Source organism: Streptomyces sp. NPDC058221 (assembly GCF_042882365.1).
Classification (GTDB): Bacteria; Actinomycetota; Actinomycetes; order Streptomycetales; family Streptomycetaceae; genus Streptomyces.
Genome location: NZ_JBHVWF010000065.1, coordinates 1 through 40,631 on the forward strand (window position 1 = coordinate 1; position 40,631 = coordinate 40,631).

The 40,631-nt window shown below is 69.4% G+C and carries 39 protein-coding genes and 2 pseudogenes; 20 read left to right on the plus strand and 21 right to left on the minus strand.

Features of this window, described 5'->3' with window-relative positions; all coding sequences use genetic code 11:
- Nucleotides 1-85: 85 nt before the first annotated feature.
- A complete protein-coding gene (locus ACFVW8_RS21170; RefSeq protein ID WP_389692255.1) occupies nt 86-1,588 on the minus strand; it encodes an FG-GAP and VCBS repeat-containing protein in 1,503 nt (500 codons plus the stop codon).
- Between the two features lie 423 nt (nt 1,589-2,011).
- Nucleotides 2,012-2,413 (minus strand): winged helix-turn-helix transcriptional regulator, encoded by a 402-nt coding sequence (locus tag ACFVW8_RS21175; RefSeq protein ID WP_389692183.1) that lies wholly within the window; start codon nt 2,411-2,413, stop codon nt 2,012-2,014.
- Nucleotides 2,414-2,557: 144 nt separating this feature from the next.
- Here ACFVW8_RS21175 and ACFVW8_RS21180 point away from each other — a divergent pair, with 144 nt between their 5' ends.
- Nucleotides 2,558-3,430, plus strand: a complete 873-nt coding sequence (locus ACFVW8_RS21180) for an SDR family oxidoreductase (RefSeq protein ID WP_389692185.1) — start codon at nt 2,558-2,560, stop codon at nt 3,428-3,430.
- Between the two features lie 124 nt (nt 3,431-3,554).
- On the opposite strand, the gene ACFVW8_RS21185 is transcribed toward ACFVW8_RS21180, so the two are convergent.
- The 8 genes and pseudogenes from ACFVW8_RS21185 to ACFVW8_RS21220 all read right to left on the minus strand — a co-directional run bounded on the left by ACFVW8_RS21185 (nt 3,555) and on the right by ACFVW8_RS21220 (nt 13,593).
- Entirely contained in the window at nt 3,555-3,758 is a 204-nt protein-coding gene (locus ACFVW8_RS21185; RefSeq protein ID WP_389692187.1) for a hypothetical protein, read from the minus strand.
- A 682-nt stretch (nt 3,759-4,440) separates the two neighbouring features.
- A pseudogene (locus ACFVW8_RS21190) lies at nt 4,441-4,787 on the minus strand (transposase); the annotation flags it as partial.
- Between the two features lie 148 nt (nt 4,788-4,935).
- The gene (locus ACFVW8_RS21195; protein WP_389692189.1) at nt 4,936-5,706 is read right to left on the minus strand and encodes a DUF6339 family protein; all 771 of its coding nucleotides are present in this window, start codon (nt 5,704-5,706) and stop codon (nt 4,936-4,938) included.
- Entirely contained in the window at nt 5,703-6,629 is a 927-nt protein-coding gene (locus ACFVW8_RS21200) for a hypothetical protein (protein WP_389692191.1), read from the minus strand. Before ACFVW8_RS21200 ends, ACFVW8_RS21195 begins: the two co-directional genes overlap by 4 nt.
- Nucleotides 6,626-8,551 carry a hypothetical protein gene (locus ACFVW8_RS21205; protein WP_389692193.1) on the minus strand — a complete coding sequence of 642 codons (1,926 nt, stop codon included), beginning with the start codon at nt 8,549-8,551 and terminating at the stop codon, nt 6,626-6,628. Before ACFVW8_RS21205 ends, ACFVW8_RS21200 begins: the two co-directional genes overlap by 4 nt.
- Nucleotides 8,548-9,582 (minus strand): PD-(D/E)XK motif protein, encoded by a 1,035-nt coding sequence (locus ACFVW8_RS21210; RefSeq protein WP_389692195.1) that lies wholly within the window; start codon nt 9,580-9,582, stop codon nt 8,548-8,550. The genes ACFVW8_RS21205 and ACFVW8_RS21210 overlap by 4 nt, the downstream gene beginning before the upstream one ends.
- Nucleotides 9,579-12,224, minus strand: a complete 2,646-nt coding sequence (locus tag ACFVW8_RS21215; RefSeq protein ID WP_389692197.1) for a Z1 domain-containing protein — start codon at nt 12,222-12,224, stop codon at nt 9,579-9,581. Before ACFVW8_RS21215 ends, ACFVW8_RS21210 begins: the two co-directional genes overlap by 4 nt.
- A gap of 166 nt (nt 12,225-12,390) precedes the next feature.
- Entirely contained in the window at nt 12,391-13,593 is a 1,203-nt protein-coding gene (locus ACFVW8_RS21220) for a DNA cytosine methyltransferase (RefSeq protein WP_389692199.1), read from the minus strand.
- A gap of 149 nt (nt 13,594-13,742) precedes the next feature.
- On the opposite strand from ACFVW8_RS21220, the gene ACFVW8_RS21225 reads away from it, so the two are divergent.
- On the plus strand, nt 13,743-13,955 hold the full coding sequence (locus tag ACFVW8_RS21225; RefSeq protein WP_389692201.1) for a hypothetical protein: 213 nt from the start codon (nt 13,743-13,745) through the stop codon (nt 13,953-13,955).
- 295 nt (nt 13,956-14,250) lie between these two features.
- On the opposite strand, the gene ACFVW8_RS21230 is transcribed toward ACFVW8_RS21225, so the two are convergent.
- The 7 genes and pseudogenes from ACFVW8_RS21230 to ACFVW8_RS21260 all read right to left on the minus strand — a co-directional run bounded on the left by ACFVW8_RS21230 (nt 14,251) and on the right by ACFVW8_RS21260 (nt 18,254).
- Entirely contained in the window at nt 14,251-14,754 is a 504-nt protein-coding gene (locus ACFVW8_RS21230) for a very short patch repair endonuclease (RefSeq protein ID WP_389692203.1), read from the minus strand.
- Nucleotides 14,755-14,942: 188 nt separating this feature from the next.
- Nucleotides 14,943-15,065 (minus strand): hypothetical protein, encoded by a 123-nt coding sequence (locus ACFVW8_RS21235; RefSeq protein WP_389692205.1) that lies wholly within the window; start codon nt 15,063-15,065, stop codon nt 14,943-14,945.
- Between the two features lie 226 nt (nt 15,066-15,291).
- A complete protein-coding gene (locus ACFVW8_RS21240) occupies nt 15,292-15,504 on the minus strand; it encodes a hypothetical protein (protein WP_389692207.1) in 213 nt (70 codons plus the stop codon).
- 505 nt (nt 15,505-16,009) lie between these two features.
- The gene (locus ACFVW8_RS21245) at nt 16,010-16,525 is read right to left on the minus strand and encodes a GNAT family N-acetyltransferase (protein ID WP_389692209.1); all 516 of its coding nucleotides are present in this window, start codon (nt 16,523-16,525) and stop codon (nt 16,010-16,012) included.
- A gap of 41 nt (nt 16,526-16,566) precedes the next feature.
- A pseudogene (locus ACFVW8_RS21250) lies at nt 16,567-16,933 on the minus strand (hypothetical protein).
- 8 nt (nt 16,934-16,941) lie between these two features.
- Nucleotides 16,942-17,190, minus strand: a complete 249-nt coding sequence (locus ACFVW8_RS21255) for a hypothetical protein (protein WP_389692211.1) — start codon at nt 17,188-17,190, stop codon at nt 16,942-16,944.
- Nucleotides 17,191-17,249: 59 nt separating this feature from the next.
- A complete protein-coding gene (locus tag ACFVW8_RS21260) occupies nt 17,250-18,254 on the minus strand; it encodes an SEC-C metal-binding domain-containing protein (protein WP_389692213.1) in 1,005 nt (334 codons plus the stop codon).
- 78 nt (nt 18,255-18,332) lie between these two features.
- Here ACFVW8_RS21260 and ACFVW8_RS21265 point away from each other — a divergent pair, with 78 nt between their 5' ends.
- The 6 genes from ACFVW8_RS21265 (at nt 18,333) to ACFVW8_RS21290 (ending at nt 23,393) form a co-directional block, all read left to right on the plus strand.
- Nucleotides 18,333-19,139, plus strand: a complete 807-nt coding sequence (locus tag ACFVW8_RS21265) for a class E sortase (RefSeq protein ID WP_389692215.1) — start codon at nt 18,333-18,335, stop codon at nt 19,137-19,139.
- Between the two features lie 103 nt (nt 19,140-19,242).
- Nucleotides 19,243-19,401 carry a DUF3311 domain-containing protein gene (locus ACFVW8_RS21270; RefSeq protein ID WP_363023464.1) on the plus strand — a complete coding sequence of 53 codons (159 nt, stop codon included), beginning with the start codon at nt 19,243-19,245 and terminating at the stop codon, nt 19,399-19,401.
- Nucleotides 19,398-20,915: a sodium:solute symporter gene (locus ACFVW8_RS21275; protein ID WP_389692217.1), complete on the plus strand. Its 1,518-nt coding sequence runs from the start codon at nt 19,398-19,400 to the stop codon at nt 20,913-20,915. Before ACFVW8_RS21270 ends, ACFVW8_RS21275 begins: the two co-directional genes overlap by 4 nt.
- 249 nt (nt 20,916-21,164) lie before the next feature.
- Entirely contained in the window at nt 21,165-21,500 is a 336-nt protein-coding gene (locus ACFVW8_RS21280; protein WP_389692219.1) for a DUF6412 domain-containing protein, read from the plus strand.
- Between the two features lie 126 nt (nt 21,501-21,626).
- The gene (locus ACFVW8_RS21285) at nt 21,627-22,397 is read left to right on the plus strand and encodes a YidC/Oxa1 family membrane protein insertase (protein ID WP_389692221.1); all 771 of its coding nucleotides are present in this window, start codon (nt 21,627-21,629) and stop codon (nt 22,395-22,397) included.
- Between the two features lie 135 nt (nt 22,398-22,532).
- Nucleotides 22,533-23,393, plus strand: coding sequence for a fumarylacetoacetate hydrolase family protein (locus ACFVW8_RS21290; protein WP_389692223.1), 861 nt, complete (start codon nt 22,533-22,535; stop codon nt 23,391-23,393).
- A gap of 190 nt (nt 23,394-23,583) precedes the next feature.
- Here the strand turns inward: ACFVW8_RS21290 and ACFVW8_RS21295 are convergent, their stop codons facing one another.
- Both ACFVW8_RS21295 and ACFVW8_RS21300 read right to left on the minus strand, forming a co-directional pair.
- Complete coding sequence (locus ACFVW8_RS21295; protein ID WP_389692225.1) at nt 23,584-24,063, minus strand: heme-degrading domain-containing protein; 480 nt, start codon at nt 24,061-24,063, stop codon at nt 23,584-23,586.
- Entirely contained in the window at nt 24,060-25,217 is a 1,158-nt protein-coding gene (locus ACFVW8_RS21300; RefSeq protein ID WP_389692227.1) for a Gfo/Idh/MocA family oxidoreductase, read from the minus strand. The genes ACFVW8_RS21295 and ACFVW8_RS21300 overlap by 4 nt, the downstream gene beginning before the upstream one ends.
- Nucleotides 25,218-25,273: 56 nt before the next feature.
- Here ACFVW8_RS21300 and ACFVW8_RS21305 point away from each other — a divergent pair, with 56 nt between their 5' ends.
- The 10 genes from ACFVW8_RS21305 (at nt 25,274) to ACFVW8_RS21350 (ending at nt 36,404) form a co-directional block, all read left to right on the plus strand.
- A complete protein-coding gene (locus ACFVW8_RS21305) occupies nt 25,274-26,476 on the plus strand; it encodes an ROK family protein (protein WP_389692229.1) in 1,203 nt (400 codons plus the stop codon).
- 204 nt (nt 26,477-26,680) lie between these two features.
- The gene (locus ACFVW8_RS21310; protein WP_389692231.1) at nt 26,681-27,799 is read left to right on the plus strand and encodes a hypothetical protein; all 1,119 of its coding nucleotides are present in this window, start codon (nt 26,681-26,683) and stop codon (nt 27,797-27,799) included.
- Nucleotides 27,800-28,041: 242 nt separating this feature from the next.
- Nucleotides 28,042-28,806, plus strand: a complete 765-nt coding sequence (locus tag ACFVW8_RS21315; protein WP_389692233.1) for a GntR family transcriptional regulator — start codon at nt 28,042-28,044, stop codon at nt 28,804-28,806.
- A gap of 178 nt (nt 28,807-28,984) precedes the next feature.
- Nucleotides 28,985-30,109, plus strand: a complete 1,125-nt coding sequence (locus ACFVW8_RS21320; RefSeq protein WP_389692235.1) for a TIGR03364 family FAD-dependent oxidoreductase — start codon at nt 28,985-28,987, stop codon at nt 30,107-30,109.
- A gap of 5 nt (nt 30,110-30,114) precedes the next feature.
- Complete coding sequence (locus tag ACFVW8_RS21325) at nt 30,115-30,828, plus strand: phosphonatase-like hydrolase (RefSeq protein ID WP_389692237.1); 714 nt, start codon at nt 30,115-30,117, stop codon at nt 30,826-30,828.
- The gene (locus tag ACFVW8_RS21330; protein WP_389692239.1) at nt 30,825-31,976 is read left to right on the plus strand and encodes an ABC transporter ATP-binding protein; all 1,152 of its coding nucleotides are present in this window, start codon (nt 30,825-30,827) and stop codon (nt 31,974-31,976) included. The genes ACFVW8_RS21325 and ACFVW8_RS21330 overlap by 4 nt, the downstream gene beginning before the upstream one ends.
- A complete protein-coding gene (locus tag ACFVW8_RS21335) occupies nt 31,969-32,859 on the plus strand; it encodes a 2-aminoethylphosphonate ABC transporter permease subunit (RefSeq protein ID WP_389692241.1) in 891 nt (296 codons plus the stop codon). The genes ACFVW8_RS21330 and ACFVW8_RS21335 overlap by 8 nt, the downstream gene beginning before the upstream one ends.
- Nucleotides 32,846-33,643, plus strand: coding sequence for an ABC transporter permease (locus ACFVW8_RS21340; RefSeq protein ID WP_389692243.1), 798 nt, complete (start codon nt 32,846-32,848; stop codon nt 33,641-33,643). The genes ACFVW8_RS21335 and ACFVW8_RS21340 overlap by 14 nt, the downstream gene beginning before the upstream one ends.
- A gap of 51 nt (nt 33,644-33,694) precedes the next feature.
- Nucleotides 33,695-34,756, plus strand: a complete 1,062-nt coding sequence (locus tag ACFVW8_RS21345) for a 2-aminoethylphosphonate ABC transporter substrate-binding protein (protein ID WP_389692245.1) — start codon at nt 33,695-33,697, stop codon at nt 34,754-34,756.
- Nucleotides 34,757-34,919: 163 nt separating this feature from the next.
- Nucleotides 34,920-36,404 carry an alkaline phosphatase family protein gene (locus ACFVW8_RS21350; RefSeq protein ID WP_389692257.1) on the plus strand — a complete coding sequence of 495 codons (1,485 nt, stop codon included), beginning with the start codon at nt 34,920-34,922 and terminating at the stop codon, nt 36,402-36,404.
- 81 nt (nt 36,405-36,485) lie between these two features.
- On the opposite strand, the gene ACFVW8_RS21355 is transcribed toward ACFVW8_RS21350, so the two are convergent.
- Both ACFVW8_RS21355 and ACFVW8_RS21360 read right to left on the minus strand, forming a co-directional pair.
- Complete coding sequence (locus ACFVW8_RS21355; protein ID WP_389692247.1) at nt 36,486-37,265, minus strand: HAD-IIA family hydrolase; 780 nt, start codon at nt 37,263-37,265, stop codon at nt 36,486-36,488.
- 224 nt (nt 37,266-37,489) lie between these two features.
- Nucleotides 37,490-39,001: a recombinase family protein gene (locus ACFVW8_RS21360; protein WP_389692249.1), complete on the minus strand. Its 1,512-nt coding sequence runs from the start codon at nt 38,999-39,001 to the stop codon at nt 37,490-37,492.
- 274 nt (nt 39,002-39,275) lie between these two features.
- Between ACFVW8_RS21360 and ACFVW8_RS21365 the strand changes: the two genes are divergently transcribed.
- Both ACFVW8_RS21365 and ACFVW8_RS21370 read left to right on the plus strand, forming a co-directional pair.
- Complete coding sequence (locus ACFVW8_RS21365; RefSeq protein ID WP_389692251.1) at nt 39,276-39,839, plus strand: hypothetical protein; 564 nt, start codon at nt 39,276-39,278, stop codon at nt 39,837-39,839.
- A gap of 1 nt (nt 39,840) precedes the next feature.
- The gene (locus ACFVW8_RS21370) at nt 39,841-40,578 is read left to right on the plus strand and encodes a class F sortase (RefSeq protein ID WP_389692253.1); all 738 of its coding nucleotides are present in this window, start codon (nt 39,841-39,843) and stop codon (nt 40,576-40,578) included.
- Nucleotides 40,579-40,631: the final 53 nt, after the last annotated feature.

Here is a 40,631-nt window from a genome sequence, read left to right on the forward strand (position 1 = left end):
TTCGACCCCCCGCCATTCGTGCGTGCGGGGGGGGGTGGCTGTCACACAACGGGGTTACGCCACCACCCCGCCTTCTTCGGGTGCGTCAGCCGATGTTCGGGCCGTTGTCGTTGGACAGGTCCAGGCCGAAGCGGGCCTTGAGCACCGGGGCGCCCAGGTCGACCGGGTTGAAGGCGAACGCGCCCGTCGCTGTCAGGCCCGATGAGGCGCCCCGCAGCGACCACACCGCACCGCCGTCCGCGACCGCGTCGAGGTTCTCGTCGGGGGCACCGGCCGCCAGGTCCGCCTTGCCGTCCTTGTTGATGTCGAGCAGCCGGACCGAAGCGCCGAAGTGATCACCGGCCTCCGCCACGCCCGGCACCCCGGCCGAGTCCTGGTGGAAGGACTGCGAACCGGTCCCGCTCAGTCCGCCGGGGCCGCCCTTCAGCAGCACCACTGCGCCGGCTCCCTTGGTTTCCTCGATGGCCTCGAAGGGCACACCTGCGGCCAGGTCGGCGTAACCGTCGCCGTTGACGTCACCCGCGCTGAGCCGGGCGCCGAACTGGTCGCCCTTCTCGCTCACCCCGGGCACGCCCGCGGTGTCCTGGGTGATCGTCTTGGTCCGGGTGGTGCTCGGACCGGACGCGGAACCGTAATAGATCTTGATGGTTCCGGGGTCCGTGGGCAGGTCCTCCGTGATGCCGTTGGGGATCACCCGAGTGGCGAGGTCGGCCTTGCCGTCCCTGTCGAAGTCACCGACCGCGGTGGCCGCGGCGCTCGGGAGCGCGGTCGAGGTCGTGGACAGGCCCTTCGGGGTGCCCCGCCACAGCTTGCCGCCCTCGGCGTGGTTCTCGTACACGAAGAACGTGCACAGGTCGTCGATACCGTCGCCGTTGAAGTCGCCGGCAGCGGTGTTCGACATGGTGTTGTCCGTGTCGGACATGAAGATCCGCTGCTCGCGGGCGGGCGACCCGTCCCGGGTGAACGGCCCGTAGAGCACGCTGCGCTGCCACCCATCGTCTCCGCGCATCATCATCAGGTCCCGCGTCCCGTCGCCGTCGAAGTCACCGGCGGTGAGGTTGTCTCCCACCTGGGTGTCGGGGAAGGTCGGCACACGGGCTGCGCCCTGCCCGGTGATGCCGCCGGTGCTGCCCCACAGCATGATGACGGAGCCGTTGATGGCGGAGCCTTCGAAGATGAACCTTTCGTGGGTGACCAGAGCGAGGTCGGTCTGCCCGTCGTGGTCGAGGTCCTCGGCGAACATCCGGTAGCCAAAGCCGTGATCGTCACCCGGCACCCCCGGCACGCCCGGGGTGTTCTGATCGATGACCGTGGTGTTCGCTGTCGTCAGCCCCTTGGCCGAGCCGTAGCTGACGGTGACGTAACCGGCCCAGGAATGGCCGGCCACCGTGGCGGCAGGGGCGGCGACCGCGAGGTCCTGATAGCCGTCCCCGTTGAAGTCCTCGCGCACGGTGGTAGCTGCTGTACCCCCGGCCGCGGCCGCACCCGCGGCCGCACCCGCGGCCGTACCCGCGGATGTGCCGCTGGGGGCTGCGACGGCCGTGCCGCCCGACAACGCCGCGGCAGCACAGACGACTATGGTCAGCATGGTGCGAATGCCCACAAAATCCTCCTTGGTCGCGTACATGGAGCCAATGGCGTACGAGGTGTGAGGGCTCGCATGGGAGACCCGTACGACGGGGAGAAGGTTGCACGGCGAACGGCAGGTGAACTCGTCTGCTGAGCAGGGCAGTCGGGGCGGTCGGGGGCGCGGTCCTTGGCCGCCCCCGTCGCCGGCTGCTTGCCGCCGAGCACGGATGGGCATCTCTCCGGCAGCTGTGGGTGAAGCCATCCTCGTCGTGCCACGGGGAGACTCGGCGGGCAGCTTAAGCGCGCTTCAATCGGCCGGCGTGGCCCATTGAGGCCCCTTCGGATCGCGATACCAGAACCGTTGCCCGCCCGGCGCGACCGTGAGCCCGAAGTCCTCGCGGGTCGGAGCGCCTTCGTCTGCGACCGGACGGCCGGCCGCCGCCTACCGGGTGCGCTCAGTGCGGTCGTCGTACTCTTCGCGGGCGGTGATGACTTCTTCGACGTGCAGCACGGACCACTCCGTGAGCGCCTTCAGCGGTTCCCGCAGCGTCTGGCCGAGCGCAGTCAGCTCATACTCCACGTGCGGCGGCACCTCTGGATAGACGGTCCGGCTGACCAGCCCGTCGCGCTCAAGGGTGCGCAGCGTCTGCGTGAGCATCTTCTCGCTCACGCCCGCCAGCGCCTGCCGGAGCCGGCCGAACCGGCAGGTTCCGTTCCGGCCGAGTTCGCCCAGCACGAGGACCGCCCACTTGCTGCCGATCTGGTCGAGCAGGTCCCGCGACGGGCAGCCGCGCTCGTACGGATCGAACGGTATGGGCCCGGTCACGTTCTCGACAGCAGTCACACGGCTCACCTCAACACTATCGGTTTGGTAAGTACCCTACCGGAAGGTGGCTACTACCCATTGGAGAGTGTCCAGGTCATTCTGTTTTCCATCCCACCGCAGACGGACTGCGGCAGGCGTGCGGGGCGCGCCCGGAAGGAAGGAATGACCATCATGCCGATCGTCGTCACCGGAGCCACCGGCCAGCTGGGCAGGCTCACCATCGAGGCACTGCTGCGACGCGGGGTCGCGGCCGCCGACATCATCGCGACCGGCCGGGACATCGCCGGGATCAAGGACCTGGCCGACCGGGGCATCACGGTACGCCGCGCCGACTTCGCGGACACCGACAGTCTGGCCGAGGCATTCGCGGGGGCGGACAAGCTGCTGCTGATCTCGGCCTCGGTTCCCGTGAGCGAGCGGGTCGCCAACCACCGCCGCGTGATCGACGCCGCGGCGTCCGCAGGCGTGGCGCTGGTGGCGTACACGAGCACGACGCACGCGGACACGGCCACCACCGTCATCGGTGCCACCCACAGGGAGACCGAGGAGTATCTGCGGGACCGCGGAATCCCCAGTGTGCTGCTGCGCAACGGCTGGTACCTGGAGAACTACACCGGCCAACTGCCGCAGATCCTGCAGAACGGCACGGTCGTCGGCGCTGCAGGCGAGGGGCGGATCAGCGGCGCGTCCCGCGCCGACTACGCCGAGGCCGCAGCGGCCGTCCTCACCGATGGAGGTCACACCGGCGCCGTGTACGAGCTCGGCGGCGACGAGTCCTTCACCCTGACCGAGCTCGCCGCCGCGATCTCCGCTGCGGCCGGAAAGCGGGTTGCCTACACTGACCTCCCGGTGGCCGACTTCGCCCAGGTGCTGGCTGCCGCGGGCCTGCCCGCCGAGCTGGCAGAGGTCCTCGCTGACGCTGACCGCGGTATGAGCCGCGGTGAGATGTACACCGACTCCGGCGACTTGCGCCGCTTGATCGGCCGCCCGCCCGTGACCCTGGCCGATGCACTCGTGGCCGCCCTGCGGCACTGAGGCTGCGCACTGCTCCTGCCTCAGCCTCGGAAGCGATGCCGGGCCCTGCGACCGGGGTGCGTCGGGCCGGCCTCCTCCGTGAGAGGTCGAGATCGGAGCCTGTGTGCCTGGGCGGGCAGGAGAACTATCGGGGATTCCTGTCGCGCCATGTCCACTTGAGCGGATCCGGATCTTTGTTGACGCTTTCGAACTCAGCCTTGAATGCGGGATAGTCCCACCCCAGGACGGCGAAGGTCTCGGCCATCGTGGGGGGCCGCTGGTGTTTCTTCAGGAACGACTGGACGGCCTGCCGTTGCGCGTTGGTTTCTTCATCGGTGAAGAGTGCCATGGCCCCATTCAACACGTCAGGCGTGTACCTGGGCTACTGCCCGTTCGGACGCTGTCTGCGGTGGCGGTGCAGTGGGTGCGAGCCGCCCACTCTGTCCGCAACGGGCGAGATATCCCGTCGTGCCACGGGAGGCTCGGCGGGGAGCACACGCCTCAGCGATGGTCGGTGACAGACGAGCTGCCGCGACACGACTCCGAGAGACCGAGGCGGCGCTCCCGAAGGCTGATTCCCGTCGTGAATCGATCGGCGGATACGACCATGCCGCGTATCTCTTCCACGTCTCCCATGTTCACTATGAGAACAGGGACCTGTCGGACTCAATCCGCGCGATGAACGGTCGATCAAGGCCACGCCTCGCCAGGAAAGGCAAGGGCGTCTGCATGCGAACGCCGTGCTGGCGCAGAGGCAGTTCGAATTCGGTCATCTCGAGGAAGCGCGCGCCTCCTGGAGCACGTTCCTCGACGACTACATGGTGCTTTTCACGGCGCGCGGGGACGAGCATTTCGAGACGATGCGGAAGAGTCTCGCCATGCATCGAAAGTCCCGTGCCGTGCGGGGTATCGGCGAGCAGGTGCGGTTGGTGGCTGCTGTGAAGGCTTGAGGCTGGCCGGCAGACCGATCGAATCTCGAGGTGACGTAACGAACTCGCACGCCTCACCTCCGTCAATGACGCGAAGCGTGTCGCCGACCGGATCACGGTCAGGGCCTTCGGTCCGCCTCCGGCGAGCTTGTCGATGAGCCGGGAAACGGTCGGGTCAGAAGCCACCGGCCCGAACACGGCCGGCTCGGCCCGCAGCATCGCGACATCCGCCAGGCAGTCCCCGCCCAGCGCGACCGTCAGGGCCACATCCAGCAGGATCTTCCCCGGATCATGCACCGCCTGGGGCCGCGCCAGGGCGCGAGCGCCGCGGTGTCCAGACCGCTCTTGCGGACCATCTCGACCAGCAGCACCCCTCCGGCCTGGGAGGCCACCGCCCGGCCGCCACCTTCGATGCGGACACGCGGAGAGAACCCGATACGCTTCTTCACCTGAGGAGTGCTTCTCTCATGCGACGACCTGGACTCTAGACAAGCCCTATCGTTGCAGGTCAGGAGCGCTCTTCTCGTTTCTGATCATGCATCGGGCACAGCCACGTTGGAAGCCCGAGGCTAGCGCGGCTGCCCTGGGAGCGGGTGATCAGCCTTCCAGTGCAGTCCGGGCTTCGGAACGGGCGCGGCGTACCAGAAGTCCGAGTTCGACCTCCGTGGCCGAGTCGAGGTCCATGAATGCCGTGAGTCGGAGTAGCCGCATGAGACTGTCCCGGAGAATCGTCCTGGAGGGGATGCCGTCTTCGACGTGATCATCTCGATGTTCTCGCACGATCGCGCGGACGAGCGTCGGGGTACAGGACAGGGCTGCTCTGCGGGCCATGATCTGATCGAGATCCGCCTCACCGAGGACATTCAGCAGGTGATACGGATCGTCCGCGTCTGGATCATGGAGTATGTGCGCCCGAGTCCAAAGGCGTGCGAGGGCGTGCCGGGTGAGGTCTGCCCCCTTGAAACGGTCCGCGACGAAACGGCCGTCTGTGTCCGCCGGCCATCGCCAGGCACAGACGTCCGGCAGAAGCACCAGCGCAATGAACGCCCAGACCTGCCGCTGGGCGGCTTCCCCAGGGGCCATCAGAGACTCTTCGTGAAGGAGCTGAGATGCCTCGCGGTCGAACCGAGCGCGTTGCACGCTCGATGGAGAATCGGGGAAACCATGCTTTCGCGCTGCATGAACGAGAGCTGCCCGAAGCCGGCCGAGCTCCTCACTGGTGACTCGGCGTCCCCCCGTCGCGGCGTAGACGGCGCGAGGTGAGTGAACCGCCACCATGGATTCGTGCTCGCCGAAGGACGCATCGGCGAGCATCCGGAAGCGTCGATCCGTCTCACCGGGGAGCAGACGCGGGAACAGCACGCTCATCGCGGAACCTCCTGGAGGAAACGGAGCGCGGCATGGACTTGAGCCCTGAAGCGTGAGGGGTCTCTACGTCGTTCGTCACGCAAGCGCTTGGCAGCCTGATCGACCGTCTCGGCGGGTCTGACCAAATAGGTCCGGATCAGGGCACGGACCAGTCCTGCCATCGTCAGATCTGCGTCGGGGTCTTCTGGCGGCGATTCCTCGAAGAACGCCTCGTCGTCCACGGCCCGCCCGATGAGGTCGGTGACGATGTCAGCCTCGAGCATGCTCCACAGCATTCCCGAGGCGGCGTCCTTCGTGGACTCCAACGCCTGCTTGATCGTGGGGTGGTCCTCGTTGAGAAGGACCAGCAGGCTTCCCATGGCGGCCTGGTGCCAGTCCGTGCCGTCCAAGCTGACGTACCAGGCGGCTCCTTCCGGTAGGCCGGCCTCGCGGAATGACACGGGTGCAATGGGGAGTAGGCCGGCGCCACCTTCCAAGTGGATGCGCGTCTGGTCCATCCAGAGGATCGACCCTGCCCGTGTGGCGACGAACGGCTCGCCCGATGGCCGATTCGCAGCCAGCTCGATGAGGGTTTCCACGGTGAGTTGGCCACCCAGCACCGAACTGTCGGCGACGATCTGCACTTCGAGGGCTGCGTGATCGACGTGGCCGGGGAGCATCTCACTGAATGCCGTGCGCCTGATAAGGGACGTCGACGGCCAGTACCGGACGCACAGGCGCAGGGGCGCGTCCGTCGTGAGTCCGCAGTCCTTCCGGAAGCCCAGGAGGTCGATGTCCACCACTCGTGCCATTTCAACTTCAGTGGCGTAGTCCCACGAGGTCAGTGCAGCCGGCATCGGAGTTCCGGAGGCGTCGCCGGAGCGCCACGCCTCCGCCCGCACCCTGTCGATCGGCCTGCGGTATGGCCAGACCTGGACACTCATGAGCGCCCCACCACCTTGATGTCCATGAGCACGTCAGCGACTGCGGTGACGATGAGCTCGACTTCACATGCCTCACCCGCGTGGAAGAGCACATCGCCTGGGATGTGACCAGCGTTGTGAGGAACGCGCCATCCATAGACCTCCGGGCGCTCAGCACCCAGCGGCGAGGCGTTCTCCGCACCACCATCCCCGGTGAGGACACGGACCATCCCCTCCACCCGATCGGGCCCATGGACTCGTACGCGTTGAACGACGACCGGACGCTCATCGATGACCTCGAATCTCGGCTCTCCGAGGAGGGTCGGCCTTCGGCGCTTGGATCCGCTTGAGGGAGATGGGCTCTGAGCGCCCTGGGATCCGCCATGGCCATCGTTCAGATCCAAGCCGCCGAAAGGCGAACCGGATTCGCCCCCGCTGTTCGACGGCTTAGAACTCGAGGCTCCCGGACGAGCGTCGGAAACGATCACAGCCGCTCCCGTCCCTCCGGGACCGGCGAGCAGGTGTCCCAATCGATGTGCGACCGATCCCATGGCGTAGGTGCCGACATCGACGGACGATCGCGCCTGCATCCCGCTCAGGACGTCACAGCGTTCCTTGACCCGCCGTCCCGTGGTGCGGACGAATGTGGCATCGCGGCCTTGGAGCTGCTGCGGCTCCCACGCATCGTGGGTCGGAGGCTCGGAACGGGCGAAGGCGGTATCGAGCTCGTCGGCGCCCCTGAACACGCCCACGTAACCCGCGGACGGATTGGATCGCTCCGGGCCGGATTGGTAGCGCACCACAAGTTCGGGACCACGCATCAGACAAACGTGATGGGGGGCTCCCTCCAGCCCGAGCTCACGGGCCGCGGGGGAGGAGACGGTTGCACCGAAGGTGAACGCATGGGCGAACCGCCCGAGATTCTGCTTGGGACGCTGGCAGGTCAGCCACTCGCCGCCGGCTTCGCCGATCGTCCGATGGGCTGACGCGAAGTAGGCCAGTACGGCGTCGGACTCTGCATCCGGCACAACGGTCTCGACGCCGTTCGCCGTGACCGACACGTCCATACGTGTCCGGCGTTCCGGGAGCATGATGGGCCACAGGTTCCACGCCGCAGCGTCGGCCAGATATGCGCCGGCCTCAGCGACCGAGAGCTCGGGAGTCGTGTCCGAGTCCGGCAGCGTCGGATCGGTCAGGTCGGGGTCGACGACGATGAGAGTGGTGCCGGTCTCCTCCGCGGAGAAGCCCGGTATCCCCAGTTCCCGAGCGGTGGCTTCCGCTTGCGCGTCACACAAGGGCTCGCAATGGTCATCCCCCGGCAGCCCCCACCAATGCCGTCCCGTGAAGTGGGCATCGCCGACCCAGAAAGACTCACGGATGGCGACGCCCATGAAGCGTGAGCGAAGGCGCCCGTCATCGTCGATGAAGCGTGTGTAGACGAGGACACACCCCACCTTCGAGAGTTGATAGAGCGCACTTTTGCCGTATCCGTACGTGCCCCCGCTGGATGCGCTGGACTCCCCGTCGCGGTCACCGCTGTTCAGTACGAACCGGGCCCACTCCCTACGCTCGGTCCTGCCCACATCAGAGCGGGTCGGGCCTGCCAGCCCGGAGGTGCCGCGGTCGGAGACCGCGAGGTAACGGATGGAGGGTGCCTGTGCGAGCGTTCGGAACATGCCGCCTTGATGGTCTACACCCTGGGCCCGGTCGGCGAACAACCGCCGCCAAGCCGCAGAGTGGCCTGCGCCGACGGTGCTCAGGTCGAGCCGGAACCTCACCAGGGCGCTGCTGGGAAGACGGGCGTCCCAGGAGTTCTGAGCTGCTTCCCGAACCAGCAGTGTCAGCCGGGACAAGCTGGGTTTCCCCAGCTGATTCAGCAGCCCATTGGCGGTGATTCCGCCGTCGGCGCGAAAGGGCTGGGCGTACCAGATCGGATCGCTCACAGATCGGTACCCAGACGTTCGAGGACGGCGTCTCGCTCGATGATGTGCGGGACGGCGTCGAGGTCTATCCGGTACTCCAGGTTGTGCACTCCGGCCGGAACGGCCCCGGCGCCGAAAGCCTGGGGCACGATTCGAGGAAAGTCCTCTGCCACCTCGTACCAGCGTTGTTCGGGTACAAGGAATCGAGTCAGGACCATGGGCCCCTCATCGCCCTGGGGAAGCCCTAGAGCCGCGAGCCGGCCGTCCAACGCGATGAGGTCGTCGGTCGCCTCCCGGCAACGGGAGATGAGATCGGGAACCGACCTGGCCGCGGGTGCCGTGGATTCCACGACACGCAGCCAAGCGAGGGCGAGCGTGCCCTGCTCGGGGATTTCCAGCTGGTCGGCGCCGTGGATATAGACCACACGACCTTCTGAAGCCACGGTCCCCTTGACCTCGAGAGCATGGTGGTCGCTGCGGAAGTCTTGAGGGCAACCGAGAGGGCCGAGCCACATACGCGCGGCACGGCGGTCGACTGCCAAAAGCCCTTCGAGTACGACGAGTTCCGCGAACAGTCCGGCGAGGCGGGGGACGGTCCACCGCTGGGAGGTCCCGCCGAGCATGAGGCGCCACGCTTGCAGCGTTCGGACGATCAGCGAGGGCGCCTGATCCGGCTTGGCCGCGATCAGACCGACCAGGTCGGCGACGAGCCCTGTGAAAGGTGCCGTCACATCCGGCCGCCGACAGGCGATGTCGGCGTACCGAACGGGAAGCGCATCATCGCTGGAGAAGGTACGCGTGGTGAGATGCACTCCGGCGCTGCGATTGTCGTCGTCCACACGGTCACCGGCTCCCAGAGGCACAAGCAGGTGCCGCAGGCCGTCAGAGTCTCGCGCAAGCCTCAGCACCCCGGCCGGCGTGCTCACCTGGAGCCCGACTGTGGACATCGCGCCGCCGGCCGTCACGGCGGCTTGCCGGTCGAGCTTCCGCCAGAGTCCTTCGAGGAGCTCTCGAAGTCGCAGGGAGGCAGACGACCAAGGCCGCTCGGTCATGCATCGCCCTCGTTTCCGCCGTCGAGATCCTGGTCGAGCACGGAGACGTCCTCGATCTCGTCCTCGCCGTCTTCGCCGGATGCCGGGAACACTCGCGACAGGTCGGCCTGCACGTAGTCGTATTCGACGGCGAGGTCCTCACCGCTCGTCGGCTCGGGGAAGATGAGCGACGCCCCCCACACGATCTCCCCGGGGGCGTCCAGCGGAGCGCGACCCTCCACGGGCTGCTCCACCCCGTTTCGGCGGACGATCGACACAGGAGCCTTGGCGTCGATGGGATACAGCAACAGGAGGCCTCGCTCGGGCTGCTGTCGTACCCGCAGTCGCTGGAGCACCTTACGGTTGATCTGCTTCTCGCCGGTCGGGATGGTGAGGTCCAGTGCCTCGTCTCGAGAACCGGAGAGGGTCTTGATGTCGGCGACGGACTCGTCGGGGCCGATGAGACGGCTACGCACCACTGGGGCCACGGTGGTGCCGTTCGGCAGGTTGATCCCCCCCTGAACGCCGTCCGTTGCCTTTCCGATGACACCGATGTTCCACGAGGCCAGCGCACCCGAGTTCTTGTACCTCTTGACGATGTAATCGCGCATCAAGTCGCGCGCTGCATCCAGCGCCTTGGGGTGGAATTCGTATTCGTCGATGAAACTCAACACGTTTTCCATCGGCACGCTCCGCCACAGAGCGCGAGCACCTTGCACGTCTACGGATTCACCCGCGCCATGAGCGGCTTCCAACAGTTTCCAGACCGCGGTCGCGTTGTCTGCGTGCCACTGCTCGTCCACGTCATTCTTGCCGCAGGGGAAGTATCGCGTCTCGACAAGCTGGCCTCCGTATGAAGCGGCGGCTCGGACAGCGCCTTTGGACTTAGACGGCGCGGTCACCTTCATTTTTGGGTGACACCGGATTCTGGGTGCCAACTCCAGGGGGGTGAGGTGCTCCGTCAGATACCGGTCGATCTCGACGCGCATCTCCGCCTCGACCGTGGCCAGGTGGGCGAACCAGCGGCGGGTCTCGTCTGGCATGAAGATTCGGGGAAGATCTTCATAACCAGGGCGGTATCCGAACCAGCGCCCCATCTGGAGCAGGGTGTCGTACACGTTGGACGAGCGGACGAAGAAGCTGACGACCAAACCCTCCAGCGTCAGTCCACGCGAGAGGGTGTTACCGCCGACCGCGATCACATTGACGGGACCCGAGTCGTAGTCGAGGCGATTGGTGCTGCGGTAGTGGTCCATGACGATTCGCGTCGTGGAGACGATGGGCCCCAGTATGGGGAGCAACTCTTCGAACTCGAGACGTGCACCCCCATCCTCAGGGTCGACTCGCGCGGACTCGTCGCGCCATAGTGCGCGCAGCTCGTGAATCAGGTCATTCCGGTCCTCGAGTCCGGTGACGACCTCGTCACGCAGTTCTCGTAGAACCGGCTCGTAGGCGTCGTGGACCGGGGTATCGGAGTGTGCATGGATCAGCATCGAAGAATGCTGGTCGTCCTGCCCCCGGGCATGCCGCACGGCCGTGGCCAGCCAAAACCACAGGACGGCATGGCGAAGTGAGGGGGTCTCCTCGGGAACGAAGTCGGTAACGTCGCCCCTCTTGCGCGGACGTAGACTATCGAGTTCGTCGACGGGGATGCTGCGGATCATGTCTCGCCCACCCGGAGCCTCGGACGGATCCTCGTGGTCCAACGGGCTTCGGCCAAAAAGGGTTTCCGGCCCCTGGTACCGCTCCCCGCGAGGCAAACTGAGAATGAAGTCGCGAGGATAGAAGTCCTCCTCGTCTGTTGGGTCGACGAGAAGACTGGCGAACGGCGTCGCCGTGTAGCCGATGTAGCAGACCTTCGGAATCCGGCCCATGACATCCCGGATCAGAGGGTTGATCTTCCGCGTCGCCAGCGTCGCCTGATCGGCCTCGTCATCGATGATCAACGTCGGGCAGTTGTCGAGCTGCTCACGCGCTTCCTCGAGCCAGTCTCGCAGCTTCTTGAGTACCAGGGAGTTCTTTTTGACGACCAAGAGCAGATGCTGGCCCTTGGAAGCGAGGAACGACTGGGCGTTGGGCGGCGGCACAAAATCGTGCTCCGGTTTGGTGATCTGGTGCCACAGGCTCGGATTGAGATCCACAAGGTCGCGGATGAGACGGGTCTGAGTCTGCCGTCGCAGCGAGTTGTGGATACCCGAGAGCACGATGAACATGCGGTAGCCGCGGTCCGCGGCCTTGTTCACCACGGCCGTGAAATTGCTCGTCTTGCCGGACTGCACGTGTCCGATGACCAGACCCCGAGACCGGAACGCGGGCTTCTTGGGATGATCGAGCATCCCGACGATCCGACTGGACGCCTCGTCGATCTTCCTGACCTCGTCCTCATCGAGCTGTCGCCGCAGGCGCTTCTCGTAGGCCGGCCAGTTCGCGTCGTCCCTCCGCGGGCCCCCATACCACGGAATGTCGTTCTCTCTCCCCAGCGCCAGCGGCTCGCGAAGACTGACGATCTCCGTCGTGGCCGATTCATGGCGCCGCAGCAGCTCCTCGATCACCTCGTCGGCAACCATGAGGCTGCGGAGCTCCTGCACGGCCTCATGGGGAAGAGCCCTGTCGAGCATGCCCTGGAAGGTCTTCCACGCCGCGTCCAACTGCGGATTGCCCATCGTCCCTCGCAAGTGATCGCGGCCTGCCGACATCTTCCGCAGACCGACGTGAAGTCCTTACGAGCCTCACGCTACCGACCACCACTGACAATGGCGGTGGCATCGCCTGGATCCCCTCCCTTGTAAAGGGCGGCTTCCGCTGCTCAACGTCCTGCGGCGCCCGCAGTCACCGCTTCGGGCGGCCGGCCGAAGCCGCCGAACGCCGTCTGCGCCCGGTCCCCACCGACATCGCCTCTTGGAACGGGATCATTCCCTGACTCGCCGGAGGTCGGCTCACATCCTCCCCCGGTGACGGCGCGGCCTCAGGAGCGGCGGCCCCGCATTCGATGGCCTTCTTCACGGCGGCGTCGCGCGCCTCGTCACCCAGATACAGGGCGGCCGCGAGGACATGAACGCCGAGCAGAGGCGGGACCGCGTTGCCGATCTGTTGCGACGGGTCGGAGCCCTGCCAGGGGAAGTCTCGAGGGAAAGATTGCAGTTGGCCCGCCTGAGCATGGCTGAACCGGACGTCGGGGCCCTCAGTGCCGGGAGGCACCACCTTGTTCCTGCGGATCTTGCCGGTGACAGTGAAGGCGGGCTCATCATGACGTCGCCTGCCACGTGCCTTCGGGTCTCCACCGGTGCCGTAGTTGGAGATCACGTCATACGGCTGCTGTAGATCGAGCAGGTCGCCCATCGTCACGCAGGGACGCCTCGCCGCCTCCGCCGGCCGCGACTTTCTCCGGAACGGGCGGTGTGTCGGCTCGGGCAGCATCGCGGGGCCCGTGCCCCTGAGCCGAGCGATCAACACGGCGCGCTTCCGCGTCTGCGCCACTCCGTACTCTTCTGCGTGCAGCACACCGGTGACCGTCGTATACCCCGAGCGTTCGAGGATGTTGGCGAAGGCCTCCCAGACGGGGCGCACGGTGGTGACCTGCTCCAGCACGATCGCTTCGTACGGATTCCCTTGCTTCATTGCGGTCAGAGCCCACCGCAGAGGCTCCAACACCAAGCCGGTGCGGCCTTCATCCCCGGGGGCCTCGGCGAGCTTGGCAAGCTCCTTGTCGACCTTCGACTCCCTGCCATTCGCGAGCAGCTCGGCGAGCGTGAGGACGTCCGCCAGCGCTCTGCGTCCAGCCCCTCCGGCCTTGCCGCCTGCCACCGTGTACGTCTGACAGGGCGGTCCACCGGTCAGGACCGTGGCCGCCGGGAAGTCGGCTGGGCGGAAACCCTTCACGTCCCCGGGCCGCGTGGCCAATCCGGCCGCTACCCGAGTCGCGCAGGCGTCTTCGTCGAGCTCGACTCCGACCGCGCCGATTCCCAGCCAGCCGGCGGCCACGTCCAGCCCGCCGGGACCGGCGAAGAGATCCACAATGTGGCCGTCGTGCACGTATTCTCCAGGCGATGGGCGGCCCGCCGGAGGCGGCCGCGGGAACGTCGCGAAGGCGATCGCCTTGCATTGCCTCCAAGGTCAGCCATCGTCGGTCTGACAGGGTAACGCCTGCTCACGGTGGCTAGCCACCGTGGCACGCTAGAGTCATGCCAAGTCGACACAAGAACCCGGCGGTCGTCTGCCGACCGACCCCGGAGCTGCACAGGCGCGCGAAGAACGCGGTGACGGAGGTCGACTCGGACATCAACGCCCACATCATCGCTTTCCTTCACTGGCTCGTCGGCGACACCGACGAGCTGCCGAACAGGCCCCCCGTTGCGAATGAGCACCGTCTGCACGAGGCGGGGAGCCTGGGCTAGCGCAGGACAAGGAGACTCGGAGCGCCCGAGGTGGCATCGATACCCGTCACACCGGTGTCCCCTTCTCGATCAGGCCATGTACAGCATTCGCTGCACGCCGCAGTACGATGCGCCCATCGCCCTGACTCACGGCGATCACCTCGCTCCCGGGGAAGAGGCCTGCCTCGGCGAGTAGCCCGAGAGGCAACGCGACGCGACCTTCCGCATCGATCTTCGTCTCCGCCGGTTCCCGAATCACGCGGCCAGTCTTGCAGATTCGTTCGACGGATGAGGCCTGCGGTCACGTTTGGGGCGATCAGGCGCGACGATGGACGCTTGCGCGCTTGGCAGCGCCAGAATGGATCGCGTCGCTCCGCTGCTCGTAAGCCTCCTGCACACGCAACGCCGCCGCATCCGGATCTTCGTGCTCCCATACGCGCAGCACCTCCCATCCCGCATCGTGCAGCCACTGATCGGTCTGTCGGTCCCGACGGCGGTTCGTCTCGAACTTTTCCGTCCAGTACACAGTGTTGGTCGCCGAGAGCTGGTGATGCTGTGGACATCCGTGCCAAAAGCATCCGTCCAGGAAGACCGCCAAGCGGACGCGAGTGAAAACAAGGTCTGCCGTACGCCTGACCTTCGGCAATGGGCGTGTCGAAACGCGGAAGCGGAGCCCGAGCGCGTGAACGGCGCTGCGCAACGCCAACTCGGGCTTGGTGTCACGGCTTTTGTTCGCCTGCATGCTGGACCGAGTGCCGGCAGACGAAGCCCAGGAGGTCCCGTCGTCGCGGTTTCGCCTACCGGTGGTGTTGGCGCTCATGTTCATGATTATCCAGCCGGTGCCGGGGGCGGGTCTTCGACATGCTCTACACCAAGCCGTGCTTGAGTGTGCGCGGTGGTCGTGTTCGATGCGCCGCCGATCCTCGTCCATCGCGCCAACGCCGCGGCCGGAGTCTCGGGCACCAGGTCCGATCACCGGCAGCCGCCCGGAGCGTCTGGGGCGGCGGGTCAGCCCACCAGTTTGGTGGAGGGGGCGCCGTGCCGCCGGGTGTGTCCGTCGCCCGCGACCTGGGTGACGGCCCGTGACTGCTTGAGACGCCAGGACGGCCAGGACGCGCGCCGTGACGTCATTCGGCCCGCTGGTGTCCGAATGCCGGCCCTCCGCGCCGGGCACGGCTGCGTGGAGGAAGGCGCGGCGCCGTCGGGTAGCGGGGGATCGCCGGCGGCCCCAGCCCTTCCCACCCGGCCGGCAGGCCTCGATGTCCACCTCGTGGGCGAATTCCTGCCCCCATGGGCCGCGCAATCTCGACGTCCCGTTTCCTGGAACGGGCTGGACTCGTTCGGCGACGAAGGATGCTCAAAGCAGCTTGCTCGGGAACACAACTCGTCCCTCACGGAAGCTCACACTTGAGCATTCGCCCGGAGGAGCCGGGTACTCGGCCGGCCGGACCGTGAGCAGGATGGCCAGGATGAGCCAGACCAGGATCAGGATCAGGACCGACAGGAATGCCCACAGGGCGACGGTGAAGGCCAGGGCCGTCCAGCCGTGGGCGATGGCCGCATTCCGCACGTTGGGGTGGCGGGTTGGGAACTTGAGGGCCGTCAGGATGCCCCATGCGGCGATCGCCAGAATGAGGATGCCCGAAGACGACCGTGCCCGCGTGGTCCTCGCCCGTGGCCCGGCGAGCGTACGTGGAGGCGTCGTCCTCGCCCCAGAGGGACGTGGCGATGGCGACGCTGTTGGTCACCAGGGCCAGGTCGAGGATCGCCTGGAGACCGCCGACGACCATCATGAGAGCGCGCAGACTGCTGACCGGGGCGGGCATCTGGCCCCTGCTGGGAGGCAACCCGCTGCCGAAGCCGGCGGGGACAGGTGGGTGCGGCGGGCGGGGAGGACCGCCGGGCCGGGGTCCCCGCGGGCCCAAGGGCGTTGCGGTGGAGGCTTTTTGTCCGGTGTGCCCGGGTCGTCTGTGCTCATGCGGTGGCCTTCCCCCGGAGTGGTCCACGCTTCAGGAGGCAAAGGTCGGGGGAGGGCGTGCGTCGCGCCGGGGGTAAGTAGGCCACGTGCGGCCGGGTTAGGCGGATGGCGGTGCTCCCGTTGCCACTTCTCGTACGTACCGGAGTCCCCGCTTCCCGCTCAGCGCTACTTCCTCGCCCGTCGGAACGAATCCCATGCAGGTCAGGACCGTGCGTGAGGCGGTGTTGGTGAGCGTGGCCGCCGCGCGCAGCGTCGTCACGCCGTACGTCCTCTCGCACGCCTTGAGTATCTGGCGGACCGACTCCGAGGCCAGCCCCCGGCCCGTCGCCTTCTCGGCCAGGCGGAAGCCCAGGTCCGCGGCGCCGTCCGCCACGTCCACCAGGTTGAACCTGCCCAGGATCTCGCCGGTCTCCTCCGTCACCAGTACGTGGAAGTGGCAGGCGCCCGTTTCCTGTTCGGCGAGGAGTGCCGTGTGGCGGGCGGCGAAGTGGGTGAAGTAGTCGTCGCCGCGGTCCGGCACCGAGGCCGCGAAGAAGGCGCGGTTCTCCCGCTCGAACGCGAGGAGGGCCGGGGCGTGGTCGGGGCGCAGGCGTTGGAGCCGGATCTCGGGCATGGCGGCAGGGTATGCGGGTGGGTGGACGGCCGGCCGGTGAATTACGGGTTCAGGTCCAGGACCCGGACCGGCTCCCCTGCCACGTCCGGGGGCGGTGGTGGCGATGATCGCGCCGTCGGGACGGTCGGCGGTGGGCTGGGCGGCATAGTGGCTGTGGGCTGCTGACCAGGTTCCCTGTTGCGCCACGGCCAATGCTGCGAGGAGGTCCAGGTCGAGCACGGTGACGCCGGGCAGGGCCGCCAGGTGCTCGGCGGTTCCGGGGCGGGCCCGGTCGGCTTCGATCAGCGCGCAGGTCGGGGCGTAGAGGAACCAGCCGGATTCCGCGTGCGCTCGGTGGATGAGGCGGGACGCGAGAATGTTGCCCTGGCCGGCGGCTGTCATCGCCGTGGTGGCCAGGGTGATGTGCATGGCGTCGGTTACCGGCTCGTCACCTGGGCCAGCCTGCGGTCCAACTCGCCGTCCAGTTCGCTCTGCTCGGCCAGGGTGGGGGCATAGCCGTTCCACTCCTGCAAAGTGGCGCGGGCTCGTTCGGCGCGCTCGGCCGGGGTCAGCATGGTGTCGGCGAGGTGGGCCAGGTACGCGCGCAGGGACAGACCCTCAGCGGCCGCGATTTCCGCGAGCCGGTCCCTGGTTTCTTCGGGGATGCGGACATTCGCGTCGGGCATGGGCGTACTCCTTCTCGTACCCGTACCCGTACCCGTATCCGTATAGAGGGACTGGTGTTCTACAGCGCGCCCCCATGGCAGTCCCGGTAAGGCCGCCCCGTGCCGCACCAGCACGCCGCGCTCCTGGCCGGCGGCCACGGGACCGCGCGGCCTCGGGCGGCGAGGGTCGTGGCGTACTGGGGGAGCAGGTCCGGGTCGGACGGGGAGGCCGCCTCGGAGGCGGCGAACGCCTCGTACGACGGGACCGTGCCCGTCACGATGCCGAGGTTCGGGGTGCCCGCCGCATGGAGGTCGCGCAGGGCCGCTTCCAGGCGGGCCAGGTGGTCCGGGTGGGAGGCGTACTCGCTGCCGAGGCCCGGGTAGGCGGTCAGGAGTTCGTCCAGCTCGGCCACCGGCCAGTGCAGCACCGCGACCGGGAACGGGCGGGACAGGGCCGTGCGGTACGTGCCCAGTTCGGCGCGGAGGCGGGTGATCTCGGCGCGCAGCTCGCCCGGGTCCGACGATCCCAGCGCCCACAGCCGCTTCGGGTCGTGGAGCTCGTCCAGCGGTACGGCCGCCGTGTGCAGGGTGTCGGCCAGCTCGTCCCAGGCGTCGTGCCGGACGCCCATCAGACGGCGTACCCGGTGCCGGCCGGTCAGCAACGACTGGGTGGCGTACGGGACTTCCTCGCCCGGCGCGATGAGCAGGGTGAGGGCGGTGGAGAAGTAGTCGTGGGCCGCCTCGAGCTCGTCGTGGGCCTCCAGGGTCTCCGCCGCGATCTCCCAGGGGGCCGCATCCAGCGGGCCCGCCGCACGGATCCCGTCGATGATCGCGCGGGCCTCGGCCTCGTGGCCGTACTCCCACAGGTTGGCGGCGTTCAGCGCCTTCACCAGGTGGGGGTGCTCGGTGCCGGGGGCGCCGAGCAGTTCGTCGTAGAGCGTGGTGGCACGGGCACGGTCGCCCGCGAGTTCCAGATGGGCCGCCGCCTGGAGGAGCAGCGGCTCGTGGTCCTCGGGGTACTGAGCCGCGGTGCGCAGCAGGCGCTCGGCTTCGGTGGTGTGGTCGGCAGGCGTGTCGGGGCGCATGAACCACACCGTACTGCTGTAGGGCGGTGGGACGGAGAGTGGTTCCCGCTCTGGAGAGTTACGGGGCTTGGCCCTATCGTGCGGGCCGTGCGCGAGCGGATACCGGTAGTGGTGCAGCACAACCCGCGTGGACGGCTGCTGGCCGCGCGCGGTCTCTGGACGGGTGCCGAGCTGGTGGTGACCCTCGGCATCGTCCTGCTGCTGCTCGTCGCCCATCAGCTGTGGTGGACCAACCGGCAGGCACGGGCAGGTGCCGCGCACACCGTGCAGGCCCTCCAGCACGACTGGGGGGAGCCGGCGCCCGGGCCGCCGGAGACTGTGGTGCCGGAGAGCACCGCGGACGACGACAGTCCTGCCGTGGGGGCGGGGGAGAAGGGGGAGGACGGGAAGGGGCGGGGTACGGACCCGGCACCCGCCGCCACCGCGCCCCGCCGGTCCCAGGCGTACGCCGTCATCCGGATCCCGCGCATCGGGCTCACCGCACCCGTCGCCCAGGGCATCAGCAGGAGCGGCGTCCTCGACAAGGGGTACGTCGGCCACTACCCCGGCACCGCGCAGCCCGGCGGCTCCGGCAACTTCGCGCTCGCCGCCCACCGCAACACGCACGGCGAACCGTTCCGCTACATCAACCGGCTGCGCCGCGGCGACCGGCTCACGGTCGAGACCCGGGACACCGTCTACACGTACACCGTCGACAAGACCCTCCCGCAGACCGGCGCGGGGGACAGCGGGGTCGTGGCCGCCGTGCCGCGCAGCAATGTGAAGCCGTACGTCGGATACCGGGCGGCCGGGTCCTATGTGACGTTGACGACGTGCACACCCGAGTTCACCTCCCGCTACCGGCTGGTGGTGTGGGGGAAGCTGACCGATGTGCGGGGGAAGTAGGAAGTAGGGGGAATACGGGGAGTGCCGCCGGGCGATGGTGTCAGGGCGGGGCGGTGTCACTAGGGTCGCTGACGTGCTCAGACGACGTCCGCAGTTGTTGTGGTTGCTGGTTCCCTACGTGCTGTACCTGGGGGTGCTGCCGCTGGTGAACCGGGTCCGGCCCGTGGTTCTCGGGCTCCCGTTCCTCTTCTTCTGGCTGCTCGGGGCGACCGTGCTGACCCCGGTGGCCGTGTGGCTGACCCGACGGGGGGACCGCCGGTGAACGCCGCCGTAGCGACTTCCGTCTTCGGGGTCTTCATGGTCGCCACCGTGGCCCTCGGACTGTTCGCCGTGCGCGGGCGGCGCGGGGCGAAGGGCGGTGGTCTCGCCGAGTGGTCGGTGGGCGGGCGCAGCCTGGGGACCGTCTTCATCTGGGTGCTCATGGCCGGTGAGGGCTACACCAGCTTCAGCTACCTCGGCGCCGCCGGCTGGGGCTACAACTACGGGGCGCCCGTCCTGTACGTGGTCGCGTACATGTCCTGCGGCTACGCCGTCGGCTATGTCGTCGGGCCGATGCTCTGGGCGTACGCGCGCAAGCACGGTCTCGTCGGGATCACCGACATGGTGGCGCATCGTTTCGGGCGCCCCTGGCTCGGGGCGCTCGTCGCCGTCCTCGCGACCGTCTTCCTGCTCCCGTACATCCAGCTGCAGATCACCGGCATGGGCGTGGTCGTCTCGACCATCTCCTACGGTGCGATCAGCCTGAACTGGGCCTACTTCATCGCCTTCGCCGTCACCACCGGATTCGTCGTCGTCAGCGGGCTGCGCGGCAGCGCGTGGGTGTCCGTGCTGAAGGACGTCATGGTGATCGCCACGCTCGGCTTCCTCGCCGTCTACGTACCGATGCACTACTTCGACGGCTACGGGCCCTTCCTCGACCGGCTCGTCACCGAGAAGAGCGAGTGGCTGACCTTCCCCGGGCACGGGGACAGCGGGATGGGGCAGGCCTGGTTCATCACCACCTCGTTCCTCAACTCCCTCACCGTCGTGATCTTCCCGACGACCGTCGCCGGCTACCTCGGCGCGAAGAACGCCGACGTGCTGCGGCGCAACGCGATGTGGCTGCCCGCCTACAACGTGCTGCTGTTCGTGCCGATGCTGCTCGGGATGGCGGCGCTGTTCGTCGTGCCGGGGCTGGTCGGGGCCGAGTCCAACCTGGCTCTCTTCAAGCTGGTGGTGGACTCGCTGCCGGCCTGGTCGGTCGGGATCATCGGCGTCGCCGCCGCGCTCTCGTCGATCGTGCCGATGGCCGTCTTCATGCTGGTGATCGGCACGATGTGGGGACGCAGCGTGCTGTCGCTCGTGCCGCGCTGGGAACAGCGGCAGAAGGGTGCGGCCCAGGTGGTCGTCGTGGTCGCGGGGAGCCTGGCCCTGCTGCTCACGTACACCGCGCCGAACACCCTGGTACGGCTCTCGCTGATCTCGTACGAAGGAATGGCGCAACTGCTCCCCATGGTGCTGCTGGGCCTGATGTGGCGGCGGTTGACCCTGCTCGCGGCGATGAGCGGGCTGGTCGTCGGGGTGGGTGTGGTGTGCGGGTTCGTCTTCACGGAGAACGATCCGGTGTGGGGTGTGAACGCCGGAATCGTCGGGCTCGGCGCGAATCTGGCCGTCGCGCTGGCGGTGACGTACGCGGGGCCGCGCGAGCGCGACGACCGGCCGGACGAGGAGGTCCTGGCCCGGGACGAGATCGAGAACGAGGACGAGGACGGGGCGTGCGTGGTGGCGGTGGGGTGAGGAAGTGCGGAAGTGCGGAAGTGCGGGGGCGAGGGAGTGGACGAGCCCGGCCGGTCGGGGCCGGTCGAGGCCGACGGGTGTCCGAGCGCATCCGTGTCGCGGCCTGTCCTGACCGGTGTCCGAGCGCATCCGTGTCGCGGCCTGACCGGTCCGGGCCAGGCCGGGCCCGTGAGCCGATCGTGTATAACGGTTAACGATTGAAGTGCCGCTTTTCGACGCGGCCGCAGGAGCGCGAAAGGGGGAGGACCCATGGACGCAAGCGCCGTGAACCGCATGCGCGGTGCCCTCGCCCGGCTGCTCCGCCCCGCAGGTCTGCTGCTCTTCTTCCTCACCGAGGTCCTGCTCGCCGAGGGTGGCAGCATCTCCGCCGCGGTCGCGCTCGCCGCCACCGCGGCTGCCGGCACCGCACTCGTCGCCTGCTCGGTCATCAGCGCCCGTTGCGCGGTCCCGGTGCCCCGCACCCGGGTCCGTACCGCCATGCGCGACCGGGAGAAACGCACCGCGTTCCTCCCGCAGAGAGACCCCGATGCCAAGGGGCGCAGGCGCCCCCGAGCCCCCGGCCGTGTCCTCCTGACGGCCGCGTAGGGCTCGCCTTCTCCCTCTTTCGTCCAGGTACGTACGCCAGGTGCGCGTACGTGGGCGCCCCGCGCGGATCGTCATGCCGAAGCTGATCCACTTCCCGGCACGACGAGACCCCCGGAGGGCTCATCCATGTCCGCCTTCATGTCCGCTTTCGCCAGCCTGGTCGGCGCCCTCGCCGATCTGCTCCACCCGTTCTTCCAGACCGCCTCCACCGCCGCCGCGATCGTCCTGTTCACCGCGCTCGTGCGGCTTGCCGTGCACCCCCTGTCGCGGGCCGCCGCGCGCGGGCAGAAGGCGCAGCGCCGGCTCCAGCCGCAGATCGCCGAGCTGCGCAAGAAGCACAAGAAGAACCCCGAGCGGATGCAGAAGGCGCTCATGGAGCTGCACAAGGAGGAGAAGGTCTCGCCGCTCTCCGGCTGCCTGCCCAGCCTGCTCCAGATGCCGGCCTTCTTCCTGCTCTACCACCTCTTCTCCAGCCAGAAGATCGGCAACGACCCCAACGAACTCCTCGGTCACGAGCTCTTCGGTGCCCCGCTGGGCGAGCGCTGGCACGACGCGCTGGCGCACGGCGGGATGTTCGGGGCGCAGGGCGCGGTGTACCTGGGGCTGTTCGCACTCGTGGCCGCGGTCGCCACTTTCAACTACGGCCGCACGAAGCGGCAGATGGCCGCCAACCCCGTCACCCCGGCCACCGGTCCCGACGGACAGCCGGTCCCGGGCATGGGGGCGATGGCGAAGGTGATGCCGCTGATGTCCTTCTTCACCCTGTTCACCGTGGCCTTCGTGCCGCTGGCCGCCGCGCTGTACGTCGTCACGAGCACCACCTGGACCGCGATCGAACGGGCCTACCTGTACCGCGACATGCCGGCCGCGGGCGCCGCCATGGCCACCGCGGCGTAATCGTGGCGGCGAGTACGCCGGTCCAGTGTGTGAACAGGGTCTTGCGGGGTGATCGGATGTCTTGGAGGATCGGCCAAGCCTGCGATGGCCGCAACCCATCCGGCGGGCCCGATCTCGACCGAGGGAGAAAGACCGTTGAAGCTGCTTCGTGTGGGTACGGCAGGCGCGGAACGACCGGCGCTGCTGGATGAGGACGGAACCCTGCGTGACCTGTCGGGAGTCGTCACCGACATCGACAGCGCGCTGCTCGCCGACGAGGACGCGCTGGCCCGGGTCCGGGCAGCCGCGGCCGCGCCCGGCGAGCTGCCGGTGCTCGATGCCGAGGGGCTGCGGGTGGGATCACCGCTCGGCCGGATCGGCAAGGTCGTGTGCATCGGGCTGAACTACCACGACCACGCCACGGAGACCGGCGCGCAGATCCCGAGTGAGCCGATCCTGTTCTTCAAGGCGCCGGACACGGTCGTCGGGCCCGAGGACACGGTGCTCGTGCCGCGCGGCAGTGTGAAGACCGACTGGGAGGTCGAGCTCGCGGTGGTCATCGGCCGCACCGCCCGGTACCTGGAGTCCGCAGAGGACGGCCTCGCGCACGTCGCCGGATACGCGGTCGCGCACGATGTCTCCGAGCGCGAGTTCCAGATCGAGCGCGGCGGCACGTGGGACAAGGGCAAGAACTGCGAGACGTTCAACCCGCTCGGGCCGTGGCTCGTGACGGCCGACGAGGTGGCCGACCCGCAGGCGCTGCCGCTGAAGCTCTGGGTCAACGGTGAGCTGAAGCAGGACGGCACGACGGCCGACCAGATCTTCCCGGTCGGCGAGGTGGTGCGTTACCTGAGCCACTTCATGACGCTGTATCCGGGTGATGTGATCAACACCGGGACGCCGGCGGGGGTGGCCATGGGGCAGCCCGAGCCGAAGCCGTATCTGCGGGCCGGGGATGTGGTGGAGCTGGAGATCGCGGGGCTGGGGCGGCAGCGGCAGGAGCTGAAGGGGGCGTAGGGGGTGGTCTTGCCCGGGTGCGTCCCGGGGGCCGCTTTGTCCCTCAAGCGCCGGACGGGCTGAAAAGGATGTCCTCAAGCGCCGGACGGGCTTGATATTGCCGGGCTGGGCCGGTTTTGCACCAGTGCTGCATGCGTAAAGATCGGAGGGGTGGGTGCTGCCCGGCGGCGGCGCCCACCCCTCGCGCAGCTCAGCCGCCGATCTTGGTCGCGAACTGTTCCAGCGCCTCGACCACCAGGGCGTGGTCCTCCGCCTGGGGCAGGCCCGAGACCGTGACCGAGCCGATGACACCCGCGCCCTCGACCGCGATCGGGAACGAGCCGCCGTGCGCGGCATACGTGTCCGGGTTCAGCCGCGAGGCGTCGTCGAATGTCGTCCCCTTGGCCCGGAATCGCGTTCCCACCAGGTACGAGCTCTCGCCGTAGCGTTCGACGACCTTGCGCTTGCGGTCGATCCAGGCGTCGTTGTCCGCGCTCGAACCCGGCAGCGCGGCGTGGAACAGCTGCTGTGTCCCGCGCCGGATGTCGATCGCCACCGGTGCGTGCCGTTCGCGGGCCAGGGAGACCAGCAGGCCGCCGAGCGCGTACGCGTCGTCGTAGCCGAAATGCGGCAGAGTCAGCCTGCGCTCCTGCGCGATCAGCTCGGAGATGGTCGGAGCGGTGGGGTTCATGCGGGGTGCTCCTCGTGTGCGTCAGCGGGGGAGGACGATGGCGCGGCCGGCAGCGTCACGGTGACGCCGTCGCGGGCCGAGCGGCGGGCGGCCTCCAGGACGTCCAGGGTCGCGGCGGCCTGGAGAGCGGTCACCGGATTCTCGCCCTTTCCGCGCAGCGCATCGGTGACCGCCGCGTAGTACGCGGGGTAGTCGCCCGGCAGTGTGCGGACCGGGGTGCCGCCGCCCGTGAGCGGGGACTCGCCCGAGCCGAGCCTGCCCCACAGCTCCTCGGCCTCCTCGCCCCACGGTCCGTCCGGCGACGGGCGTGCGCCCTCGCGCAGGGCGGCCTCCTGGGGGTCGAGGCCGTACTTCACATAGCCGGCGGTGGAGCCGAGCACCCGGAAACGCGGGCCGAGCTGGGCCGTCGTCGCGCTGACGTACAGATGCGAGCGGACCCCGCCTTCGTGGGTGATCGCCAGGAACGTGTCGTCGTCGGCCGCCGCGCCCGGCCTGCGTACGTCCGACTCCGCGTACACCTGCACCGCCGGTCCGAACAGGACCAGCGCCTGGTCGACGACATGGCTGCCCAGGTCGAACAGCAGCCCGCCGATCTCCTGCGGGTCGCCCGACTCGCGCCAGCCGCCCTTCGGCTGCGGGCGCCACCGCTCGAAGCGGGACTCGAAGCGCTGCACCTCGCCCAGCTCACCGTCCGCGATCAGCGAGCGCAGGGTGAGGAAGTCGTTGTCCCAGCGGCGGTTCTGGAAGACCGAGAGCAGCACCCCGCGCTCCTCGGCCAGGGCGGCCAGCTCCCGCGCCTCGGCTGCCGTACCGGCGATCGGCTTGTCCACGACCACCGGCAGGCCGGCCTTGAGCGCTGCGGTCGCGACCGGGACATGGGTCTTGTTCGGCGAAGCGATCACGATCAGGTCGAGCTCGTCCGCGCGCTGCCACAGCTCGTCGGGCGAGGCGGCGAACCGCACATCGGGGAATTCGGCGCGGGCCTGCACCCGCCGCTCCTCGTTCGACGTGACGACCGTGTCCAGGACGAGGCCGTCGGTTGCGGCGATCAACGGGGCGTGGAAGACGGAACCCGCCAGGCCGTAGCCGACGAGCCCGACGCGCAGGGGGGCCGGGGCCGTTCCGGAGGTCTCGTGAGTCGTGTGGGCAGTCATGCACTCCACTTTGGCAACGCTGTTGCCAAAGTGCAAGCGGGAGGGACAATGGGTCCGTGAACAGGAGTAATAGCGGCGCGAACCTGCCGACGCTGCGCAGCCACAACGCGGCGCTCGTGCTCGACCTGCTGCGGGTGGCCGGCGAGCGCGGGATCAGCAGGCTCGAACTCGCCGCGCGGACGGGGCTCACCCCGCAGGCCGTCAGCAAGATCACCGCCCGGCTGCGGGCCGAGGGGCTGGCGGCCGAGGCGGGCCACCGCGCCTCCACGGGCGGCAAGCCCCGGACCGTGCTGCGGCTGGTGCCGGACGCCGGTCACGCGGTGGGGCTGCATCTGGACCGCGACGGGCTGACCGTGGTGCTCGTCGACCTGGCGGGCGCGGTGGCCGCGAGGTCGACGGCTCCGCTGGACTTCGGCGCCCCGGCGGACGAGGTGCTCAGGGCGGCGGCCACGGCTGTCGCCGCGGTGCGCGGCGGCAGCGTACGGCCGGTGCTGGGTGTGGGCGCCGCGGTGCCGGGGCCGCTCGATCACCGGGCCGGCGTGCTGCACCGCGTCACCGGGTTCCCCCAGTGGGACGGGTACCGGCTCGGGGACGCCCTTTCCGCGCGGACCGGGCTGCCCGTCGTCATCGACAAGGACACCAACGCGGCGGCTCTCGGGCTCGCCCTCCAATCGCAGGAGCCGGGCGACTTCGCCTACCTCCACCTGGGCACCGGGCTCGGCGCCGGGCTGGTGCTCGGCGGGGCGGTGCACCGCGGAGTACGCACCGGAGCCGGTGAGTTCGGCCACCAGACCGTCCAGCTGGACGGGGTGCGGTGCAGCTGCGGCGGACGCGGCTGCATCGAGGCCCTCTGCCTGGCGGCCGTCGCCCGGGGCGATGTCGCCGAGGCGGCGCGGGTGCTCGGCACCGGCGCGGCGAATCTGGTCGGGCTGCTCGACATCGACCGGGTGGTGCTGGGCGGGCGCACGGTCGCCGCCGACCCCGAGGCGTACGTACGAGGGGTACGTGCCGTACTCGACGAGCGGGCCCGGCGCGACGGCATCGGCGGGGTGCCGGTCCCGGTCGTCGCCGCAGGCGGTGGCGACCGGCCGGTCGCCGAGGGCGCGGCCCAGCTGGTCCTGGCCCCGCTGTTCGGCCGTACCGGCGGCAACGCCCGGGAGAGTGCGCCGGAGCGGGCCGGGGCGGGAGCGGAGGATTCCGCGGGCAGCACCGTGGATCCGGCCGGCCTCGCCGGGCCTCCTGGGCCGGTGGCCGGCTGAGTCCGGCCTTTCTGCCGGTGCGGCGGTGCTCGCGGTGCGGCCCCCGCTCCGCTGGTCGGGGGATTCCCCGCCGCCGGCCGGGCGGGTCCGCGGCATGTCTGCGCGGGGTGGCCGGTGCGGGCGTGACAGCGTCGCGGGTCCATACCGGTGAACTCCGGGTCCGGGGCGAGCCGACCGTTTCCGCGAGCAGCGAAGGCCCTCCCCATGCCCCCCACACCGCCCCCGCCCGCCACACCTCCGGAACACCCGGCGCCGCTGCCCCCGGGGCGGACCCGGCACGGGCTCGTCCTCGGGCTGGCCGCGGCGAGTGTCGTCCCCGCCGTCGTGCTCGGCGGCCCGGCGACCGCGACCGCCGCGCCGCAGCGCAATCCGGCCTCCACCCCGGCCGCCCCCCTGGCCTCGGTGCTGCCGGCCGCCGCGCCCGCCGTCGTCGGCGCCGACCAGCAGCCCGCCTGCGGTGACCCGGAGGCGGCCGAATTCCCCATCGACACCCGGATCCACGGCGGGCCCGACAGCTACGCATCCGGCGGCGGCTACGGCACCTGGTTCCTGGACCTGACCAACACCACCTCCCGGACCTGCCGGTCCATCCATCCGGTCCTGGTCTTCACCGACGACGACCGCCGGCTGACCTCGGACCAGATCCAGCTGAAGTTCTCCGAACGCGCGCACCCGGACGTCGAGCACCGTGTCACCTGGGAGACGACCGACCGGCACGAGCACATCGGCGTCTTCGGCGGCGAGGGCGACGAATCCTTCGGTGGCTTCACCGTGCCCGCCGGCCACACCGTCACCGTCCAGGTCCGGCTCGCGTTCACCTCCGACACCAGCCCCGGCCGCATCACCGCCAACGCCGCGATCGTCCAGCGGAAGGCCGGGGCGAGCGGCAGGAGCGACAGCGGCGCCACGGCGAAGGGCAGCGACGGGGAGTGGGTCGGTGAGTCCGAGGACTACTCGTTCACCGTGGTCGAGGACGGCGGGCGAGACGGCATGGACAGCAGCGGGACCGGCAAGGAGAGCGACGGCTCCGGCGAGGTGGGCGAGGACCGCGAGACCGGGGGCACCGGCCGGGAGAGCGACGGTACGGGCAAGGAGGACGGCCGCCTCCCCGACGGGACGCGGCCCAGCGCGAGTTCCGACGGGGGCACCACCGGAAACCCGCGCCCCGTCGCACCGGGCCGGGATCCCGCCGGAGTCCCGGAGCTCGCCAGGACCGGCATCCCTGTACTGATGCCGCAGTCCGCTCTCACCGTCTCCGGCTTCCTGATCGGCGGCGGAGCGGTGGTGGTCTGGTCCCGCCGGATGCGCCGCGCCCGCCGCTGAGTGCGAGTGACAACCGACAAGCGACAAGCGACAACCGACGAGCGACGAGCGACAACCGACAACCGACAACCGACGAGCGGCGCCCGTTCGGGGCGGGCGTTCGAGGCGGGGCGTTCGGGGCGGGGCGATCGCCGGCCGCTTTCGTTCCGTCCCGGAGCGGAACAGCCCGACAGGCGGCGGCATTGAGCCGATCCGCGTCGTCCCGTCCACCGGTGTTCATGTCCGTCTGCCACCATCGGGCCGTGGACTACCCGCACGACCAGGCACCTGGCGCACCGATCCGCTCCGGCATCCCGGAGCACGGCCGTATTCCGAAGTACTACGCCGTGAAGGCCCATGTCTCCGTACTCATCGAGGAGTTGGGCGAGGGCGGCATGCTGCCGCCGGAGCGCGACCTGGCCCTGCGCTACGAGGTGTCGCGCGAAACCGTGCGCCAGGCGCTGCGTGAACTGCTCCTGGAAGGGCGGCTCGCCCGGCAGGGCCGCGGCACCGTGGTCGCGGGCCCCAAGCTGGAACAGCCACTCTCGCTCGCCAGCTACACGGAGGGCGTACGCCGTCAGGGGCGCACCCCGGGCCGCCACCTCATCGGGCTGGAACAGTTCCCCTGCCCCGAGGCTCTCGCCGCCGAGACCGGGGTGGAGCGCGGTGAGCCGGTCTGGCACCTGGAGCGGGTGCTGCTCGCCGACGACGACCGGGTCGGCCTGGAGAGCACGTACGTCGGCGTCGCCCGAGTGCCGGACCTGGCGGAGAAGTTCGACCCCGACTCGTCGTTCTACGCCTATCTGCACGACCGGCTCGGGATCTCCTTCGGAGACGCGGACGAGCGGATCGAGACCGTGCTCGCCACCCCGCGTGAGGCGCTGCTCATCGGTACGCCGCCCGCGCTGCCCATGCTGCTGATCCACCGGGTCTCACGGGACGCGGACGGGCAGCCGCTGGAGCGCGTACGCACGCTGTTCCGCGGCGACCGGTTCTCCTTCACCGCCCACCTGAGCGGACGCGGCTGAACCCGTAGAGCGTGGGGCACTGCGACCCGTAGAGCTGCGGGGCACTTCGCGAAGACGGCGGATCGACTCACGACGATAACGGAAACATAACGGGTCTAGGCCAGGTTTGGGCCCCAGTTCACCCTCCCGTTGCCGTACCGATCCGCACGGGTCATCCGTCCCGAGGAGCGTTGCCGTCGTGAGAGTCATCGTCGTAGGAGCCGGCGTGGTGGGAACCATGCACGCCTGGCACGCAGTGAACCGCGGCCACGAGGTCGTACAGATCGAGCGCGAGAGCGAGGCACGCGGGGCATCGCTCCGCAATTTCGGACAGATATGGGTCAGCGGCCGGGCCGGCGGCGAGGAGCTGGAGACCGCACTCCGCGCCCGTGAGCTGTGGGAGTCCATCGGTGAGCGGGTGCCGGACCTGGGCTTCCGGGCCTGCGGCTCGCTCACCGTGCTGCGCACCGCACGGGAGACCGCCGTCGCCGAGGCGGCCGTCGCCCGTCCCGACGCGGCGGCCCGCGGCTACAAGCTGCTCACCGCGGGCGAGGCCCGCGCGGTCAACCCGGCCCTGCGCGGCGACTTCGGCGCGGCCCTGTGGTGCGAGCGGGACGCGGCCGTCGAGCCGCGCACCGCCCAGCTCGCCCTGAAGCGGGAGCTGCTGGCCTCCGGCCGCTACACCTTCCTCGGCGGCCGCGAGGTGCGCGAGGTGGTCGGGACCGCGTCCGTCCGCGACGACCACGGCGATGTGCACACCGGCGACGCCGTCGTCCTGGCCACCGGCGCCTGGCTCGGCGGCCTCGTCCGCGAGCTCGCCGGGCCCGACCTGCCGGTGCGGCGGGTCAGGCTCCAGATGATGCAGACCGACGCACTGGGCGAGAAGCTCACCACGTCCGTCGCCGACGCCGACAGCTTCCGCTACTACCCGGCCTACCGGGGCGAGGCGCTCGACGCCCTCAACGCCGGGCAGGCCCAGGCCCCCACCGCCGCCGAACACCGCATGCAGCTCCTGATGGTGCAGCGCCGCGACGGCGGACTGACCATCGGCGACACCCACGCGTACGAGCACCCCTTCGCCTTCGACACCGTCGAGGAGCCGTACGAGCACCTGACCGGCGTCGTGGAGTCCTTCCTCGGCCGCCCGCTGCCGCGCATCCGCCACCGCTGGGCCGGTGTCTACGCCCAGTGCACCGACACCGGCCGCGTCGTCCACCGCCAGCAGGTGCGCGACGGCGTCTGGCTGGTCACCGGACCGGGCGGACGCGGCATGACCTGCTCGCCCGCCATCGCCGAAACGACCGCCAACGAACTGGGCTGGTGAAGACGTTGACCAATGACACCGCACTCAATCTGATCGTCCTCGACATGGCCGGCACCACCGTCGCCGACGGCGGCCTCGTCGAGCAGGCCTTCGCCGCCGCGGCGGCCCGCCTCGGCGTGGAGCCCGGCTCCGCAGGCCACGCGGAGAAACTCGACTACGTACGCGCCACCATGGGCGAGTCCAAGATCACCGTCTTCCGCCGTCTGTTCGGCGAGGAGGCCTTGGCCCAGCAGGCCAACGCCGCCTTCGAGGAGGCGTACGGGGAACTGGTCGACGCCGGCCGCATCACCCCCGTCCCCGGCGCCCGCGAGGCCGTCGAACAGCTCGCGTCCGAGGGCCGGACCGTGGTCCTGTCCACCGGGTTCGCCCGCACCACCCAGGACGCGATCCTCACCGCACTCGGCTGGCAGGACCTGGTCGAACTGACCCTCTGCCCCGCCGACGCCGGCGGCCGCGGCCGCCCCTACCCGGACATGGTCCTGGCCGCACTGCTGCGCACCGGGGCGGTGGACGATGTCCGCCGGACCGTCGTCGCGGGGGACACCTCGTACGACATGCTCAGCGGCGTGCGCGCCGGGGCCGGGATCGTCGCGGGCGTCCTCACCGGCGCCCACGACAAGGACCGGCTGACCCGCAGCGGCGCCACCCACGTCCTCGGTTCCGTCGCCGAACTGCCCGGCCTGATCGCGCGCGCCGAGATCGCGTGGGCCGAGGCATGACGGGCGGGGCCGCAGCCGGCCGCAGCGGCATCCGGTTCGACCGGGTCAGCGTCGCGTACGGCGGGAACGTCGTCCTGGACCGGCTCGATCTCACCGTCGGGCCCGGCGAGGTCATGGCCCTGCTCGGGCCCTCCGGATCGGGCAAGACGACCGCACTGCGCGCCGTCGCCGGATTCGTCCGGCCCGCCTCCGGGCGGGTGTACATCGGCGACCGTGACGTCACCGCCCTGCCGCCGCACAAGCGCGGCATCGGCATGGTCGTCCAGAGTTACGCCCTCTTCCCGCACCTGCGGGTCCAGGAGAACGTCGCCTTCGGCCTGAAGGCGCAGAAGGCCGACAGGTCCGAGATCCCGGGGCGGGTCGCCGAAGCGCTCGAACTCGTCGGCATGGGCGGGTACGCCAGGCGCTACCCGCGCGAACTCTCCGGCGGCCAGCAGCAGCGCGTCGCCATCGCCCGCGCCCTCGCCATCCGCCCCGGCGTCCTGCTGCTCGACGAACCGCTGTCCGCACTCGACGCCCAGCTGCGCTCCGGGATGCTCGCCGAACTGGCCCGGCTGCACCGCGAGCTGCCGGACGTCTCCATCCTGTACGTCACCCACGACCAGGTCGAGGCACTGACCCTCGCCGACCGGATCGCCGTCATGGACAAGGCCAGGATCCAGGACTGTGGAACCCCGCAGGAGCTGTACCGGCGCCCGCGTACGGAGTTCACCGCGTCGTTCGTCGGCAACGCGAACCTGCTCCCGGTCACCGTCGCCGAGCCCGCCGGCACCGTGGACTTCGCCGGGCACCCGCTCGCCGTACCGACCGGCGAGGTGGCCGGCGGTGTCACCGCCACGCTCTGCGTCCGGCCGCACCTGGTCGGGCTCGGCGACGGTCCCAACGCGCTGACCGGCACGATCGCCGAGATCCAGTGGCGCGGCTCCACGCACCGGCTGTACGTCGACGTCGACGGGCACCGGGTCAAGGCGGATGTCCGGGAGCTGCGGGTGACGCCTGCGCTGGGCGACACGGTGACGGTGCACTTCGCGGCGGAGGACGCGGTGCTGCTGCCGGTCCACCCGGCCCGCCGAGAGGGCCCGTCCCCTGCCTTCGAGGCCATGGGGGCGTTCGAGGGCGAGACGGTGAGCGGAGGGGCCCGTGGCTAGCGCGGTGACCGCAGAGGTGCGCCCGGCGGCGTCCGGCAGCGGGCCCGTCCTCAAACGCCGGACGGGCTGGAAGGGTCCGGCCTGGGCTCTGCCCCCGGTCGCCATCCTCGGCGTCGTCTTCCTCTACCCCCTTCTCCTCGTCGTCCAGCAGTCCTTCAGCCCCGACGAGGGCGGTACCTCGATCGCGCCGTACAGCGAGGTCTTCGCCTCCGCCTCGTTCCGTTCCGCGCTCACCACCACCGTGTGGCTCGCGGCCGGTTCGACGGCCGGGTGTCTCGTGCTCGGCTTCGTACTCGCCATGGTCATCGCCTTCGTGCCGTTTCCCGGCGGCAGGGCCGTCGCCCGGTTCGTCGACGTCTTCCTCTCCTTCCCGTCCTTCCTGATCACGCTCGCCCTGCTGTTCGTCTACGGCAACGCCGGTATGGCCAACGGCATCTGGACCGGTGCCACCGGGGCGGCCGACGGGCCCTTCCACTTCCTCACCACGCCGTGGGGCGTCCTCCTCGCCGAGATCACCTACTTCACCCCCTTCGTGATGCGCCCACTGCTCGCCGCCTTCTCCCAGCTCGACACCGCGCAGCTTGAGGTGGCGTCCTCGCTGGGCGCAGGACCGGCCCGCATCGTGCGGCAGGTGATCCTCCCCGAGGCGCTCCCGGCGCTCGCCGCGGGCGGCAGCCTCGTCCTGGTGATGTGCCTCAACGAATTCGGCATCGTCCTGTTCACCGGGGCCAAGGGCGTCACCACGCTGCCGATGCTCGTCTACAGCAAGGCGATCCTGGAGTCCGACTACCCGGCCGCCTGCGTCGTCGCCGTCGTCAACATCGTGATCTCCGTCGGCCTCTACAGCGTGTACCGGATGGTGAGCCGCCGTGCTGGTGCATAGCCGTACCGGGAAGTGGGCCACCTGGGCCGTCTTCCTCCTCCTCTTCGTCCCGCTGTTCGCCGTGCCGCTGCTGGTCATCCTCGCGGCCTCGTTCTCCACGAACTGGTCCGGTGCCTTCCCCTCCGGTTCGACCCTGAAGCACTACGCCACGGCCACCGCGGGCGACTCCCTCCGGGCGCTCACCACCAGCCTGGTCACCGCCGTCACCGCGAGCCTGCTGGCCCTGGTCATCGGCTCCTGGGCGGCGCTGGCCGCCGCCTCGCTGGGGCGGCGCGGCAAACGGTTCCTCGACGCGCTGTTCATGCTGCCGGTCGCCGTGCCGTCCGTCGTCGTCGGGCTGGCCGTGCTCGTCGCCTTCAGCAAGCCGCCGGTGCTGCTCAACGGCACGCGCTGGATCGTGATCCTGGCGCACACCGTTCTTGTCACGGCGTTCGCCTACACGTCGGTCTCGGCGGCGACAGCACGTCTCGACCCGATGTACGAACAGGCCGCCGCCAGCCTCGGCGCCCGGCCCTCGTACGTCCTGTGGCGCATCAGACTGCCGCTCCTGCTGCCGTCGCTGACCGCGGCCGCGGGGCTCTGCTTCGCCCTGTCCATGGGTGAGCTGAGCGCCACGATGATGCTCTACCCGCCCAGTTGGACACCTCTTCCGGTGCAGATCTTCGCAGCCACCGACCGCGGCTCGCTCTTCACCGGAGCCGCCGTCGCCGTGGTCCTGATGGCGGCGACGCTGCTCGTGCTGTTCGCGGTCTCCCGCATCCGCACCAGGGCTTCGTACCGCTGACACCCGCCACGGACTCCCGCAACGAACCGTCTTCCAGGAGATACGACCGCCATGCGCAAGAACCACCTCACGCCCATAGCCGCCGTCACCGGCGTGCTCGCCCTCGCCGCCTCCCTGTCCGGCTGCGGCGGTTCGTCGGCCGCCTCCGACGAGAAGGTCGTCACCGTCTACAGCGCCGACGGCCTCAAGGGCGAGAACGGCGACGGCTGGTACGACAAGGTCTTCAAGGACTTCGAGAAGAAGACCGGCATCAAGGTCGAGTACGTGGAGGGCGGCTCCGGCGAGATGGTGCAGCGCGCCGTCCGCGAGAAGACCAACACACAGGCCGACGTCCTGGTCACCCTCCCGCCGTTCATCCAGCAGGCCGACTCCAAGGGCCTCCTCCAGACGTACGAGCCGGCCGGCTCCGACCAGGTGGCGAGCGCCGACAGGGCGGCCGACTCCAAGTGGACCCCGGTCGTCAACAACTACTTCGGCTTCGTCCACAACACGAAGGAGCTGAAGACCCCGCCCGCCACCTGGGAGGAGCTGCTCGACGGGACGTACAAGGACCGGATCCAGTACTCCACCCCCGGGGTCGCCGGTGACGGCACGGCCGTGCTCATCAAGGCCATGCACGACTTCGGCGGCAAGGAACCGGCGATGGCGTACCTGAAGAAGCTCCAGTCGAACAACGTCGGCCCGTCCGCCTCCACCGGCAAGCTCGCGCCCAAGGTCGACAAGGGCGAGCTCCTCGCCGCCAACGGTGACGTCCAGATGAACTACGCCCAGTCCAAGGACATGCCGAACCTCGGCATCTGGTTCCCCGCGAAGTCCGGTGGCCGGCCCACCACCTTCGCCCTGCCCTACGCGGCCGGCCTGGTCACCAAGGCCCCGCACAGTGCCAACGGCAGGAAGCTGCTCGACTTCATGCTCGCCGAGCAGGCACAGAAGGACGTCAGCGCGGTCGGCGGCGGCTTCTCGGCCCGCAAGGACATCGAGGCGGCCGACGCCAACGCCGTCGCGCTGAAGAAGCTGATGGACGGGGTCGAGGTCTTCGAGCCGGACTGGTCGGACATCGCGGACAACCTCGACTCGTACGTGGACGCCTGGAAGTCGGCCACCGGCAGCTGACCGTTGCCGGACGATTCACCGTGGGGGTCTGGACCTCCGGCGGATCATCGCGAAAAGATAACGGGTCTGGACCCAAATTCAACTCCCCGCCTTCCGGCGGGGAGTTGAGCGCGTCAGCCTTGTGCCCCCCACCACCTCGACGGAGGATCCCGTGACCTCAGGCATGTCCCGCCGCACTCTCCTCATGAGCGCCGCCGCCATCGCCGCCGCAGCACCCCTCGCCGCCACCACGGCCGCCCGTGCCGCCGCCCGTACGCCCAAGGTCCTGGTCATCGGCCTGGACGGCGCCCTGCTCAACAGAATCAAGGATGCGGACGCACCCCACCTCGACGCGCTGATGGCCGCCGGACTCACCTCCGTCAGCCCGCTCTACGCCGACCCGATGGCCCCGACCCTGTCCGGCCCCGGCTGGTCCACGATCATCACCGGTGTCTGGCCCGACAAGCACCACGTCAAGGACAACGCCTTCACCGGCAACGCCTTCGCCCAGTACCCCGACTTCCTCACCCGGATCGAGACGGCGAAGCCCTCGCTCTCGACGTACGCCGTGGCCTCCTGGAACCCGGTCACGGACACGATCTTCTCCGCGAAGGTCGACACCCGGGTCTCCACCCCGGACGCCGAGTACGACACCGGCACCACGAGCAGGGCCGCCGCCGAACTGGCCGAAGGCAGCCGGGACGCGCTCTTCGTCCACCTCGACAACGTCGACCACGCGGGCCACAGCTACGGCGCCGCGAGCAGCCAGTACCTGGACGCGATCCACGGCGTCGACACCCAGGTGGGCCAACTGGTGGCAGCGGTACGGGGCCGGGCCACGTACGGCTCCGAGGACTGGCTCATCATGATCACCGCCGACCACGGGCACACCGACGCCGGCGGCCACGGCGGCTCCAGCGCCGCCGAGCGGCAGACCTTCCTCCTCGCGAGCGGCGGCGGCATCACCGCGGGCTCGACCCGCTACGACATCAAGATGCCGGACGTCGCGGTCTCCGCCCTCGCCCACCTGGGCATAGCCGTCGACCCGGCCTGGGGGCTCGACGGCCGGCCGCTCCAGCAGCCGGCCCCCGACGCCTTCGACGCCCTGCGCCCGCAGTTGCGGACCCGGGCCGACGAGACGGGGACCGGGGCCGCGGTCCTCGGCTTCACCCACACCCCGCCCGCCGGGTGGAGCATCGACAACAGCGCGATGGGCACCGGCGGCGTCACCGAATGGCGCGGCTGGGCCTTCACCACCGACGCGTTCTGGACCTCCGCCGAGCGCGGCCAGTGGCGCGAGAACAACGTCAGGGCGCGGAACGTCTTCGCGGTCGCCGACGGCGACGAATGGTCCGACAAGAGCCCCACGGGCACCTTCGACTCCACCCTGATCAGCCCCGCCTGGCCCGTCACCGGCGGCCGCACCGCCACCCTCGCCTACACCAGCCACTACCGGCAGGAGGCCCCGCAGAAGGGCGAGGTCCTCGTCTCCTACGACGGCGGCACACCCGTCACGGTCAAGACGTACACCGCGGACACCGTCTCGAAGGCCGAGTCCATCGGTCTCCGGGTGCCGGCCGGTGCCACCACCGCGCAGGTCCGGTTCCGGTACACCGGGGGCAACAACTGGTTCTGGGCGGTCGACGGTGTGAAGGTCACCTCCGGCTGATCCGAACGATCCGGGGCGTCGGAACCTCCTGCTTCGGCAACCTGGTTGTCCGCTGAGGGGGAGAGTGTCCGACGCCCCCGGTCAGACCAGCTCGACGAGGTCCGCGATCGAATCCACGACCCTGGTCGGCCGGTACGGGTAGCGCTCGATCTCGCCGCGGCTGGTCAGCCCGGTGAGCACCAGGAACGTCTCCATCCCTGCCTCCAGTCCAGCCAGCACGTCGGTGTCCATCCGGTCGCCGATCATGGCGGAGGTCTCGGAGTGAGCACCCAGCGTGTTTAGTGCACTGCGCATCATCAGCGGGTTCGGCTTGCCGACGAAGTACGGCTCCTTGCCCGTCGCTTTCGTGATCAATGCGGCAACAGAGCCGGTGGCAGGCAGCGCTCCCTCGGGCGAGGGTCCGGTGTTGTCGGGGTTGGTGGCAATGAAGCGTGCACCGTTGTTGATCAGCCGGATGGCCCTTGTCAGCGCCTCGAACGAGTAGGTTCGGGTCTCGCCCAAGATCACGAAATCGGGATCGGTGTCGGTCAGCACGTACCCGGCCTCGTGCAGAGCGGTGGTCAACCCCGCCTCACCGATCACGTAGGCCGTGCCGCCGGGGTGCTGGTTGTCCAGGAACTTCGCGGTGGCCAGGGCCGACGTCCAGATGTTCTCGACCGGCACTTCGAGGCCGATGCGGTTGAGCCGCATGTGCAGGTCCCGGGCCGTGTAGATCGAGTTGTTCGTCAGGACGAGGAACGGCTTCCCTGATTCCCGGAGCTTCTTTATGAAGGCGTCAGCTCCGGGAATCGGCACACCTTCGTGCAGCAGCACGCCGTCCATGTCGGTGAGCCACGATTCGATGGGCTTCTGGTCTGTCATGGGTGCGGCTCCTGCCGAACGAGGACTCACGGGGATGACCATGCTATTCACTCAGCCCTTCCGTGGCCCGGATGTCTCGCAGCACGGACTGCCTGCCGCACAGCGGGTTCGTCCCCCTGCGGCGTCGTGTCCGCGGCGGCGACAGAGCCACGGTTCGCGTTCGAGGGCGAAGCAGACAGTCTTGCTGCCGCCCGGGCCGTCGCCCAGCACGAGCTGTCGCTATGTCAAGGCTGCTTCCACACGATCTCGATGAGGTCCGGACGGAAGGCGCCGCGCTGGGCGCCGCCCTTGCCTGCCCCGCTGATCACCACAGCCTCGATGCTCCTCGTGATCTCTTGGCGCTTCATGTCCACGGTGTAGTTGCCCCATTCGCGGACGATGCGGACAGCCGCTGAGCCTGCTCGGGCAGATGCTGTGGACAGGGCCGATACGGTCTCCCTCACCTCCTGTTCCTTGATCTCCAGGCGGCTGATCTCACGGGCGAATTCGGCGAGAGAGAGCAGATCGTCGGCGCGGAGTTGTCTGGCCTCGGATTTGTCCGCCTCGATCTGCGCCAACAATCTTGTGGTCCGAGCCAGCTCGGGATCCTGTTCTTCGGCGGGCTGTACAGAACAAGTCTGCTTCTTCAGGTTGTCGAGGAGCGCCTTCTCCACGAGGTCCTCGACAGGCGGGCCGCTGCGGGCCAGCTTTCCGCATCCGCCGTGGGCCTTCGCGCACAGGTAGAAGTACCCGTGCTTCTCATAGGTGACGGTGCCCCGCGTGTACATGGCGGATTGCATTCCGTTCCCGCACTTCGCGCAGCGGGCGATGCCGGTCAGGAGTCGCTTGGTGACCGTGGAGCCGGCCTTGCGGCCCTTGCCCGTGTTCTTCCGGGCGTCCAGTACATCGACCAGTTCCCGCCATTCGGTGGGTGTGAAGATCGTTTCCCATTTCCCGACGATCGGCGTTCCGTCCGTTCGTTCGATGAGGTATTCGACCGGGTCCACACGACCGGACCTCTCGCGAACCTCCTGTGGGATATATGAGCGGTATCCGCACAGACGGGGGTTGCGCAGCACATACTTCACGCTGCTGTACCCGATCGACTTGCCGGCCCGGGTCTGAGGGCTGCGAACCCCGAGTTCCCGCCACTCCTGATGGATGGAGGCGATGGTTTTGCCGTTGACCACGTCTTGGCGGGCTTTCCGAAGGAGCTCGGCTTCCCGCTCATCGACACGCTGGAGGTCTTTCCAGCCGAAGGCGCGCTGCCCCGTGTGCGGCTTTCCTTCAGCTGCCTCGGCGAGCTTCTGGCGGGCGACGCGGCGAGCGGCGTCCGCGGAGAACTTATTGGCGATGGTCACGTAAATGCGAGCCTGAAAGCGCCCGTCGCCGGTCGTCAGGTCGTAATCACCCATGGTGGTCCCGAAGATCATCGGCCGACGGCTCTGCTCGTAGATGTCGATGAGGCGTTCGAGGTCGCGGGGCTGACGGGCGATGCGGTCGATGTTGTAGGCCAGGATGCCGCTGATCACGCCGTTCCGGAGGTCGAGGATCATCGCCTCGAAGTCCTCGCGGTTCACGTGACGCTTGTAGGCGGACGTGTCGTTGTCCTCGTAGATGCGGTGGATGTCCACGCGCTTGGCCTGGGCCAAGTGGTGCACGTCGTCGCGCTGGCGGATGACGCCCTCGCGGCCATCGCGGCCGTCACCGATCTGGCCGGTATCGGAGATGCGGGTGTATCCGCCTACTACGTGCATGCCTGCCCCGTCAGTGCCGTGTTCAAGGTGTTCCGGACAGCATATGTTTTATGTGTGCTTGCATGTGTGCGTACGTATTACTTTGAACCGCCGAGGTGATCCGGGCTGTCGAGGGGTCTCGCTCGTGACCGGTTCGGTCGCCGCCGCAGCGCCCCGATCCGGGTTCGGGATCGGGATAAGGGGTGTGCGGCGGGCACTCCACCGGCCCAGCGCCGCCGCCCCTGCGGATGCGGAAAGCCGCCGCACGCGTGAACCTTCCATAAGGAGGTTCACGATGCGTTCAATATCCATCACGTTCTGTGCCGTCGCAGTGGCCGCGGCGACCCTGATGCCCGCTTCCGTCGCACTGGCCAACTCCGATTCGGATCACGGGCAGGACTCGCGGTCCCGGGCCATGCTCTTCATCGCCCCGGCCTCGGCCGCCCCGGGCGACGAGGTCGACATGGAGATCGAGGGCTGCAAGGGCAAGGAGGCCAGGGGGAGCTCCGACGCCTTCGTCTCCGAGGCGCGCTTCTCGCCCGGTGAAGACAAGACGCTCTTCGGCCAGGCCCGGATCCGTTCCGACGCAGAGGCCGGCGACTACGACGTCCAGGCCGTCTGCAAGGACGACAAGCACACCAAGGTGTCCGCGGTCCTCACCGTCGTCCACCGCAGCCGGCCCATGCCGGTCGCCCCGGTCCGCGCGGGCGGCGGCGGCACCGCCGTGCTCGCCGACCAGGCCGCCCAGCAGGAGGGCCCCGGCACCGTCCACGCGGTGGTCGGTCTCGCTCTCGCCGCCGTCGCCGCCGTCGCGGTCGCGTTCCGCAGCGTGCGCCGCCGCCGCCCGGCCATCGACTGACATGTCCTCCTCGGACCACTCGGCGGGACACGGCAGGCTGCTCACCGGAGTGGCCTGGGCCGTACTCCTGCTGGGCCTGTGGGTCTGGGGTCGCGGCATGACCGACGGCTCCGGCATCGGCTCCGCCCCGACCACCGGCGACGTGGCAGCGGTCGGGCGCCCGCTCGGCGTACCGCTGCCCCCGGCGCACGACCCGATCGACGGGGTCGCGCCGCGCCGCGTGGACATTCCGTCGATCGGGATCCAGGCCCCCGTCGTCTCCAGAGGCCTGGACGCGGACGGGGCGATCACACCGCCGTCCTTCGACACGCCCCAGACGGTCGGCTGGTACGGCAGCGGCACCCGTCCCGGAGCCAAGGGGCCTGCGCTGTTCGTCGGCCATGTCGACACCGAGACCAAACCGGCCGTCTTCTACGGGCTCAGCGCGGCCCGCCCCGGCGCCGAGGTCGACGTGACCCGCACCGACGGCACCGTCGCCCAGTTCACCATCGACGACGTCCAGGTCTTCACCCGTGCGCGCTTCGACGCCCACAAGGCGTACGGCCCCCGCAAGGACGGCCGTGCGGAGCTCCGGCTGATCACCTGCGGCGGTACGTTCGACCGCGCCTCGCACTCGTACACCGCCAACGTGGTCGTCTCGGCGTACCTGACCGGCGAGAAGTCGGCCCAGAAGGCGGCGAAGGACGCGGAGAAGGAGAAGGGGACGACCGGGAAGGCGGGCGCCGCGAGCGGCGGCTGATCCCTGCGGTACCCGGCCCGGCCGGCCCCCCCCGGTTACCGGGCCCCGCCCGG

Bases quoted from the DNA above. Each gene is read 5' to 3' on its own strand.
- ACFVW8_RS21185 (WP_389692187.1), bottom strand. From the start codon at position 3,758: ATGGCACTCTTCACCGATGAAGAAACCAACGCGCAACGGCAGGCCGTC.
- ACFVW8_RS21360 (WP_389692249.1), bottom strand. From the start codon at position 39,001: ATGCACGTAGTAGGCGGATACACCCGCATCTCCGATACCGGCCAGATC.
- ACFVW8_RS21280 (WP_389692219.1), top strand. From the start codon at position 21,165: ATGGACGCAAGCGCCGTGAACCGCATGCGCGGTGCCCTCGCCCGGCTG.
- ACFVW8_RS21180 (WP_389692185.1), top strand. From the start codon at position 2,558: ATGACCATCATGCCGATCGTCGTCACCGGAGCCACCGGCCAGCTGGGC.
- ACFVW8_RS21295 (WP_389692225.1), bottom strand. From the start codon at position 24,063: ATGAACCCCACCGCTCCGACCATCTCCGAGCTGATCGCGCAGGAGCGC.
- ACFVW8_RS21255 (WP_389692211.1), bottom strand. From the start codon at position 17,190: ATGCCCGACGCGAATGTCCGCATCCCCGAAGAAACCAGGGACCGGCTC.
- ACFVW8_RS21215 (WP_389692197.1), bottom strand. From the start codon at position 12,224: ATGGGCAATCCGCAGTTGGACGCGGCGTGGAAGACCTTCCAGGGCATG.
- ACFVW8_RS21370 (WP_389692253.1), top strand. From the start codon at position 39,841: ATGTCCTCCTCGGACCACTCGGCGGGACACGGCAGGCTGCTCACCGGA.
- ACFVW8_RS21195 (WP_389692189.1), bottom strand. From the start codon at position 5,706: ATGAGCGTGCTGTTCCCGCGTCTGCTCCCCGGTGAGACGGATCGACGC.
- ACFVW8_RS21350 (WP_389692257.1), top strand. From the start codon at position 34,920: ATGTCCCGCCGCACTCTCCTCATGAGCGCCGCCGCCATCGCCGCCGCA.
- ACFVW8_RS21355 (WP_389692247.1), bottom strand. From the start codon at position 37,265: ATGACAGACCAGAAGCCCATCGAATCGTGGCTCACCGACATGGACGGC.
- ACFVW8_RS21225 (WP_389692201.1), top strand. From the start codon at position 13,743: ATGCCAAGTCGACACAAGAACCCGGCGGTCGTCTGCCGACCGACCCCG.
- ACFVW8_RS21300 (WP_389692227.1), bottom strand. From the start codon at position 25,217: ATGACTGCCCACACGACTCACGAGACCTCCGGAACGGCCCCGGCCCCC.
- ACFVW8_RS21170 (WP_389692255.1), bottom strand. From the start codon at position 1,588: ATGCTGACCATAGTCGTCTGTGCTGCCGCGGCGTTGTCGGGCGGCACG.
- ACFVW8_RS21260 (WP_389692213.1), bottom strand. From the start codon at position 18,254: ATGCGCCCCGACACGCCTGCCGACCACACCACCGAAGCCGAGCGCCTG.
- ACFVW8_RS21285 (WP_389692221.1), top strand. From the start codon at position 21,627: ATGTCCGCCTTCATGTCCGCTTTCGCCAGCCTGGTCGGCGCCCTCGCC.
- ACFVW8_RS21345 (WP_389692245.1), top strand. From the start codon at position 33,695: ATGCGCAAGAACCACCTCACGCCCATAGCCGCCGTCACCGGCGTGCTC.
- ACFVW8_RS21230 (WP_389692203.1), bottom strand. From the start codon at position 14,754: ATGAGCGCCAACACCACCGGTAGGCGAAACCGCGACGACGGGACCTCC.
- ACFVW8_RS21330 (WP_389692239.1), top strand. From the start codon at position 30,825: ATGACGGGCGGGGCCGCAGCCGGCCGCAGCGGCATCCGGTTCGACCGG.
- ACFVW8_RS21235 (WP_389692205.1), bottom strand. From the start codon at position 15,065: ATGACGTCACGGCGCGCGTCCTGGCCGTCCTGGCGTCTCAAGCAGTCA.
- ACFVW8_RS21210 (WP_389692195.1), bottom strand. From the start codon at position 9,582: ATGACCGAGCGGCCTTGGTCGTCTGCCTCCCTGCGACTTCGAGAGCTC.
- ACFVW8_RS21365 (WP_389692251.1), top strand. From the start codon at position 39,276: ATGCGTTCAATATCCATCACGTTCTGTGCCGTCGCAGTGGCCGCGGCG.
- ACFVW8_RS21200 (WP_389692191.1), bottom strand. From the start codon at position 6,629: ATGAGTGTCCAGGTCTGGCCATACCGCAGGCCGATCGACAGGGTGCGG.
- ACFVW8_RS21245 (WP_389692209.1), bottom strand. From the start codon at position 16,525: ATGCCCGAGATCCGGCTCCAACGCCTGCGCCCCGACCACGCCCCGGCC.
- ACFVW8_RS21310 (WP_389692231.1), top strand. From the start codon at position 26,681: ATGCCCCCCACACCGCCCCCGCCCGCCACACCTCCGGAACACCCGGCG.